This is a genomic window from Sphingobium sp. DC-2, assembly GCF_000722555.1.
GTDB classification, from domain to species: Bacteria; Pseudomonadota; Alphaproteobacteria; order Sphingomonadales; family Sphingomonadaceae; genus Sphingobium; species Sphingobium quisquiliarum.
On record NZ_JNAC01000043.1, the window covers coordinates 1 to 55,250 of the forward strand.

Consider the following 55,250-nt stretch of genomic DNA (forward strand, 5'->3'; position numbering starts at 1 on the left):
GTCTGACGGAACAACGGCATAGCCGATCCGGCCTGCATAGGATCTATTATCGCCAGCGGGCGAGCGCGGGCCTGATCGTGACCGAGGGCACCCAGCCTTCGCCCACGGGCAAGGGCTATTGGCGCACCCCCGGCATCCACAGCGCCGATCAGGTCGCGGGCTGGCGCAAGGTGGCGGACGCGGTGCACGGGGCGGGCGGCAGGATCGTCATGCAACTCATGCATGTCGGACGCGCCGCCGTTCAGGCGAACAAGGACCCCGGCGCTGAAACCGTCGCACCGTCCGCCATCCCCTGTCCCGACAAGATACCGGGTCCCGATGGCGTGCCGGTCGAAACCGCGATGCCGCGCGCGCTGGAAACGGATGAAATCCCCGCCGTCATCGCCGAATATGCCGCCGCCGCGCGCAACGCCATCGCTGCGGGAATGGACGGGGTGGAGCTGCATTGCGCCAGCGGCTACCTGCCCATGCAATTCCTGTCGACCAACAGCAATCAGCGGACGGACCGTTATGGCGGACCTGTCGAAAACCGCATCCGCTTCGTGGTGGAAACGCTCCAGGCGCTGGCCGAAGCCGTTGGCCCCGGCCGCGTCGGCTTTCGCATCTGCCCCGGCGTCCGCTTCAACGGCATGAACGATGCCGACCCGCACGAAACCTACGCCGCGCTGCTCAAGGCGGTGGACGGGATGGGCCTTGCCTACTGCCACCTCATCCACATTCCCTTGGAAGGGCAGGACGCGCTGGACCTCGTCAATGCCAACTGGAGCGGCGCGGTCATCGAAAATGCGGGCCTGACGCTGGACAAGGCGAAGGCGGTTCTGGCGGAGGGCAAGGCGCAGGCCGTCTCCTTCGGCTATCTCTACATCGCCAATCCCGACCTGGCAGAGCGCTTCCGGTCCGGCGCGCCGCTGGCCAAGGCCGCGCGCGAATATTTCTACACCGGCATGGGCGACGACCGCCGGGGCTATACCGACTATCCGGCGCATAGCGCCTGACAAGAAGACGATTTTCAGGAGAGAGAGCATGCTCAGGCTGTTGGAAGGACGCGCCGCGCTCGTCACGGGCGGCGGGCAGGGCGTGGGGCAGGGCGTCGCCCGCGCCCTTGCGGCGGCTGGCGCACGTGTCGCCATCGCCCAGCGCAACGCCGGACAGGGCGAGGAAGAAGCGCGCCATCTGCGCGACGTGCACGGGGTCGACGCCTTCTTCATCAGGACCGACGTGACCCAATCCGCGCAGGTGGAGGCGATGGTCAGGGCGACGCAGGATCGCTTCGGCCAGCTCGACATATTGGTGAACAATGCCGGGGCCAGCTTTCCCAAGCGCGTTGAACAGCATAGCGACGAAGATATGATGGGCTCCTTCGCCCTTAACTATTATGCGGTCTTCTGGGCGATGAAGGCTGCCTTCCCGATCATGAAGGCGCAAGGCTATGGCCGGATCATCAACATGGGCTCCTTGAACGGCGTGAACGCCCATATGTTCACCGTCGCCTATAATGCCAGCAAGGAAGCGATGCGCGCGCTCACCCGCACGGCAGCGGTTGAGTGGGGGGCGCACGGCATCACCTGCAACATCATCTGCCCCGCCGCCAACAGTCCGCAGGCGAGCGACTATTTCGCCGCCAATCCGGAAATGGCGGATGCGATCCTGCAACAGATCCCGGCAGGCCGCTTCGGCGATGCGGAAAGGGATATCGGCCCCGCCGCCGTCTTTCTGGCCAGCGAAGGCAGCGGCTATGTCAACGGCAACACCATCTTCGCGAGCGGCGGATCGCAGGTGAACGGCGTGTCCTGGCGCCCGCATGTGGAGGATTGACCGGCATGGAGCGGCTGAAGAACAAGCGTGCGGTCGTGACCGGCGGCGCGCAGGGGATCGGTGCGGCCATCGCCCGGCGGCTTGCGGCGGAGGGCGCGGTCGTCGCGCTGCTCGACCTTGATGCAAAGGCGGCGGGCGCAGTGCTGCCGTCGCCCCATGCCGGTATCGCCTGCGACGTGTCCGACAGCGCGTCGGTGGACGCCGCCTTTGCGGAAGTGAAGGCGCGGCTCGGCGGCGTCGACCTGCTCGTCAACAATGCCGGGCGCGGCAGCGCGCCAGGCGACGGCATGGACCAATATTATGCGGCGCAGGCCGCGCAGGCGGCGGGGGAGCAGGTCTTCGCCGACCAGACCATCCACTGCTCGGACGAAGGCTGGGCGGGCGTCATGGCCGTGACGCTGGACGGCGTGTTCAAATGCTCCCGCGCGGCGGTGCGGCTGATGGCGGAGCAGGGGACCGGCGGGGCCATCGTCAATATCGGCTCGACGGCGGCGGTGAAGGGCGACGGGCCGGTGCCTTATTGCGCGGCCAAGGCGGCGGTGCTGGGCATGACACGGGCGATGGCGCGCGAACTTGCGCCGCGCGGCATCCGGGTGAACGCCGTCAATCCCGGCGCGACCGAAACGCCCATCTATGCTGGCCTGCCCGACGAACTGAAGGCGACGATCGCCGCCGATAGCCTGATGAAGCGGCTGGCTCATCCTGACGAGATCGCGGGCGCGGTCGCCTTTCTCGCCAGCGGCGACGGCAGCTTCGCGACGGGCAGCGTCGTGACCGTGAACGGCGGCGCCTATTTTTCCTGACATGGGGAAAGGATCGGGCATGGGGCAACTGGATGGCAAGGTGGCGATCGTCACTGGCGGCGCGCGCGGCGTGGCCAAGGGCGTGGCGACGGCTTTCGTGAAGGCGGGCGCGAGGCTGCTGATCGTCGATCGCGAGGTGGAGTTGGGCCGGGCGACAGAGGCGGAGCTGCGGGCGCTTGGCGGCGATGCTGTCTTCCTGGCAGCGGACCTCGCGGATCGCAACGCGCTCCCCTCCGTCGTCTCGACGGCGATCGATCGTTTCGGCAAGCTCGATATTCTGGTCAATGCGGCGCAGGCCTCACGCCAGTTGCCGCTTGCCGAAACCACGGACGAGGCGATGGAGCTGTCCTTCGCCACCGGCTTCTGGCCAAGCTTCGCCCTGATGCGCGCAGCCTATCCGCACCTGGTCGAAACCAGGGGGTGCGTCATCAATTTCGGTAGTGGCGCGGCGTTCGACGGCCTGCCAACGCAGGGGTCCTATGCCGCCGCCAAGGAAGCGATCCGCGCCATATCGAAGGTCGCCGCCAACGAATGGGGGCCGCAGGGCGTTCGCGTCAACGTCATCTGCCCTTTCGCCAACTCTCCCGGCGTGCAGATGTGGCGCGAACATGCGCCTGATGATTATGCCGCACAGATCGACAAGGTCGCGCTTCGCCGCATTGGCGATTGCGAACGGGATATCGGTGCGGCTGCTACTTTCCTGGCGAGTGACGCGGCCGCTTATATAACCGGACAGACATTGATGGTCGATGGCGGGCAGACGAAGGCCTTCTGACGCATTAAAGCGATTGGCTTGCTACGGGACGACAAGGAGAAGAAGGATGTCACAGGCCTGGATGGACCGGCTGGAGCTTCAAGACTTGGTAATGCGCTATTGCCGCGCCTGCGACCGCCGCGACTTCGCGCTGGTCCGCTCGCTCTATCATGACGATGCGATCGACGACCATGGCACGATGTTCAGGGGCGGCCCGGATGAATTCGTCGCCTGGTTGCCGGAAGCCACCGCCCATTGGGACCTCACCCGCCACAGCATCACCAACAGCCTGTTCGTCATCGACGGGGATCGTGCGGAAGGCGAGCATTATGTCGAAGCCTGGCACCGGACACCCGCCCCGGACGCGCGCCTGTTCATCGTTCTTGGCCGCTATCTCGACCGCTATGAAAAGCGCGATGGCGCGTGGAAATTCCTCTACCGCAGTCTGGTCTTCGACCATGGCTCCGTCGTGGATGTCGATCAGGAGGCTATGGACCGGATGAGCAAGGACGCCCCCAACGGAAGGCCCGGCAGGGAAGACCCGTCCTTTACTTACCCCCTGCTCGCGGGGCTGAGCCGATGAAGGCGGCGGTCTGGGATGGCGCGTCGCTGTTCGTCAGTGATCGCCTGACGCTGCGCTCCGTGGGCGAGGGCGAGGTGCGGGTGCGCGTGCTGCGGTCGGGCATCTGCCACAGCGACCTGGCGATGATGACGCCGCATCTTCCCACGCTTCCCATCGTCCTGGGCCACGAAGCGGCTGGGGAAGTCGCCGAAATCGGCCCCGGCGTGGAAGGCTGGTCGGTGGGCGACCGCGTGACTGTTGGAACGCAGACCCCTTGCGGCGAATGCCGCGAATGCCGCCGGGGCGAACCGCATAATTGCGACATCAATTGGGGCTTCGCGCCTGGCTTCCCCTTCAGCCTGGACGGCAAACCCGTCGCCTCCTTCGCCAACGTCTCCTCCTTCGCGCAGGAGATCGTGGTCAAGGCGTCGCAACTGTTCGCCATCGATGATCTGCCGATGGAGCAGGGCGCGCTGATCGGATGCGCCGTATCCACCGGCGTCTGCGCCTCGCGCGTGTTGGGGCGGGTGCGGCCTGACGACAGGGTGCTTGTCTTCGGCATCGGCGGCATCGGCGTCAATGCCATTCAGGGCGCGGCGAAGCTGGGCGCGCATGTCATCGCGATCGACGCGAACCCAGCGAAGGAAGCCGCCGCGCGGCAGTTCGGCGCGGCCGAATTCGTGCTGGCCGATCCCGCGATGGACAGCGATACGGCTGGAGCGCGGCTGGCGAGCGAGCATGGCCCCATCGACGTAGCGGTCGAATGCAGCGGCGCAATCGGCGCGATCGAAACCGCGCTCCGCTCCGTCAAGCGCGGCGGGCGTGTCGTGCTGATCGGCATGTCGCGGCCGGGGTCTCAGGCCGCCCTGCCGCTGGACCGATTCGTCACGGGTGGGGAGGTTATCGCCACCATGAACGGCGGCGCGCTGCCCGGCCGCGACTATCCCGGCCTGATTGCTCAGGCGCGGGACGGCCGGTTGAATATCGCCGATCAGGTCAGCGGCATCTGGCCGCTTGATCGCATCAACGACGCGATCGCCGCGCTCAAGGCGGGCGAGGTCACAAGGGCGCTGGTGAACCTCGCCGATTGATCAGCCCTTTAACTGTTGCAGCAGCTCGATCCGGTGCCCCTGCGGGTCGAGCAGAAAGGCGAGCCGCAGGCCATGTTCGGGAACGTCGATCGGATGAATCTCGATCGTCGCGCCCGCTGCTATGGCCTTGTCCATGGCTGCCTCCATGTCCTCGACCATGAAGCCCACGGTCGCCTCGCCCGGCGCGGGGCAGGCTTTGTTGGGATAGCTGATCAGGATGAAGCTGGGCGCGGGCGGGCGGCTTCCCGGCACGCCCAGGATCAATTCGTGCATCAGCCGGTCGCCCTCGCCGAACTCGACCCTGCCGCGCACCTCCAGCCCCAGCGCCCCGGTATAAAAATGCTCCGCCGCTTGCAGGTCCTGAACCTCGATCTTGGTCAGGCTGAACGCCATGATGTTCGTCATATTCTCTCCTCCCTCCGCATTTCGCGGAAAATATTTGCCATCTACCATATATATGTAGGATAAGGGCATCATTCGAATACGCAAAGAAGGAACCAGCATGGAAGAGGACAAGCAGGCGGACGGCGTGCGTCTCTCCGCCGTCTGGCGGGATTTCTGCGAACAACTGGCGCAGGCCGGTGACATATTGGATCGCCCCAGCGCGCCCGGCACACCGATCGATCAGGCGGAAGGTCTTCGATATCTGTCGCGCCTGACGCGGACGGCGCTCAACATGCTGGTGGATTCGGCCGATCCCGATTTCCCCCGCATCTTCCTGCTCACCGACGACACGATCAAGATCGGCGCGGATAATCCCGACAATCTGTACCAGCAGGTGGTCGTGCGCGGCGACCGTGACTATCGCATCTGGGGAAAGCGCAACACGGTTCCCTATCTGTCGATCGGTTCCAAGGCCAACCGCTACGCCATCGACGGCACCATGGCCTCCACTGGCGAGATAGAGTTCGCGGATGTGGAGCTTGGCCCGGACGGCAGCTTCGAAATCATCGTGAGCAAAACCGAAAAGCCGGGCAACTGGTTGCCCATGGCAGACGATACGACCCTGCTCATCATCCGCCAGACCTTCAATGACAAGAGCAAGGAAGAGGCGGCGGAGGTTCATATCGAACGGATCAGCGACGGCCCGGAACTGCCCGCCATCCTGACTCCGCAGGCCATCGAAGCGCAGTTGAAGGGATCGGCCGCATGGGTGCGGGGAACGGCCAATACCTTCGCCGACTGGTCCGAATGGTTCATGCAGGAACCCAACCGCATCTATCAGGGCAAGGACCAGTCCGTCTTCTACCGCGCAGGCGGCGACCCCAAAATCTGGTACGGCCACCTTTATTACGACCTTGCCCCCGGTGAGGCGCTGGTGATTGAGGCTAAGCCCCCCAAATGCCGCTTCTGGAACTTCCAGCTCGACAATTGGTGGATGGAATCCATGGATCACGTCAACCGCAAGGTCTGGGTGAACGGCGCGCAGGCGAAATATGAAGAGGACGGCAGCGTCATCGTCGTCTGCGCTGACAGCGATCCGGGCTATGGCAACTGGATCGACCTGTCCGGCCATCGGTCCGGCACGGCGCTCTGGCGCTGGATCGAGGCGGACGAGCATCCCGTTCCGCAAGCGCGCGTTGTCAAGCTCTGAGCGGGGCGGGCGGGGCTTATCACCTCATCCGTTCGGACTGAGTCAGTCGAAGATTCTCTTTCCCCCCCTCGCCACGGCAAGCCGGACCTGACGGAAACCGCAAGCAAAGCCGGATATCGCCCCGCACCCTCTGTTCACCCCGCCAATAGCTGATTATGGCCTAGGAACGGAAGAACAGGGGGAAAGCGATGTCCGCAGAGGCGAAGACGGCGGTAAACCCGCGCGAATTGCGCACGGTGGTGGGGGCCAGCCTGATCGGCACGACGATCGAATGGTTCGACTTCTTCATCTATGGCGTCGCGTCGGCGCTCGTTTTCAACCGGCTGTTCTTTCCTTCCTTTGAGCCGCTGACGGGCACGCTGCTTGCCTTCTCCACCTATGCGCTGGGTTTCCTCGCCAGGCCTTTGGGCGGCGTGATCTTCGGCCATTATGGCGACCGGATCGGCCGCAAGACGCTGCTGATGATCAGCCTGCTGGTCATGGGACTGTCGACCACGGCGATCGGCCTGCTGCCGACCTATGACCAGATCGGCATATGGGCCCCGCTGCTGCTGATTGCGCTACGTCTGTTACAGGGCTTTGCCGTGGGCGGCGAATGGGGCGGGGCGGTACTGATCGTGGCGGAAGTCGCGCCCGCGCGGGCAAGGGGCTTCTGGACCAGCTGGCCCCAGATCGGCGCGCCCGCGGGCAATTTGCTGGCGGCGGCGGTGTTCGCCGCATCCTCCGCCTTCCTGTCCGAAGCCGATTTTCAGGCCTGGGGCTGGCGCATTCCGTTCCTCACCTCCATCATTCTGGTGGCGGTGGGCTACTGGCTGCGGCGCGCCGTGTCCGAAAGCGCTGTGTTCGTGCAGGAAGCCGCGAAGGACGGGCTGGTCCGCTTCCCAGCGATAGAGGTCATCCGGCGAAAGGGCCGCGCCCTGCTGACCGGCGGCGGCCTGCGCTTCGGCGAGAATATCTGCTATTATGTCGTCGCGACCTTCTCCATCACCTATCTCACCGAAATTCGCGGCGGCGACCGCTCGCTGGCGTTGAACGCGGTGCTGATCGGCTCGGCGATCGAATGCCTTTCCATGCCCTTCCTTGCGGCCCTCTCGGACCGGATCGGGCGGCGCTGGGTCTATGGCGCGGGAGCGCTGGGCGTAGCGGCCTGGTTCCTCATCTTCTTCGGCATGCTGGACGCTGGTGATGGCTGGAGCATCGGCATCGCGGTCACGGTCGCCATGGTCGCGCATGGCGCCATGTATGCGCCGCAGGGAGCCATGATCACGGAGCTTTTCCCGACGCGCCTGCGCTATTCGGGGGCCAGCATCGCCTATCAGGCGACGTCCATCTTCGCGGGTTCGCTCGCGCCCATCATCGCTCTGTCGCTCTACAAGCTGAGCGGCGGCACCGGCGCGGTGGCGGCCTATGTGGTCGGCAGCCTCCTCATCACCCTCGCCGCCGTGATCGCCGCGCCCGAAACCAGGGGCGCTGATCTGCGCGCCATCGACTGACCGCCTCTTTCCAGCGGGCTGTCGTAAGCGCGGGCGGATCATTGACCTGCATTAGCATATGCTGCGCGGCGGGCAGGAACAGCCGCGCCGCCCCTGTCGTTCTCCTGCCGGGCTGCAACCGGGCGGCCCTGGCAAGAGGATAGACAATGACGCAGGCATCAGCCCTTTTCGACAGCCACGCAGAGGCGGAGCGTGCCGTCAGCGAACTTCGGACGCTAGGCGTCAGCGATAGTGACCTGTCCGTCATCGCGCATCATGGCGGCACCACCACGACGCGCGACGGCGAAGGAGAGATTACCGACGAACATCACCGCAACGTCCTGCGCGGCATATTGGGCGGCGGCGCTCTGGGTGCTGGTCTGGGCGTGGCGGCGCTCGCCATTCCGGGCGTGGGTCCGCTTGCCGCGGCCGGAGCGATCGCCGCTTCCGCCGTGCCCGAAGCGGTTGGCATCGGCGCGGTGCTCGGCGCGATCGGCGGCAGCCTCAACGAAGTGCTGACGAAACATGGCGTCAGCGAGGAAGACGCCCAATATTATGACAGCAGGCTCAAGGATGGCGGCGTGCTCGTCACCGTTGCCGATGCCGGCATCGACAGCGCCCGCGTGCGGGAGGTGCTGTACCGCAATGGCGGCCATAATTCGACGCAGGCGCGCAGCACGGCCTATTGATCACAGCCGAAACGGAACGCTGCCGCGAAGAAGGGGGCTTGAGATCACAACTCAAGTCCCCTTCTTGTCGCGCCGCCGACATTAAGAGCCTGCCCAGAATGACCGTGTTCCTGCATCGGCAGGAACCCGGTTTCGAGCTTGGACTATCTCACATCAGCCGCCTGTCCCGCTGGAGCAGGCCACGTTCCAACCCGGGCAGGCCAAACTCTAGGCAGTCTGGTTCACCGCCGCGAACTGGCGCTTCAGAAATGTACAGGCGTCCGCCATCGCCTCCTGCGCGCCGGGCAGGAACGCCACCCATGACACGAAACCGTGGATCATGCCCGGATAACGCTTCACCTCGACCTCGACGCCAGCTTCCTTCAGCACCGGGCCATACATTTCCGCCGCATCGCGGGCAGGGTCATTTTCGGCAGTGGCGATGAAGTGCGGGGGCAGGCCCTTGTGACTCTTTGCCTTGACCGCGCTGGCGCGATAATCCTCGTCCTGCTCCGGGCTTTCGATGTAAAGCTCATGGAAGTAGCGCACATCGTCCGCGCGCAGCACGGGACCATGTTCGAACTCCTTCATGGAGCCGCCTTCGGGCAGGGGATGCACCCCCGGCCCATACCAGTTGACGACCGCGGCGATGCGGGGGCCGCCCTCGTCCCGCGCCTGGATCGCCATGCCGTTGGCCAGCACGCCGCCCGCGCTGTCGCCCGCCACCGCCAGCCGCGCAGCGTCGCCGTTGATCGAGGCGGCGTTGGCGGCCGCCCACTTGACCGCAGCCCAGCAATCTTCCGGCGCGGCGGGGAATTTATGCTCCGGCGCCAGGCGGTAATCGACCGAAATGACGATGGTCTCCGCGCCTGCGGCCAGGCCGCGCGCGATCATGTCCTGCGTGTCCAGGTCGCCCACCACGAATCCGCCGCCATGGAAATAGCAGGTGACAGGGAAGGGGCCGCTGCCTTCGGGCGTGTAGATGCGCACCGGCACGTCACCGGCAGGCCCCGGGATAGTGCGGTCGGCCACCGACGCCAGCGTCACCGGCGGCGGAGGCAGCATGGTGGACGAAGCGCGCACCGCCTGGCGCAGTTCCTCCACCGGCTGGCTGCGGATCGGCGGCCATTCGGGCTGCCCTGCGAACATCGCTTCGATCTGGGGGTCGATCGGCATCCTTACGTCTCCTTCGTCTCAAGCTTCCAGTTCGCGCAGCGCATCGCGCAGCACCTTGCCGCCCGCATTACGGGGCAGCGCATCGACCAGCGCCACTTTTCGCGGCACCTTGTAATTCGCCATATTCTCACGCGCCCAGCGGATGATTCCCGCCTCGTCCGCCTCGCTTCCCGGCCGCAGCACCACGAAGGCCTTGCCGACCTCTCCCATGCGATCGTCGGGTATTCCGATCACCGCCACCGACTCGATCGCCGGATGCGCCGCCAGCAGCTTTTCGATCTCGGCCGGATAGCAGTTGAAGCCGCCGGAAATGAACATATCCTTCTTCCGGTCGGTAATGGCCAGATAGCCGCGCGCGTCGATCGTGCCGATGTCGCCCGTGTGCAGCCAGCCATCGGCATCAATCGCTTCGGCCGTCGCCTGCGGATCGTCCAGATAGCCCTTCATTACCGAAGGGCCGCGCACCCAGAATTCGCCCGCCTGCCCCGGCGGCATGTCGCGCCCATCCTCATCGATGCAGCGTACTTCCATGCCCGGCATCGGATAGCCGCAGGTATAGGCGATGGTTTCCGCATCGTCGCCCTGCCGCGTCATGGAGATGACGCCGCATTCGGTCATGCCATAACCGTTGACGACATTGGTGATGCCCAGTTCATTGCGCATCCGTTCGACCAGCGCCGGGGCGACCGGCGCCGCGCCGGTAGGGGCGCCGCGCAGGGACGAAAAGTCATGGGCCGGATTGATCGCCAGCTCATGCAGCAGCGTGACATAGATGGTCGGCGGGCCGGGAAGGAAGTTCACCCGGTTGACCTCGATCTGGCGGATCATCTCCGCGCCGTCGAACACGGCCATGGGAATGATCGTCGCGCCCCGGATCAGGCACGCCACCCACCCGGCCTTGTAACCGAAGGCGTGGAAAAAGGGATTGACGATCAGGTGATTGTCGCCCTCGCGCAGGTCCACCCGCACCGCCCAGTCGCCAAAGGTCTGCACGACCTGACGGTGCGTCGTCAGCACGCCCTTGGGGCGGCCGGTCGTGCCCGATGTGAAGATGATGTCGCTTACATCGTCGCCCGACAGCCGCGCCAGCGCTTCATCCACCGCCGGATCGTCAGCGCCCTTGCCCCGCGCCACAAAGGCGTTGAAGCCGCTGTCGATATGGATCAGTTCCCGCAGATCGGGCAGTTCCTCTCCCGCCAGCAGCGCCTGATAATCGGTGCCCAGAAATTCCTTCGGCGTGAACAGCAGCTTCGCATGGCTGCGGCGCAATATGTCGGCCGCTTCCTGCCCCTTGAAGCGCGTGTTCATGGGCACGATCGCGGCGCCCGCAATATGCGCCCCCAGCGCCGTGATGATCCAGGCGCGGCAGTTGGGTGCCCAGATGCCGATCCGGTCGCCATTCCCAACGCCCCGCGCCAGCATCGCCGAAGCGCAGGCCCGCGCATCGGCCCAAAGCTGCGCGTAGGTCCAGCGTTCCTCCCCTTCGATCAGGCCGATGCGGTCAGGCCATCGCTCTGCCGCAGCCTTTGCCGCCGCGGGGATCGTTTCAGGCCATGTCCCCATCGGCTCCTTCATTTTCCGCGCGGTTCCCGTGGAAGGCCAAGCCCGCGTTCCGAAATGATGTTCCTCTGGATCTGGTCGGTTCCCGCATAGATGGTGTCGGACCGGCTCATCAGATACATATTGGTCAGCCCGTCGAACCGTTCCTCGTTCGCGCCGATCTCGCCGTCCTGACCCATCACGTCCATGGCCAGTTCGCCCAGGTCCCGGTGCCAGCGCGACCAGTAGAGCTTGTAGGTATAGGCCGCGCCGGAAAGCTCCGCCCCGCCTTCACCATCGGACAGCATGCGCAGCCCGTTATAGCGCATGATCTTGAGCCCCGCATAGGCATGGGCGATCTTCTGGCGAATGACTGGATCGTCCGCCTTGCCGTTGCGCTTGGCGATGGCGATGATTTCGTCCAGCTCGATCTTGAAGTGCATCTGCTGCGCCAGCGTCGACACGCCCCGCTCGAAGCCGAGCAGCGCCATCGCCACCTTCCAGCCGTCGCCTTCCGCGCCGATCCGGTCGGCTGCCAGAGCCTCCGCGCCGTCGAAGAAGACTTCGGCGAACTCCGCTTCGCCCGTCATCTGGCGGATGGGGCGGGGGTCGACGCCCGGCTGGTCCATCGGCACCATCAGGAAGGACAGGCCCTTGTTGCCGATGCTGCCCGGCTCGGTCCGCGCGACCACGAAACACCAGTCGGCGATCGTGCCCATAGACGTCCAGATCTTCTGCCCGTCGATGATATATGTGTCGCCTTCAAGCCGCGCCTTGGTCTTGACGTTGGCAAGGTCGGACCCCGCGCCCGGTTCGGAATATCCCTGGCACCAGATCGACTTGCCCGATGCGATATCGGGCAGGAAGCGCGCCTTCTGCTCCTCGCTGCCCATCGCGATCAGCGTCGGGCCAAGCAGCTCGACGCCCAGATGCCCGACGCGCGGAGGCCCCTTCGCGCGGGCATATTCCTCCGCGAAGATGATCTGCTGCGCGATCGAGGCATCGCGGCCGCCCCATTGCGTGGGCCAGCCGATGACGCTCCAGCGCGCCTCGCCCAGCGCCGCTTCCCACGCGCGGCGCTGATCGACATTGTCGACCTGGTTGGTCTGGCCACGGATCGCCTTGAAGGGGCCGGAGAGCTGGGCGTTGAGCCACTCTGCGGCCTCTTCACGAAAGGCTTTCAGTTCAGGGGCGAAGGCAAGCTGCATGGATCAGGCGACCTCGAACAGACCGGCGGCGCCCATGCCGCCCGCGACGCACATGGAAACCACGACATATTTGACGCCCCGGCGCTTGCCTTCGATCAGGGCATGGCCGACCAGGCGGCTGCCGGTCATGGCGAAGGGGTGGCCGATGGCGATGCCGCCGCCATTGACGTTCAGCTTTTCAGGATCGATGCCCAGCGTGCGCTGGCAATAGATCGCCTGGTTGGCGAAGGCTTCGTTGATTTCCCAAAGGCCGATGTCGTCGATCTTCAGGCCCGTGCGCTCCAGCAGCTTGGGGATGGCGAAGACCGGGCCGATGCCCATTTCGTCAGCGCCGCAGCCCGCGACCTGGAAACCGCGATAGATGCCCAGCACCGGCAGCCCTTCCTTCTGCGCGGTGGCCAGGTCCATGACGACCTGCGCCGACGCGCCGTCCGAAAGCTGGCTGGCATTGCCCGCCGTCACATGCTTGCCTTCCTTGATGACCGACCCGTTCTTGAACACGGGCTTGAGCTCGGACAGCTTTTCATAGGTCGTGCCGGCGCGGATGCCCTCATCCTTCGTCAGCGTGATCTCTTCCTTGCCGGTCTCATTGCCTTCCTTGTCGAACAGCGCCTTGGTGACGGTGATCGGCACGATCTCGTCATCGAAGCGGCCCGCCTCCTGGGCGGCGGCGGCGCGCTGCTGGCTCTGCGCGGCGAAGCGGTCCTGATCCTCGCGGCTGATGCCGTAGCGCTCGGCGACGATCTCGGCCGTCTCGATCATCACCATATAGGCATTGGGATCGCGCGCCTTGATGAATTCGGAACGGTTGCGGAAGGAAGGATAATGCTTGTCGATGGTCAGCGACACATTCTCCACCCCGCCCGAAACGGCGCAGTCGATCTCGTTGGCGATGATGCCGCGCGCGGCGAAGGCGAGCGCGTTGAGGCCGGACGAGCATTTGCGGTCCATCGAAAAGCCCGCAGTCGTGTCCGGCAGGACCGAACCGTGGACGGTCAGGCGGCCGACATTGTAGCTCTGCGTATTCCACTGGTTGGCGACGCCCAGATAGACGTCGTCCACCCGCGCCGGGTCGATGCCCGCGCGGGCGATGGCGGCATCCACCACATGGCAGGACATGACCGGCGCTTCGGTGTCGTTGAACGCGCCGCGATAGGCTTTGCCGACGCCGGTGCGCGCGGTCGAGATGATGGCTGCTTCACGCATGAAAGAATGTCCTTAGATTAAAAGCCGTGCATGTTGTTGGGGCCCCAGAAGGCGCGCATTTCCACCACTTCATTGGCCTCGTTGAAGCGGAACGTGTCGATCACGTCGATCCGCTTGGCCCCGCCGTCAAAGTTCAGGTTCACCGAAAAGGGGAAGACCGCATAGTCGCCCGCGATGCGCACCGGCCCTTCCAGCTTGAGCTTCGCGCCGGTCTTCATGGATTCGGCGTAAAAGGCGCGGACGGCCTCGCGCCCCTTGTGGATCGGGCTGCCGATCGGGTCTTCAACGGTTGCATCCTGTGCATATAGGGCGGCGACCTGGTCGGCGCTACCGGCCTCGAACGCAGCGACATAGGCGTGGACGGCGGCTTCCATCTTGACGGGATCAGGCATGGTCTTTGCTCCGGCTTGGGCAGGGATAAGGGCGGTTGCAGCGATGGCGGTCAGGATGCGCCCGGTCATGGGTTTTCAGCTTTCCGGGAAATAGCGGTTGATCGTGTCCACGACGCAGGCGGGCTTGTCCTTGCCTTCGATCTCCACGGTGACGCGGATCACGGCCTGGATGGCGCCGCCCTTCACTTCCTCGACCGACACGATCTCGCCGCTCCCGCGAATGCGCGAGCCGACGACCACGGGATTGAGGAAGCGGGTCTTGTCCATCCCCACGTTGACGCCAGCGGAGAAGCGGCGGACCTCGACGATCTGCGGCATGAACAGGTTGACGAGGCTCAGCGTCAGATAGCCATGGGCGATCGTCGCGCCGAACGGACCGTCCTTGGCACGCACAGGATCGACATGAATCCACTGATGATCGCCCGTGCATTCGGCAAAGGCGTCGATCCGGTCCTGCTCGATCGTCAGCCAGTCCGACGTGTCGAGCTTCGTCCCTTCCTTGCCCAGCAGGTCGCGCGGATTTTCGAAGATCACGGCCATCGCGTCAGGCCCGCTGGCTGGAGACCGCGACGATCTCGCCGGTCATGTAGGATGACAGATCACTCGCCAGGAACATCATGACGTTGGCGATTTCCCACACTTCGGCGGGCCGCTTGAACGCTTCCTTCTCGACCAGCTTTTCCAGCGCCTCCTGCGTCGTCACCTTGGCCAGGAAGGGGTGCATGGCAAGGCTGGGCGACACCGCGTTGATGCGCACGCCATGTTCGGCCGCCTCGATCGCGGCGCAGCGGGTGAAGGCCATGACGCCCGCCTTGGCCGCCGCATAATGGGCCTGCCCCTTCTGCGCGCGCCAGCCGAGCACCGACGCATTGTTGACCATGACGCCCGACTTGTTGGCATACATGGACGGCAGGAAAGCGCGCGTCATGCGGAACAGGGAAGTGAGCGTCACGTCCAGAACGCGGCTCCACTGCTCGTCCGTCATGTCGACAATGTCGACCTCGCCGCCCAGACCCGCATTGTTGATCAGCACGTCGACCTTGCCCAGCGCAGCGAGCGACGCGTCGCGCAGGCCCTGCACCGCTTCCTCGCTGGTGACGTCGCATACGAAGGTGGCAGGGCGCTCGCAACCGACTTCATCGGCGATGCGGTCGGCTGCTTCGCCCAGGCGGCGTTCGTGGAAATCGCTGATCAGCAGCTTCGCGCCTTCTTCCGCGGCGCGCTTGGCGGCGGAAAAGCCGATGCCGGTGCCGGCAGCCGCGGTCACCACCACGGTCTTGCCCTTCAGCAGGCCAAGCGGGGTGGGGTAGGGGGGCACGGGAGAGGTCGGGGTCATGCGGCGTCCTTCATGATGATCCGGGCGAGTGCTTCGCGATGCTGGTCGGGCGTGCCGAGCCAGCTGGCGGCTGCGCGGGCCCGCTTGAAATAGAGATGGGCGTGATGTTCCCAGGTGAAGCCGATGCCGCCATGCAGCTGGATCGCGTCGCCCGTGACCGAACGATAGGCGTCCGAGACATAGGCGCGCGCGGTATGGCAGGCTTCGGCCACTTCCTCGCCGTCCTCGTCGATGGCGGCGGCGGCATAATAGGCTGCGGACCGCGATGCTTCGACGAGCAGCATCATGTCGGCCAGCATATGCTTATAGGCCTGGAACGATCCGATCAGCCGTCCGAACTGGACGCGCTGCTTCGAATAATCGACCGTGGCGTCGAGGCTATACTGCATCCCGCCGGTCTGTTCGGCGGCGAGCAGGCCCGCGCCGATGGTGAGCGTGCGTTCGATCGCCGCCTTCGCGCCGCCCGGCTCGCCCAGCACCATGTCCGGGGTCACCTCGCAATCGAAGCTCAGCCTGGCGAAGCGCCGAAGCCGGTCGAGCGAGGGCAGCGCCTCAATGGCAAGGCCGGGGGTTCCCGCCTCCAGCACGACCAGGCTGTCATCGGCCGTGGCGACGATGATCAGGTCGGCGACATGGGCGAAAGTGGCGAAATCCGCCGTGCCCGTCAGGCGGCCATTGGCGAGCGCTGGACGGCTCGCGGTCCCGGCGAAGCTCGCCTTCGTGCCCGAAGCGAGGCGGGGCAGGAGGTCCGCCTTCTGCGCCTCGCTCCCCGCGCCCAGCACCGCCTGCACGGCGAGCACGGCGGTTTCGAAGAAGGGCACGGGCGCAAGCACGCGGCCCGTTTCCTCCAGCACCAGCGCCATTTCCACAGCGCCCAGCCCCAAACCGCCAAATTCCTCCGGCACCATCAGCCCGGCAAAGCCCATCTCGCCCGCAAGGCTGCTCCACAGGCCTTCGTCAAAGCCGGTGGCGCCTTCCACGGCGGCGCGGATCACGTCCGGGTTGGCCGCGTCGGTCAGGAAGTCGCGCGCGGCTTCCTGGATCGCGCGCTGGTCGTCGCTGAGCGCGAAGTCCATCAGGCGGCTCCGTAGACCGGCTTGGCGGGCTCGCGGGTTTCGATCAGCTTGCGCACGATCGCGTCCATCTCGCTCGCTTCCAGCCGCGCGCCCTTGTCAAAGCCCTTGCTGTCGGTCCACCCCTGCGACAGGAACACATGCCCGCCCTTGAGTTCGAACACCTGCCCCGTCACGCCCTTCGACTGTTCCGACACCAGATAGGCGACCAGCGGCGCCATGTTCTCCGGCGCGAAGACGTCGAATTCGCCTTCCTTCGCGTCCATGTCGAACGCGCCGGTCGACGTCATACGGGTGCGAGCGTTGGGGGCGAGCGCGTTGGCGGTGACGCCCAGACGGCCCAGCTCGGCCGCCTGCACCAGCGTCAGCGTGGCGATGCCGCCCTTGGCCGTCGAATAGGCCGACTGGCCGACGGAGCCCTGCAAGCCCGCGCCGCTCGTCGTGTTGATGATGCGCGCATCGACCGGGTTGCCCGCCTTGCTCTGCGCGCGCCAATATTCGGCGGCGTGGCGGCTCGTGCAGAAATGGCCGCGCAGGTGGACGCGGATCACCGCATCCCATTCTTCCGGCGAGCAGGTGAAGAACATGCGATCGCGCACGAAACCGGCATTATTGACCACGGCATGGAGCGCGCCGAAGCTGTCGAGCGCCTGTTCGACCATGCGCTTGCCCGATTCCCATTCGGCAACGTCGTCGGTATTGGCGACGGCTTCTCCGCCCATGGCGCGGATTTCGTCCACCACCTGTTCGGCAGCGCCCTTGGTCTCGCCCGCCTCGCCATGGGTGCCGACGCCTAGATCGTTGACCACGACCTTGCAGCCTTCCGCCGCCAGACCCAGCGCATAGGCCTTGCCCAGGCCATTGCCCGCCCCGGTCACGATCGCAACACGTCCTTCGCAGATACCCACTTGTCTTACTCCTCAAAATGCCTTGCGCGTCATGCGGCGACCGGGATCAGCAGATGCTGACTAAGGTCGCCTACCAGATCGAGCAGCGAATAATCCCGCCCGGAAAAATGCCATTGCCCATCTGCCCGGACGAAGGCGTCATGATAGCGGCCTGCGCAGATCGCCTGCAAAGGCAGGTCGGGCGTCGCCTGGAACACGGTATAATAGGAACGGCAGGTCGCAGTGCCGGCGCCCTCGTCCACCTCGACGATGGGATTGGTGATGACATGCTTGGTGCGCGGTGTGCCGCAAGGGTAAAGCCGCACATGGGCGCGCCAGAGCGCCAGCATCGGCGCCGCGCCTTCGATGATCTCGCCGCCGCCGGTCTTCACCTTGGCGCGCGTGAACAGTGCGGCAACTCCTTCGAGATCGCCTGCGTCCATCAGTTCGGCATAGCGGTAGAGAAGGTTGGTGATCTGGGTGGCGCTGCTCATGCCTTGCCTTCCCGCTGGGCCGCTTGCTGCTCGCGATGCTGCGCGGTTTCGCCCGACAGGCGCACGGCCACGGCCTTCGACTGGCTGCGCTGCGCCTGACGCTCGGCGTTAGCCTCACGCAGCGGTTCCGCCTCGACCAGCTCGGTCAGTGCAGCCCGCGCGAGCTTCTGATACTCGCCCTCGCCATTGTTGCGCCAGGTGACCTGATGCGGCGCGAACGTCTTGACGACTTTCGCGGGGTTGCCCGCGACCAGGCTGCGTGGTGGGGTCACTGTGTCGGACTTGACCAGGCTAAGCGCGGCGACGAGATTTTCATCGCCAATGACCGCATTATCCAGGATCACGGCGTTCATGCCGATCAGCGCATTTTCGCCGATCTCGCAGCCATGGATGATAGACCCGTGCGCAATGGTCGCTCCGCGCCGGATGACCGTGTCGCGCAACTGGTTGGCGTGGACGGTGACGCTGTCCTGGATCGAGCTGTCACCCTCCACCACGATCCGCCCGAAATCGCCGCGCAGCGATGCGCCCGGCGCGATGAAGCAGCCCGGCCCCACGATCACGTCGCCGATCAGCGACGCCAGCGGATGGACGTAGCTGCTCGGATCGACGACGGGAACGATCCCCTGATAGGCGTAGCAGGGCATGGGCTGCGCTTTCCCTCTTACAGCCGCTCGATGATGGTGACGTTGGCCTGGCCGCCGCCTTCGCACATGGTTTGCAGGCCATAGCGGCCGCCCGTACGTTCCAGCGCATTGAGCAGCGTCGTCATGATCCGCGCGCCCGTCGCGCCGATCGGATGACCCAGCGCGATGCCGCCGCCCTGCACGTTCACCTTCTCATGCGGCACGCCCAGTTCCTGCATCCACGCCATCGGGATCGACGCAAAGGCTTCGTTGCATTCGAACAGGTCGATATCATCGACCGTCATGCCCGCCTTCTTGAGCGCATGTTGCGTCGCGGGGATCGGGCCGGTCAGCATCCATACCGGGTTGGCAGCGCGCACCGACAGATGGTGGATGCGCGCGCGAGGCTTGAGGCCATATTCCTTGACCGCGCGTTCGCCCGCGATCAGCAAGGCAGCGGCGCCATCGCAATTCTGGCTTGCGACGCCCGCGGTGATCTTGCCCCCTTCGCGCACGGGCTTGAGGCTGGCCATGCCCTCCAGCGTGCTGGCCGGGCGGATCGTCTCGTCCCTTTCCAGCCCTTCGAAGGCGGCGACTTCATTGTCGAACCAGCCATTGTCCCATGCCGCCTGCGCGCGCAAATGACTGGCCAGCGAGAATTCCTCCATCGCTTCGCGGCTGATGTTCCATTTGTCGGCGATCATCTCGGCGGACCGGATCTGGTCGACTTCCTCATCGCCATAGCGCGCGTCCCAGCCCTTGGAGCCCCTGAAAGGTCCGTCGTTGAAGCCGAATTGCGGACCGACGGTCATGGCCGATGAGATCGGAATACGGTTCATCGCCTGGCTGCCGCCCGCAACGACGATGTCCTGCGTGCCGCTCATCACGCCCTGCGCCGCGAAATGCACCGACTGCTGGCTGGAGCCGCACTGGCGGTCGATGGTCACGCCCGGCACATGCTCCGGCAGACCCGCGACCAGCCAGGCGGTGCGCCCGATATCGCCTGCCTGACCGCCGATCGTGTCGTTGCAGCCCCAGACCACGTCATCCACCAGATTGGCGTCCACCCCCGTGCGCCGGATCAGTTCCGCGATGGGAAAGGCGGCCAGATCGGCCGGATGGACATGCGCAAGGCTGCCCTTCTTGCGGCCGATGGGCGCGCGTACGGCATCGATGATATAGGCTTCAGGCATTTTCGCTCTCTCGTGCAAAAGTCTGGTCCGGCCCCATGGGCTGGGTGAAGATACGCGTGGCGATGCGCGCGCGGTGATAGGCGGGGGTGCCCCATGTCTGGATCAGCGCGACGGCGCGCTTGAGGAACAGGTGAACGTCCACCTCCCAGCTATAGCCCATCGCACCGTGCACCTGGATCGAGGCGCGGGCGGCCTTGTCGGCGGCTTCCAGCGCGACCAGCTTGGCATGGCTGACGCGGGCGCGGGCCTGCACGTCACGGGCACCGATCTCGGCCGCCGCTGCGGCCACCACCGGCTTGGCGAACTCGATCGCCACCTGCGCGGAGGCGAGGTGATGCTTGACCGCCTGATAGCTGCCGATGGGCTTTCCGAACTGCTGCCGTTCCTTGGCGTAATCGACCGCCAGATCGACCGACCGCTGGGCAAGGCCAAGGCCGAATGCGGCGTTGAACAGCGCCGCGCGGTCAAGCGCCAGGTCCCAATCCGCCTTCCCCAGCGGGGTTGCCTTCGTTTTGTCCCACTCCACGGAGAAGAGACGGCGGAAGGGGTCGATGCTCGGCTGCGCTGTCAGCGTCACCTGATCCGGCGTCGCCAGATAGGCGTCCCCACCATCATGCAGGATGATCGCCGCCGCGCTGTCGGCATTGGCGACATAGGGATTGAGCGGATGCTGGATCGCGATCGTGGCGCTCGGATCGGCCAGCACATCGCTATCGGGAGCCAGCGCCGCCAGCATCGGCGCAGCGACACCCGCGCTTTCGACCAGCGGTTCGGGCAGCACGACATAGCCTGCTTCCTGCGCGATCAGGGCGAAGTCGGTTTCGCCAAGCCCGATGCCGCCCGCGCTTTCGGGCAGCAGCACCAGCGTCAGGCCGGTCTCGACGATCGAGGCCCAGCGGGCCGGGTCGATCGCCTCGCCCGCTTCCATCATCTTGCGCCAATGGTCGGGCGTCGAACTGTCGGCGAACAGCGACCGCGCGGTCTCCGCGAACATCAGCTGTTCTTCGTTAAGGGTGAAATCCATGTCTTATTCCCCCTTAGCGCGGCAGACCGAGCATGCGCTCGGCGATGATGTTGCGCTGAATCTCGTTCGAACCGGCATAGATGGGCCCGGCGAGCGCGAAGATATAGTCGTCGATCCAATCGACGGCCGCAGCATCGGGCGCGTCATGGGTCAGTTCCGCCTGCGGCCCCAGGATCGACAGCGCCGTCTGCGTCAGGTGAATGTCGAGTTCCGACCAGAAAATCTTGTTGGTCGATGCTTCCGGCCCGATCTTCGCTCCCGCCATCAGCCGCGATGCGGTCTGGTAGATGTTGAGCGCATAGGCGTCGGCATTCATGTGCGCGCGCACGACATCGGCTTCAAGCGCCGGATCAGCCGTCTCCTTGTTCGCGGCCCACAATTCGGCGAGCTTCTTCGCCGCCACCTGATAGCGTGCAGGGGAGCGCAGCATCAGCCCGCGTTCGAAGCCAGCCGTCGCCATGCAGATATGCCAGCCCTGGCCCTCGTCGCCCAGGCGATTGAAGGCGGGAACGCGGACATTCTCGAGGAAAATCTCGGCAAAGCCGACATGGCCGTTGATCTTCTTGATGGCGTTGACCGTCACGCCCGGCGCATCCAACGGGAAGAAGATGAGGCTCATCCCCTTGTGCCGCTCGCTGCCCGGCTCGCGGAACAGGCCGAACGCCCAATCCGCGAAGACCGCACGGCTCGACCAGATTTTGTGGCCATTGAGGATATAGTCGTCGCCCTCGCGCGTCGCGGTGGCGCGCACCCCGGCCAGATCGCTGCCCGCCTGCGGTTCGGACCATGCCTGCGCCCAGATTTCCTCGCCGCTCGCCATCTTGGGCAGGAAGCGCTGCTTCTGCTCATGCGTGCCGAACTCGATCAGCGTCGGCCCCAGCAGGAAAATGCCGTTCTGGTTGACGCGGCCGGGCGCTCCGGCGCGATAATATTCTTCCTCGAAGATCAGCCACTGGATAAGGTCAAGGCCGCGCCCGCCATATTCCTTGGGCCAGGTCACCATGCCCCAATCGCCCGACTTCAGCGTCTTTTCCCATTCACGATGCGCTTCGAAGCCTTCGCGCGTCGCGTCGAAATGCTCCAGCGGTTCTGCTGGCACATGGGCTTCCAGCCATGCGCGCACTTCGGCGCGGAACGCCTGCTGCTCAGGAGTGTAAGTCAGGTCCATCAGAATTTCGCCGCGCCCTTGTTTTCCACGAAAGCGTCACGCGCCTTCTGGCTGTCTTCATGCATGTACATTTCGAGCGTGAAGCCCTGCTCAATGCGATAATGCGCCGACGGATCGGTTGGCTCGATCAGGTTCAGCGCTTGCTTGGCGATCACCAGCGCCGCCCGGCTCTTGGACGCGATCACCTCGCAAAAGGCGTAGGCCTCTTCCTTGAGCTTTTCGAGCGGCACCACCTTGTGCACCGAACCATGGCGATAGGCGTCCTCGACCGGGATGCGGCCGCCGGTGAAGAAATTGGCGCGCACCATCTGGACCGGCAGCATGCGGCTCATGAAGGCCGCGCCGCCCATCGCGCCGCGATCGATTTCGGGCAGCGAGAAATAGGCCCCTTCCGCCGCGATCAGCGCGTCGCAAGCGCCCGCGATGTTCACGCCGCCGCCGATCACGAAGCCATGGAGCGCGCCCACCACCGGGATCGCGCATTCGCGGATCGCCTTGAAGGTCAGGTAATTGTCCTTGTTCAGCTTGGCGATGCGCTCGGGATGCGCCTGCATCTCCTTGATATCGACGCCGCCGCAGAAACCCCGGCCCTCGGCGCGGATCAGGATGCATTTCACATCCTCGTTCGCCGCGGCTTCGTAAACCATTGCGGGAATCGATTCCCAGCCCTTGGTGTCGAAGGCGTTGACCGGCGGATGGTCGAACAGGATCTCGGCGATGTGATCCTTGACGCTCAGCGTAATCGGCATATTCCTGTCCTTCTTCCTCAGGCCGCGCTTGCGGTTTCGCGGCCCATGGCGGCCAGCGCGGCGAGGCGCTCATGCGCTTCGGCGACGATGCGGTCGACCAGTTCCTGGCAGGTCGGGATTTCGCCGATCCGCCCGCCCACGACGCCAGTCGCCATCACGCCATGCTCGATATCGCCTTCGACCACCGCCTTCTGGATCAGCATTGGCATGGTCGCGGCCATCATCGCCTGCTTGAGCGGCATTGCGCCGTGCGCCGTCATGCCACGCGCCGATTTGATGAAGTCCATCCAGCTTGCGCCGGTCTGCTTCTTCATCGCCATGCCCGCCTCGATCGCGCGCAGCCACATGCCGAGCGAACCCGATTTCTCGATCCGGTCCATCAACCGCGTGCGCACCATCCGCTGCGGAATGCCGTCCAGCTTGGTGGTGACGACGATCCGGTCCGTGCTGGCTTTCAGATATTCCGCCTTGGCGCTGTCGGGGACCGGGCTTTCCTTGGTCAGAAGGAACCGCGTCCCCATGGCGATGCCGACCGCGCCATAGGCGAGCGCTGCGGCAAGCCCGCGCCCATCGGCAAAGCCGCCGCTTGCAATCACCGGCACCTTGACCGCGTCGAGCACCTGCGGGAGCAGCACGGTGGTCGGCACCGATCCCGTATGGCCGCCGCCTTCGCCGCCCTGGACATTGACCATGTCCACGCCCAATTCGACCATCTTCTGCGCATGCTTGACTGCGCCGACGGTGGGGACGCACAGGATGCCCGCATCCTTGAAGCGGCCGATCATCTTGGCGTTGGGCCCGCGCCCGAAGCTGACCGCGCGCACCTGATCCTTGTTGGCGAGGATCAGTTCGACGATCTGGTCAGCGCCGGGCTGGAAGCTGTGGAAATTGACGCCAAAGGGCCGGTCCGTGCCCTTGCGCACAGCCAGGATCTTCTCGCGCGCTTCCTCCGGCGTCATGACGGCAGCGCCGAGGAAACCAAAGGCGCCCGCATTGCTGGAGCCGATCACCAGGCTCGGTTCGGCGACCCAGCCCATCGCGGTCTGGATGATCGGCCAGCGGCAACCCAGCCGCTCGGTCAAAATCGTGTGCAGCGGATCGCCCATTACTCGCTCGCCTGCTTCTTGTTCGCTTCCGCCATCTTCTTGGCGTCAAGTCCGGCGATCGAGCTGCCCTGGACGAGGTCATTCTGCGCATGGGCGAAATGGTGCATATGATATTGCGCCTCCATCGCGTTGCGCTTGCCCATCAGCTCCTCGACATGGTTGATCGCCTGCTTGGTCAGCCAGTTGCCAAGCCGGGGCTGCGCCACCAGCTTGGCCGCCATCTTCTCGACGGTTTCGCGCAGCGCCTCGCGGGAGACGATCTTGTTCACCATGCCGAACTGTTCGGCCCGCTGCGCACTCATCCGTTCGCCCAGCAGCAGGAATTCCTTGGCGATGCGCGGCGGCAGCTCATAGGCATGGGCGAAATATTCGACGCCCGGAATGCCCATGCGGTTGACCGGGTCCTGGAAGAAGGCATCGTCGGAAGCGACAATCAGGTCGCATACCCAGGCCAGCATCAGCCCGCCTGCGACGCACGCCCCCTGCACCATGGCGATCGTCGGCTTGGGCGCGTCGCGCCAGCGCCGGCACATGCCGACATATTGCTCTTTCTCGCGTGTATAGAGCAGTTCTGCGGCGGGCTTGTTGACATGGCCCGGCACCATCAGCCGGTTTTCGAAATGCTTGTGCACGTCGCGGCCGGGCGTGCCGATGTCATGCCCGGCCGAAAAATGCTTGCCGTTGCCGCCCAGCACGATCGCGCGCACATCGTCATCGCTTACCGCCTTCATGAAGGCGTCGTCGAGCGCATAGGTCATCTGGCCGTTCTGGGCATTGTTGAAGCCCGGACGGTTCATCATGATCCATGCGACATTGTCGATCACCTCATAGGTGACCGGCTCGTCGGTCTCGTAAACAATGTCGACCTGCTGCGGTTCGACCAGGCGGTCGGTTTCGTTCATTGTCAGGCTGCCCTTCTGTCTCCGGCCGGGTTATCCTTGAACACGGTCGCGCGGACATTGTTGGGGTCGATCTTCGCGATCAGTTCCAGCTGCTCGGCCGTCGGCGCAGGCGTCACCGGGATTTCGTCCGCGATTTTGGCGAGCGGAAAGCCGGTATTGTCCTGCACTTCCTCAAAGGTAACGCCCGGATGCAGCGAAATCACGCGGATCTGATGATCCGGCCCGCCAAAATCCATCACGCACAGGTTGGTGATGATGCGGCGAAGGTCCAGGCCCTTGGGCGGCTGCCCATTGCGGTAGCGCGCCGGATTATAGCCCGCCATGCAGACGAAATCGACTTCGCCTTCCACGAACGCGCGCTTGTTGTGGTTCGGGAAGAAGAAGCTGTTGGGATGGCTGATCGAGTTTCCGGGGAAGCCCCGCGCACCCAGCATCGCCGCCTTGGGCTTCTTATGATCGCCGATGACGGAGATATTGGCCTGGCCGAAGCGGTCGATCTGCACCGGGCCGACCAGCGCATGGCGGCGGCCGCTCCACAGCGCGGAAAAGACGCGGTCATAATTGGCGATGCCTTCATATTCGGGCTCGCTGTTGCGCTTGCCGGGGCCGACCGGCTCGCTGGTATACCAGACCTCGCCATCGGTGGTCTGGATCGCCGGGGAGAAGCTCAGCTTGGCAAGGCCAGCGCCGATGCGGGGCAGGGGGCCGATGCCGGTCGCCATCACCTCGCCATTGTCGCGCCACACTTCGGCGCAGGCGGCGATGACCAGTTCGGCGAGCGAATAGCTATTCTGGGTCATGTCAGTCTCGCTCAGTAAATGGGGACGGGCAGTTGCTTGACGGCTTCCTCGCCGCCGATCGCCGCCTGATAGTCCGCTTCGGACACGTCGATGAACTTCGCCTTATATTCGGCCCATGCCTCTGGCGAGGCAGCGCTCTCGACATAGGTCTTGATGTGCTTCAGATCGAGCTGATAGTCTGGCGCGGCGCTTGACGGATGCGCGCCCAGCGGCGCTTCGGCGACGCCGTTGATCATCGTGCGCTCGACCAGATTGTAGCGGCTGTTCTTCTTCATATCCAGTTCGGCCGTCGTCACGATCTTCTCGACCGTGGCGTAGCTCTTGCCCGCCGCGCGCACCAGCAACTCGTCGAAGATCGGATCGACCGACAGGTTGAGCAGGTTGCCGCGCTCGTCGGAACGATGCGCATGGATCAGCGCCACGTCCGGCACCAGCGCGGGCATGGCGACGAATTCCTCGCCATCCTCATAGGGGCTTTTCACGAATTTGAAGTCGAAGCCCGACTGGTTGATGATGTCGGTGCCGATGCCGACGCGCGTCGGCAGGAAGGGAAGCTTCATCGCGCCTGCGCGCAGGCCCCAATGATACATGCCCTCGTCCAGTTCCAGCACTTCGAAGGCGCCCGCCTGGCGCGCATTGCGGAAATGCGGTTCCAGCGGGAAATGATCCAGGCTGGCGAAAGCGAAGACCAGCTTCCTGATCTTGCCGGTGGCGGCCAGCATGCCGATGTCCATGCCGCCATAACCCGCCATCAGGGTCAGGTCCTTCAGGTTCGACCGGGCGATCGCGCGGATCAGGGCCATCGGCTTGCGCCGCGTCGCCCATCCGCCGATGCCGATGGTCATGCCGTCGGAAAGTTGGCCGACGATGTCATCCACCGTCATACGCTTGTCGAGCATAGTCTCAGTCATCCTTTTCATGGGCCCATTTGTGGCCCCAGTCACTGACGCCCAGGCTGGTGGTGGGCACCCAGCTTGCCGGGTCGATCACCATTCCGTTCCAGCCATATTCAATATCAAAGCCGCCCGGCGTCTGCATGTAGAAGGACGTCATCTTGTCATTCACATGGCGGCCCAGCGTCGCCGAAAGCGGCACCTTGCCCTTGCTCTTGAGCACGCGGTCATAGGCGCGGCCCACATCCTCCAGGCTGCCGACTTCCAGCATCATGTGCACCGCGCCGTTCGGGCTTTCGGGCAACTGGCCCAGAGCCAGGCTGTGGTGGCGGGCGTTGCAATGCATGAAGGCAAAGCCCACGCCCGGATCGTCTGGCCCGCCGCCGCCCAGGTAGAAGCGGCCAAGGTCGGTGTCGCGGAAGCCCAGCACATCCTTGTAGAAAGCGTGCGTCTCGTCGAAATTCGGAGCGGTCAGAACGACATGGCCCATGCCCATGTCGCCATTGTCGCCGGTCACGAAACGGCTGACGGCGGCCGGGGACACGAACGGGGCATAATCATAGAAGCGGCCGTAGAACAGCTCCATCGCATGGCCGCACGGGTCGGAAGACCGGGCAAGCTCCGTCACCTGGCGCGCCCGCGCTTCCATCACGCCCGCGCGCTCCACGGGACGGCCCGCGGCCTCCAGCCTGGCGAGCGCTGATTCGAAATCCTCGCGACTCGCAAATTCCCACGCCGGCGCGACGAAGGCGTCGCGATCGCCCTTCTGCACCCACAGGCGGAAGGGGCGGTCGTCCATGCGGAACAGCGCCACGTCCTCGCGATCGCTCTGCGCGGGCATCAGGCCCGCTATGTTGCAGGCGAAGTCGCGCCATGCGTCAAGGTCCCGCGCCTCGATCACCACATAGCCAAGGGATTTTACTGCCATTCTGCCGCCTCATCCAAAGCCCGCCCCGCAAGAGCGGGGCAGTGAATTTCGTTCGGAACTGTCGCTTCCGCTACGCAATCCCGGCGGTGCCGGACCTTCACGCAGCGTAACGCTTACCGCCATATCTTCATAGGCGATAGCAATTCGTTCCAATCGGGCCTATAAGCATCGTGCCAAATACGCAAGCCCCCTTCGTCTTGACGTTTTGCGTATCAAAGAACTATATGGTCTACGCATATCCCGTTTTCGGGCGAGTTCCACGGAGAAGATGATGACCGGCGCTGCGGCTACTCAAATTGTCAATGAAACCGGGGGGCAGATCCCCACGGCGGAGGCGCTGATCGAACGCGCCCGCGCCATGATTCCGACGCTGCGCGAACGCGCCCGCGCCTGCACCCTGGCCCATAATGTCCCGGCCGAAACCGTGGCGGAGATGAAGGCGGCGGGATTCTTCCGCGTGCTCCAGCCCAAGCGGTACGGCGGCTATGAAATGCACCCCAACGTCTTCTTCGAAATCCAGAAGGCGCTGGCCGAAGGCTGCATGTCGACCGGCTGGATCTACGGCGTGCTCGGCTGCCATCCCTTCGAACTCGCGCTGTTCCATGATGAAGCGCAGAAAGAAGTCTGGGGCGACGATCCCGACATGCTCGTTTCCTCCACCTATCAGCCGGTGGGCAAGGTGGAAAAGGTGGAGGGCGGCTTCTACCTGTCCGGCCGCTGGGGCTTTTCTTCCGGCTCGACTCATTGCGGCTGGGTGCTGCTGGGCGCGATCAACTTCGACACCAATGGCGGTCCGCCGGACATGCGCACCTTCCTGCTGCCGCGTCCCGACTATCAGGTGATCGAAGGCACCTGGGACACGTTCGGGCTTCAGGGCACGGGCAGCTTCGACATCGTCGTCGATCGCGTCTTCGTCCCCGAATATCGCACGCACAAGGCCAGCGACGGCTTCGCCTGCAAGAATCCGGGGCAGGAAACCAACACCGCGCCGCTCTATCGCATGCCCTGGGCGCAGCTGTTCGTCCGCTCCGTGTCGACCGCAGCCTTCGGCGGCACGCGCGCCGCGATCCAGGCGGGCATCGACATCATGAACAGCCGCGTGTCCAGCAACACGGGCAAGGCCGCGAAGGCCGATCCGGTGCTGCACGCCGCGCTCGCCCGCGCCATCGCCGAAGTCAATGAGATGGAGCTGACGCATCGCGCCACCTTCAACGAAATGATCGACTATGCGGAACGCAACGAGCCGGTGCCGATGGAACGCCGCGCCCTGTTCGCCTACCAGTCGTCCAATGTCGTGCGCCGCATGGCCGACCTGGTCGATGACATCGTGAAGCTGCTGGGCGGCCGGGCTATCTATATGTCCAGCCCGATCATCCAGCCCTGGCTCGACCTGCATGCCGCGCGCGCGCATGTCGCCAACGATCCGGGCAACCGCAGCAGCGACGTGCTGGGCACCATGCAGGGCGAAGCGCCCGGCTTCACCTTCATCTAAAAAGGAACCGGCATGGCCAGCGAACTTTCCCGCAAGACGCACGGGGTCACCGGCGGCTACGATATCTCGGTCGCGGAACTGGGCGAAGGGCCCGCCGTCGTGTTCATCCACGGCAGCGGCCCCGGCGCGTCGGGCGCATCCAATTTCCGCCAGAATGCGCAGGTCTTCGCCGACGGCGGCTACCGCGTGATCCTGCCCGACCTTATCGGCTATGGCGCTTCCTCCAAGCCCGAAGGGATCGACTATACGCTCGATCTGTTCACCAGCACGCTGCTGGAGGCGCTCAAGGCGCATGGCATTGAAAAGGCTATCCTCGTCGGCAATTCGCTGGGCGGCGGCATCGCCTTGCAGATCGCGCTCGATCACCCGGAATTTGTCGACCGCCTGATCCTGATGGCGCCTGGCTGCATCCACCCGCGCGAGGATTATTTCAAGATGCCGGGCATCGCCAGCATGGTGAGTTCGTTCGGCGGGCCCGACTTCAACGAGGATGAACAGCGCCGCCTGATCACCAACCTCGTATATGATCCGGTCCATGTCACCGACGATCTGGTGAAGGAGCGCTTCGCCGTCGCCCGGACACAGCCCAAGGACGTGATCGTGCGGATGCGCACGCCTGACCTTGGCCCGCGCCTCAACGAATTGAAGATGCCGATCCTCCTCTTCTGGGGGTATAATGAGCGGTTCATGCCGCTGGAGGGCATCAACCTCTTCCTCGAAGCCTGCGAGGATGTGCGCTGCGTCACCTTCAACAAGGTGGGCCACTGGGTCCAGGTGGAGCGCGCGGACGAATTCAACCGCTACTCGCTGGCTTTCCTGAATGGCTAGTGCGCCCCAGCTCATGGCGGACCCGGCGGATGTCGCCACCGGCTTCCGGGGGGCGATGCGCCGCCTGGCGTCGGGCGTCGCCATCATCGTCGGCCGGGGGGATGGCGCGCCGGTCGGCATGGCGGCGACCTCCATCACCTCGCTGACGATGGACCCGCCCGCCATTCTCGTCTGCGTCAACCAGACGGCGGGGCTTCATGCCTGCCTGTCGCCCGGCTGCCCGATAAGCGTCAACCTGCTCTCGCGGCACCAGCGCGATGTGTCGGCGGCGTTCGGCGGCGCGGTCGCGCGGGAGGAACGGTTCAGCGTAGGGCAGTGGACGGAGGATGCGCAGGGGCTTCCAATGCTGGAGGACGCGCAGGCCAATCTGGCCTGCACGATCGACAGCATCACGCCTTACGGTTCGCACAGCATCGTGGTAGCGCCCGTCAATGCGGTGCGGCTGTCGGATGCGGTCGAGCCGCTGATCTACCAGGACGGAGCCTATTTGTGACCGAAACCGTTGACCGGAGCCTGAACGACACGCTCGCGCAGGAGCTTTACGAGGCGCTGCGCGAAGGGCGGACGGTCGAACCGCTTATCGCCCGCCATCCGCAGCTTACCGTGGATGACGCCTACGCCATTTCGCTGGGCGCGCTCGAAAAGCGCAAGGCCGATGGCGAGCGCGTGATCGGCAAGAAGATCGGCGTCACGTCGAAGGCGGTGCAGGACATGCTGGGCGTGCACCAGCCCGACTTCGGCTTCCTCACCGACCGCATGTTCGTGGAAGGTGACATCGACGTGAAGGCGAACGGCCTGATCCAGCCCCGTGCGGAGGCGGAGATCGGCTTCATCCTCAAGGACCAGCTCAAGGGCCCCGGCGTCACCGCCGATCAGGTCATCGCCGCGACGGAGGCGATCGTCCCCTGCTTCGAAATCGTCGACAGCCGCATTCGGGACTGGAAGATCGGCATTGTCGACACGGTCGCCGACAACGCCTCCTGCGGCGTCTATGTGCTGGGCGAGGCGCGCGCCGATCCGCGCGCGCATGACCTGCCCAACCTGCACGTCACCGTGACCAAGAACGGCCAGCCGCTCAGCGAAGGCTATGGCCACGCCGTTCAGGGCTCTCCGGCCGAAGCGGTCGCCTGGCTCGCCAACACGCTGGGCGCTTATGGCGTTACCCTGGATGCGGGCGATGTGATATTGTCGGGCAGCCTCGTGCCGCTCGAACCGGCGAAGGCTGGCGATGTGTTTGAAATGCAGCTGCATGGCGTCGGCGCCTGCACCGCGCGTTTCGTCTGATTTTCAGTGTCGCATCGCTGGCGCGGTGCTTAGGGAGTAACTCATGACTGGCAAGGTCAAGGCGGCGATCATCGGTTCGGGAAATATCGGCACCGACCTCATGATCAAGATGATCAAATATCCGCAGAATATGGAACTGGCCGTCGTGGTCGGCATCGACGAGAAGTCCGAAGGCCTCGCCATGGCGCGCGAGCGCGGCGTCGCCACCACGCATGAGGGGCTGGAAGGCCTCATGAAGATGGATGTCTATCCCGAAATCGGCATCGTCTTCGACGCGACCTCGGCTTATGCGCACAAGGTCCATGACGAAGCGCTGCGCAAGGACGGCAAGCAGGTGGTCGACCTGACCCCCGCCGCCATCGGCCCCTTCACCATTCCGCCTGTCAACATGGAAGAGAATCTGGACGCGGGCAACGTCAACATGGTGACGTGCGGCGGCCAGGCGACCATCCCCATGGTCGCGGCGGTCAGCCAGGTGGCGACGGTCCACTATGCCGAAATCGTCGCGTCGGTTTCCTCGCGCTCGGCCGGTCCCGGCACCCGCGCCAATATCGACGAGTTTACCCGCACCACCGCCAACGCCATCGAAAAGGTCGGCGGCGCGGCGCAGGGCAAGGCGATCATCATTTTGAACCCCGCCGAACCGCCGATGATCATGCGCGACACCGTCTTCACCTTGTCGGAGGGCGCTGACGAGGACACCATCCGCGCTTCGGTCGAAGCGATGGTGAAGAAGGTGCAGGCCTACGTCCCCGGCTACCGCCTCAAGCAGGAAGTGCAGTTCGAACGCTTCGGCGACAATAACAAACTCAAGATCCCCGGCCGTGGCGAATTCACCGGCATCAAGACCATGATCCTGCTGGAGGTCGAAGGCGCGGGCGACTACCTGCCCAGCTATTCGGGCAATCTCGACATCATGACCGCCGCCGCAAAGGCGACCGGCGAGCTGCTGGCGCAGCGCATTCTCGAAGGAAAGAAGGTGGCAGCATGAGCGGCGCCAAGTTCAACGTGGAGTCGGGCGACAAGCTCTACATCCAGGACGTGACCCTGCGCGATGGCATGCACGCCATCCGCCATATGTATGGCATCGATCATGTGAAGGCCATCGCCAAGGCGCTTGACGATGCGGGCGTCGACGCGATCGAGGTCGCGCATGGCGACGGCTTGAGCGGCGCGAGCTTCAACTATGGCTTTGGCGCGCACACCGACTGGGAATGGCTGGAAGCGGTCGCGTCCGTGCTCAGCAAGTCGGTCCTCACCACCCTGATCCTGCCCGGCGTCGGCACGGTCGAGGAACTGCGCCGCGCCTATGACATCGGCGTGCGTTCGGTCCGCGTCGCGACCCACTGCACCGAAGCCGATGTGTCGAAACAGCATATCGGCATCGCCCGCGACCTGGGCATGGACGTGTCCGGCTTCCTGATGATGAGCCACATGATCGATGCCGAAAAGCTCGCGGAGCAAGCCCTTCTGATGGAAAGCTATGGCGCGCAGTGCGTCTATGTGACCGACAGCGGCGGCGCGCTCGACATGGACGGCGTCAAGGCGCGGCTCGAAGCCTATGACCGCGTGCTCAAGCCCGAAACCCAGCGCGGCATCCACGCCCACCACAATCTCTCGCTCGGCGTCGCCAACTCGATCGTCGCGGCGCAGTGCGGCGCGGTGCGCATCGACGCATCGCTGACCGGCATGGGCGCGGGCGCGGGCAACGCGCCGCTGGAAGTCTTCATCGCCGCCGCCGACCGCAAGGGCTGGAACCATGGCTGCGATGTCAACGCGCTGATGGATGCAGCCGAAGACCTCGTCCGCCCCTTGCAGGACCGCCCGGTCCGTGTCGACCGCGAAACCCTCGCGCTCGGCTATGCCGGGGTCTATTCCTCCTTCCTGCGCCATGCGGAAAAGGCGGCGGAAACCTACGGACTCGACACCCGCACCATCCTGGTCGAACTCGGCCGCCGCAAGATGGTCGGCGGGCAGGAAGACATGATCGTCGACGTCGCGCTCGACATGGTGAAGGCGCGCGAAGCCGCCGCTTGATCGGCAGGGGCGCGGCCGGACCATGGCCGCGCCTCATTCTCGCCAGACAGGATGAGGAGAGGGAGCGTGACGGCCCGGCCGCGCTTGTCGCTTGACCATATCACCGTGACCGACACCACGCCCGCCCGGCTCGCCGAACTGGCGGCGGCGACGGGCTGTTCGGGCATATGCCCCTTTCTCCATTCGATGGCGGTCCTCCCGGCGATGCCGGAATATGACCTGATCCGCGATCCCGCCGCCCGCCGGGCCACCCGCGATGCGCTGGCGGCCAATGGCGTCACGGTCGACCTCATCTATCCCTTCACCATGGCGGGCCGCACCGTCGTGGCCGATTTCGCCCCCGCGCTGGAGGCGGCAGCGGAGCTTGGCGCGCCGCTCGCCAATGTGCTGTGCTACGATCGTGATCCCGCCCGCCGCACCGACAAGCTGATCGAACTGGCCGAACTCGCCGCCTCCTTCGGCATCGGCCTCGCCATCGAATTCTACCCGCCCTCGCAGGTCCGCACGCTCGCTGAAACCCTGGCGGAGATCGACCGCACCGGCCGCGCCGACATCGGCGTCACCGCCGACCTGCTGCACATCGTTCGCGGCGGAGAGCTGGAACAGAGCATGGCGCTGCTGTCGGACCCGCGCGTCCGCCTTGGCCAGATCGCTGACGGCCCCGCAGGCATGCCCGCCGATCGCATCGAATGGGAAGCGGGCATACAGAGGCTGCTGCCGGGGGAAGGCGCGTTCGACATCGCCGCCTTCGCCGCCGCGCTCGCGCCCGGCATTCCGCTCAGCGTCGAAGTGCCGCAGCAATCGGCGCTCGACGCGGGCATGTCTTCACTGGAACGGGCGCGCGCGGCGGTGGACGCGGCGCTGGGCGCTCTGGAGGCCCGCTGAACCCCAACCGCATAGGAGAGAGACATGGCCGGACGGCTCGAAGGCAAGGTTGCGATCGTCACCGGCGCTGGCCGGGACGGCAATATCGGCGTCGCCATTTGCGAAGCCTATCTGCGCGAAGGCGCGCGCGTCGTCGCCACCGACTTTCGCGAGGAAGAACGCGAAGCCATCACCGCCCGCATGGGCCGGGCAGGTCCCGCCAGCGCCTTCCGCTACCTGCTGCATGACGTCACCAGCGAAGCCGACTGGGCGCGCGTGGCGGAAGAAACGGTGGCGGCGTTCGGCGGCATCGACATATTGGTCAATAATGCGGGCATCGCCATCCATGCGGGCATCGAACATTGCTCGCTGGACGATCTGCGCAAGGTGATGGCCGTCAACCATGACGCGCTGTTCATCGGCATGAAGGCCTGCCTGCCCGCGCTCAAGGACAGCGCCGGGCGCTTTCCCGGCGGCGGGGCCATCATCAACAATCTGTCGATGGCCTCCTACATGCCCAATGCCCATAATATCGGCTATCATGTGTCGAAGGCGGCGGGCCGCATGCTGACCATGTGCGCCGCGGTCGAATTCGGCCCGATGAAGATCCGCGTCAATTCGGTCCATCCCGGCCTCACCATGACCCCGCTCATCCGCGAGGGTCTTGCCGATTATGTGAAGCTGGGCGCTTATGAAAATGTCGAAGCGGCCGAAGCGAGCATTGCGGGCATGGGTCCGCTGGGCATTTCCAGCGACCCGGAAGATACCGCCCATGCCTTCGTCTATCTGGGATCGGAAGAGGCGCGGTTCGTGACCGGCGCGTCCATCTACCATGACGGCGCGATCGGGCAGCGATATTAGGTGTAGAGCCTTTGGAAAGAACGGTTCGGAGTGTCGAACGGACTCACTTGCTCGTTCGAATCCCAATCGCAGGAACCAGTTCAATCCTGACGGGCACTGCCAACAAACGCCCTCACCGGCGGCGCAAAGCACACACATGACCGGCCCAGCCCGGATCATGCCCACCCATAAGGAAAGGAAGCCACTCCATGCGTGACCTGATCGATCCGGCGCTGCTGCCCGGCCTCGACATGATGCCTGCGCTCGACCTGAACGACGCCATCCTCCCCGCGTTGCGCGAAGGGATGGAGCAGGCGTCGGCCGCCATGCCGGAGCCGGCCGGCACCGGCGTCACCACGCGGGACGAGCAGGTGCGGACGCCCGATGGGCGCAGCGTCACCGTCCGCGTCTACACGCCATCGGGCGCGGGGCCGAAGCCCGCCATCCTGCAAATCCATGGCGGCGGCTATGTCATGGGGTCGGTGAATACCGGCCATGGCGCGATGATGACGCTGGCGGCGGCGGTGGAGGCGGTGATCATATCCGTCGATTACAGGCTGGCCCCGGAAACGCGCGCGCCCGGTCCGGTCGAGGATTGCTATGCCGCGCTGGCCTGGCTTCATGATCGGGCCGCTGACCTGGGGGTCGATCCGGCCCGCATCGCGGTTGCGGGGCAGAGCGCTGGCGGGGGCCTTGCCGCTGCCCTGACGCAGATGGCGCGCGACCGGGGCGGCCCGGCGATCGCGCATCAGATCCTTATCTATCCCATGCTCGACGATCGCACCTGCATCACGCGCCAGCCCGAACATCTGGGCGCGTTCGTGTGGACGCCGCAGGCCAACGCCTTCGGCTGGCGGTCGCTGCTGGGGCGGGAGCCGGGCGCGGCCGAAGTGCCGCCCTATGCCGTGCCCGCGCGCGCGACGGACCTGTCGGGCCTACCGCCCGCCTTCATCGCCGTGGGCGCGCTCGACCTCTTCCTGGCCGAGGACATGGATTATGCGCGCCGCCTGATCGAATCCAGGGTGCCGGTGGAGCTGCACGTCTATCCGGGCGCCTATCACGGCTTCGACGTCATGCCCGGCGCGCCCGTGTCCGGGCGCATGCAGCGCGACATGATCGCCGCGCTCCGCCGCGCGTTGCACGGGGAAGAGGCGGCCGGGCCTGCGTGATATAAAGCGCGACGTGCTCCTGCCTGCGCAGGAGCGCCTAACCCGCCTTTGAATTATTCCGCGCGCAGTTCCGCCAGCTCGTCCGCCGACAGCTTCAGGCCCGCTGCCTTGACGCTTTCCTCGACGCGTTCGGGGCTCGACGCGCCGAAGATCGGGATCACCTGCTGCGGCTGGTTGATCAGATAGGCCAGCACCACTTCGGCCACGCTTACGCCATGGCGCTGGGCGACCTTCTGCGCAGCGGCGAAGCGGCCCTTGTTCGCCGGATTGTCATAGAAGCCCTTGAGCGCGTCGGACACGCTGTCCTCGCCCTTTTCCAGCATGCTGAAATAGCCGCGGCTCTGCGCGCAATAAGGCAGGATGGCGAGGCCCGCATCCTTGAGCGCGCTGCCATGATCCTCGAAATATAGCTGATAGCCCTGCTGCATCGCATTGGCTTCGTTCGGCTTGGCCAGGCCCCAGAAAGGCTCGATCGCGGCAAAGCCGGTCTTGCCGTTCGCCTTGGCATAGGCATTGGCTTCCAGCACCCGGTCAGCGGTCCAGTTCGACGCGCCGAACGCGCGGATCTTGCCCGCATTCTTCTGTTCGTTCAGGAAGTCGATCAGTTCGGCGACCGGCGTGTCCATATTGTCCATGTGCAGCCAGTAAAGGTCGATCGTGTCGACGCCCAGATGCTCCAGGCTTTCATTAAGGTCGCTGGCGACGTCGGCCGGGTTGACGCGGTTGCGATAGTCGCCCACGCGCATGTCGAAGAAGCCGCCCTTGGTGGCGATGACCACATCCTCGCGCTTCTTGCCCTTCAGCCACGCGCCGATCGCGCGTTCGCTCGCGCCCTTGGGACCATCGGGAATCCAGTCGCCATAGGAACGGGCGGTGTCCACGAAGTTGCCGCCCAGTTCCACGAACTTGTCCAGGATGGCGTTGGCGCGCTGCTGGTCGATGGCGGAACCCAGCATGTTGGTGCCGTAGCATAGCTGGCTGACCTTCAGGTCGGTGTTGGCGAGCGTCACTTTCGAAAGCATGGCATTCTCCTGAATGGGTGCATCGGCCTTCCCGTGGAAGACCGGTCTCAATTAGAGCGGGCTCGCGACCGCGCCGCCTATGCGCGCGACCACGCTGCGATGCTTGGCCTGCATCGCCAGCCTCCCTATCCGTTACGCATTGCAAGGGTCAAAGGGAAGGGGATTGTGCGGAATAGCTGCTTGCCGGGCCATATTGATGCGATGATCGCATGTGCGCGGGCGGCTTGACTTTGGCGGAGCGGCGCCCGCAACGAAAATCTGGCGCTCATCGATTCGCCACGCTATGGTCCCGCCAAATAGAGAGGTGGGCAAGAATGCAGATAAGGAGCGGGCGGACAATGACGCCGCCACCGCTGGATGCTCTGGATACGAGCATCATTGAAATCCTCCGCACCAACGGACGGGCTACCAACCAGGACATCGCCAAGCAATTGTCCGTCACCGCGGCCACCGTCTCCGCCCGCCTGCAAAAGCTGGAGGACAGCCGCGCCATGCGGGTCGTCGCGGTCACTGATTTCTCCGCGCTCGGCTACAACATCATCATCGTCCTTGGCGTCAAGGTATGGGGGCGCAGCGCCCAGGATGTCGGCCGCGACCTGGCAGCCTTTCCCGAAGTGCTGAGCGTCAACATCATGAACGGCGCGCACGACCTGGAACTGCTGGTTGCCCTGCACGACTTTTCCGAAATCCAGAATTTCCTCTACGATCATATCGCCGGAATCGAAGGCGTCGCCCATCTGGAATCGGGGATCGCGGTCGATATCGTCAAATATGAATTCAACGTGGCGCCCCTATGAGTGGCGCAAGCTGGCAGCGCCTGGACGCGCTGGACCGCAAGATCGTCGAGAAGCTGGGCCGGGACGCGCGCATTTCCAACCGCGCCATCGCGGCGGAGCTGGGCGTCACCGAAGGCACGATCCGCACCCGCATCAAGCGGTTGCAGAATGAAGGGCTGATCCAGTTCACGGTGGTCAAGGACTTCCGCATGGCCGGGTCGCCCAACCTCTGCATGCTGGGCATAGACGCCGATCCGTCCTGCGTGTCGGCCCTTGCCGAAACCATCCGCCAGATCCCGGAAATCAACTGCGTCGTGCTGATGCTCGGCCGGTTCAGCCTGCTCGCCATGGGCCTGTTCACCAATATCGAGCAGCTCAATGAGATCGTGATCGATCAGATCCGCACCTTGCCCGGCGTCCGCCGCGTGGAAACGTCGATTTCCGTCCACAATCTGAAATATGAACCCACCATCGCCAAGATCACGTCGGACCCGAAGGCGGATTGCGCCTGACCTGACGTGATGCCTGACCTCACCTGATGCAGGCGCGCCCGGCTCCTCCGCCGGGCCGCGCCTCGTCCCTCAACTGCCCAGCCACCACAGCACGGCGATCAGCGACAGCGACGCCATGCTGGTGGTCAGCGTCACCGCCCAGGCGCTCAGTTCCATCGCCCATCGTCCCGCCTTGCCCGCCAGCACGAAGCTGGAAGCGCCGCACGGCATCGCCGCCATCAGGATCGCCATCTTCGCCCATAGCGGCTGCATCGGCGGCAGCAGCATCACGAACCCCGCAGTGATCAGCGGATGCACCCCCAGCTTCATCGCCACGGTCCGGCTGATCGGCGCGGGCGCGGCGCTTTCGCGCGGCAGGGCGATGAAGATGCCGATCGCCGTCAGCGCGCACGGCGCCGTCGCCTGCGCCAGCGTCTCCAGCAGCACGTCCAGCGGCCCTTGCAGCGGCAGGCGCAGGATCGACCAGGCCACACCCATCAACGCCAGCAGGATCAGCGAGTTGCGCGACACCGCCCGCGCGGCCAGCTTGATTCCCTTCATCGTGCCATGGCCGTGATTGGCGGCCATTTCGCTCACCACCATGCCCACGGTGAAGATGACGGCGGAATAAAGCAGCATCGTCACCGCCACCGGCGCGACCGCCGCCTGGCCAAAGGTCAGCAGCGCGACGGGCAGGCCGACGAAGCCGGTATTGCTGAAACAGCCGCACAGCCCCGCGATATTGGCCTCGCTGCTCGTCCGCCCCAGCCATTTCTCGACCGCGAAGCCGATCGCATAGGTGGTCAGCGCCCCGCCGATCACCGCGATCAGCATCGACGGCACCGCCAGGTCGCGCGCATCCATCTTCGCGATCGACCGGAAGGTCAGCACCGGCAAGGTGACGCCGATGACGAAGCGGTTCAGCACTTCAAAGGCGCGGTCCCCCAGCAAATTGGTGCGCCCGCATCCATAACCGAGCAGGATGAGCCCGAACACCGGCACCAGCGCGCCCAATATCGTCATCGCCATGGGAAGATCGCCACCGGAGGAGGGAAAACTGCGCGCCGCTTACAGCATCGCACCGGAAAGTGGGAACGGCTTTTTCACAAAAGCGCAGCGGCGGCCCGTCACCTCATTTCGCCCGAACCGCCGCCGAACAGCCCTGCCGCAGTGACGAAGCTCGCCCGCGCGGCCTCGTCCAGTGGCAGCGCGCGGAACGCGTCGGACAGGATTTCGACTCCATAAGGCCCGTCATAACCCGTCCGTCGCAGCGCCCTGAGGAAAGCGGGAAGGTCGAAATCGCCTTCTCCGCACAGCCGCCTGTGGCGCATCGTGTCTTCGGTGATGGAACCCTGCATCACCTTATCCGCGTCGCATAATTCCACCGCCTTGATGAAGCGCGCCGGAACCGCCGCGACATCCTCCACGGCGCTGCCCGAACGGACGACATGCCATATGTCGATCAGCAGCCCGCCATTGGCCGCCCCGGCCCGGCTGACCATGTCGAGCGCGGACGGCAGGTCCGGCAGGTCGGAAAAGGGGATCATCTCCAGCGCCATCGCCAACCCATGCGGGGCCGCGTCCGCGCACAAGGCGGCGAACTGTTCCGCCAGCCGCGCCATGCCCCATCCTTCATCGCCAAAGGGCGGCATGACCTTAACATGGCGTGCGCCCAGCACATCGGCCGCCTCGAACAGCTCCGCCCGCGCGGCGTCGGACCGGTTGCGCCGGTCCCCGTCCGCGAACCAGTCCGGGAGATATTCCAGCTCGACGATGCGCAGCCCGGCATCGGTCAGGCGTCTGCACAGCGTCCGATAGTCCTTGCCCCGCTCGCGCCACCGCGCAAGGTCGCCCAGCCAGAAGCCCACGCCTTCATACCCGGCCCGCGCCGCCGCATCGATCCGGTCCTCCAGCGGCCACCGGCTCACATTGTCCGGCGCATCCGGCCGCACATTGCCCGCGATGGTCCAGCAGGTGGCGATCAATGCGGGGCGCCGACCCGGCACTTTTCCTCTCCCTCACCCTATCCTGGGCGTTTCGATCCCCGCATTGTCGCAGGCATAGTTCAGCAGCGCGCTATAATCCTTCGATGCATAGTCCGTCGCGCGCGCGCCGCCGAACACGGCATGGGCGGCCGATCCCATGGGCAGGCCGATGCGGTTTTCCGCCGCCGCGGTGATGGCGAGCGTCAGGTCCTTGAACGCCAGGTCGATGGTGAAGCCCGGCTCTATATCGCCCTTCAACGCCTTGTTCACCATCAGCACATGGAACTGGCCGTTGCGCGCGGTGGTATTGCCGGTGACGTCGTGCATCGTCTGGATGTCGAGGCCCAGCTTCGTGCCCAGCGCCAGCGATTCCGCGACGATCTGCGCGGTCGACAGCAGCATGAAATTGTTGATCAGCTTCATGCGGCTGCCCATGCCCGGCTTGCCGCAGCGGAAGATGTCGGTGCCCATGGCCTTCAGCGCCGGTTCGACCCGCGCATAATCCTCGTCATTCGCGCCGACCATGAACAGCGATTCGCCACGTTCGGCATGCAGCGCCAAACGGCCGATCGGCGCATCGACAAAGGCGATGCCCTTTGCCGCGCAGGCGGCGGCGACCCGGTCGGTCCCCTTGGCGTCGATGGTGGACAGGTCCATCAGCAGCCCGCCAGCATCGATATTGGCCAGCACGCCGTCTTCGCCCAGCACCACTGCTTCCACATGCTGCGTCGCAGGCAGCACGGTGATGACGATGTCCTGCCCCCGGCTCGCCTCGGCAACGCTCGCCGCCTTCTTCGCGCCCAGCTCCGCCACCTTGCTCATCTTCGCATCGTCAATGTCGAAGACGGTGACGTCAAAGCCCTTGCGTTGCAGGTTGGACGACATGGGCAACCCCATCGCACCCAGTCCGATAAAGCCGATCTTCGTGGTCATGCTATTTCCTCTCGACGTTCGGCCGACATCCCGGCCAAGATGAATTCTGAATTTTGTTCACGCGGAGGCGCGGAGACGCAGAGAAAGGAAGAATGCGCCGTAGGCGCCCTCAACTTGCTCCCGAAAAGGGCGACGCACCCTCATCGCCGCTCCGCTGCCTCACTCTTCTCCGCGTCTCCGCGCCTCCGCGTGAATCATCCTTGCTTAATGCAATTTCTCCGCCACGACCCCCGCTTCGATCAGCGCGGCCAGATCGGCCTCGCTCACGCCAAGCAGGTCCGTCAGCACGCCGCGCGTATCTTCGCCCGACCGGGGCGGGGCGTAGCGGTAGTCGGCGGGCGTCTTGGAAAATTTGCCCGGATAGCCCAGCACCTTCACCACCGTCCCGTCGGACCGCACCATTTCGCGCACGACGCCGCGCGCCTCGATCTGCGGATCGGCCAAAATATGGGGAATGTCGTTGACCCGCCCGCCCGGCAGCTTGGCCGCTTCCATGGCCGCGATCAGGTCGTCCGACTTCCACCTGGCGATGGCGGGGCGCATCTCTTCCTGCAAGGCATGGCGGTTGGGCGACCGCCCGGCATTATCCTTGAAACGCGGATCGTCGGGCAGGTCGGGCCGCCCGATCAGTTCGCAAAAGCTGCGGAACTGCCGGTCATTGCCCAGCGCCACCAATATGTCGCCATCGGCGCAGGAAAAATCCTGATAGGGGACGGTATTGGGATGCTCATTGCCCAGGCGGCGCGGGATCATGCCGCCGTTCAGGTAATTGCTGGCCTGATTGGCGAGCAGCGACACCTGCGTGTCCAACAGCGCCATGTCGATATGCTGCCCTTCGCCCGTGCGGTCGCGATGGGCGAGCGCGGCCAGGATGGAGATGGCGGAATATAGCCCCGTCACCAGGTCGCTGATGGGGATGCCGACCTTCATCGGCCCGCCGCCCGGCTCGTCGTCGGGACGGCCGGTGATCGACATCAGGCCGCTCATCCCCTGGATCAGGAAGTCGTATCCGCCGCGATCCTTATAGGGGCCGTCCTGCCCGAAACCAGTGACCGAACAATATATGAGCCTGGGATTGATCGCCGAAAGCGCGGCATAATCCAGCCCATATTTGACCAGCCCGCCGACGCGGAAATTCTCGACCACGATATCCGCGTCCGCCGCGATCTTGCGGATCAGTTCCGCGCCGCGCGGGTCGGCCAGGTTGATGGCGGCGGACTTCTTGTTGCGGTTGGCGCACAGATAATAGGCCGCGTCCTTCGACCCGTCCTCCAGGAAGGGAGGGCCCCAGCGGCGCGTGTCGTCGCCCTGTCCGGGTTGTTCGATCTTGATGACCTCGGCGCCCAGGTCGCCCAATATCTGCGTGCACCAGGGCCCCGCCAGTACGCGGGACAGGTCCAGCACCTTGATGCCCGCCAGCGGGCCGGTTGCCTTGGGGGAGGGATTGCCGCTCACTTGTCCTTGAACTCCGGCGCGCGCTTGCCCAGGAAGGCGGCAATCGCTTCATGATGATCTTCGCTATAATGGGCCAGCGCCTGATAGCTCGCCGCCATTTCCAGCAGCGTGGGCAGCTTCACATGCGCGCCTTCGCGCATCAGCCGCTTGGCCATGCGGGTGGCGTGGCCGGGATTGGCGGCGATCTTGCCCGCCAGTTCGACCGCGCGGTCCATCAGCCGGCCGCCCGGCACGACTTCGGCCACCAGCCCATAGTCCAGCGCCGTCGCCGCATCGATCGCATCGCCCGTCAGCGTCATGATGTTGGCGCGCTGCGGACCGATCAGGCGCGGCAGCAGCCAGCCGCCGCCGCCGCCCGGAATGATGCCCAGCTTCACATAGCTTTCCGCGACCACCGCGCTGTCGGCCATGATGCGGATGTCGCACATGCAGGCGATGTCCAGCCCCAGGCCGATCGCCGGGCCGTTGATCGCCGCGACCATCGGCACTTCCAGTTCCAGCAGCGCCGGGCCGATCATCTGCACGCTGGTGCGATAGCTGTTGCGGATCTCATAGGGCGATCCGCCGAACATGCCCGATCGTTCCTGCATGTTCTTGACGTTTCCGCCTGCGCAGAATGCCTTGCCCTCGCCCGTCAGGACGATCGCGCGCACCGTCGTGTCGCGCGCCATCCGCTTGCAGAAATCGACGATCTCCTCGCTATGTTCGACTTCGGAAATCGCGTTGCGTTCGGCGGGACGGTTGAACCGGGCGATGACGACGGGGCCATCGCGCTCGATGAGCAGAAACGGGTCCAAGGTCTGGCTCTCCTGAAAATAGGACGGGTTTGCGCGGCACGCTAGGCGCTGGTCCCTTTTGGCGCTAATATTGATTTCGGCTTTATCGATATACAGAGGCTATCGTGGAACTGCGCCAGCTGCGCTATTTCGTCACCCTTGCCGAAACCGGCAATTTCCACCGCGCGGCGGAGCGGCTCAACATCTCCCAGCCGCCGCTGACGGTCGCCATCCGCAAGCTGGAGGCGGAACTGGGCGCGGCCCTGTTCGATCGCGGGGCGCGCGGGGTGACGCTGACGCCTGCGGGGCGCAGTTCGCTGGAAATCGCGCGGGCCGCGCTTGCCCAGGCCGATCGGTTCCGCGAAACCGTGCGCGAAGGGGCGGTGGGGGAACGGGGCAGGTTGCGCGTCGGCTTCGTCGGATCGGCCACCTTCGAACTGCTCCCTCGCCTGATCACCAGCTATCGCCGCCGCTATCCCGCCGTCGAACTGGTGCTGGAGGAAGCGACCAGCGTCGACATCGCGCGAAAGCTCGCCGCGACCGAACTGGATGTCGGCCTCGTGCGGCTTCCCCTGCTTCAGATCGCGGCGGTGGACACGCGCGTGATCGACCCGGACGAGTTGCACGCCGCGCTCCCGGTCGGCAGCCCCTTTGCCGACGCGGACAGCGTCGAACTCAGCGATCTGGCGCAGCAGCCCTTCATCCTGCAAAGCCGCATCAGCGTGCTGCACTCCATCACCCTCACCGCCTGTCAAAAGGCCGGGTTCATGCCCATCGTCGCGCAGGAGGCCGCACAGCTCAGCGCCGTGCTCGCCCTCGTTCGCTCCGGCCTTGGCGTGGCGCTCGTCCCCTCCCGCGCGGCGGTGTCCGTGCCGCAGGGCGTCCGCCTCGTCCGCCTTGCGCAGCAGGTGCCGGTGCAGACCGGCGTCGCCCTGCCGCGCGAGGGCGCGACCCTGCTCGCCCGCAACTTCGCCGCTCTCGCCTCCGATAGCAAATAGGTATCGCTGGGCGGACAATCGATATTGGACACTCGCCCCGGCAAGCGCGATCAGGCTTCGACTTCACTCACGGTTTTACGAGGCCGTCTTGTTCGAAACATTGACCCTTTCCACCCTCCCGCCAGAGGATGAAGCGATCCGTCCCGCCCTGCGCGCGCTGATCGCCGAAGCCATTTCCGAACTGCCGGTCGATCGCCGCGCCCGGTCCTGGCAGGGCTTCGACGCTTCGTTCAGCCGCAAGCTGGGGCAGGCGGGCTATCTCGGCCTCTCCATCCCCAAAAGCTACGGCGGCGCCGACCGCAGCCCCTTCACCCGCTTCGTCGTGGTGGAGGAACTGCTCTCCGCAGGCGCCCCCGTCGCCGCCCACTGGATCGCCGACCGCCAGAGCGGCCCGCTGATCCGCCACTTCGGCACGGAGGAGCAGCGCCAATTCTACCTGCCCCGCATCTGCAAGGGCGAAGCGCTGTTCTGCATCGGCATGAGCGAGCCGGGCTCCGGCTCCGACCTCGCCAGCGTCCGCACCCGCGCCGACCGGCAGGAGGATGGAAGCTGGCTGCTCAACGGCCAGAAGATCTGGACCACCAACGCGATGCACAGCGATTACATGATCGCCCTGGTGCGCACGTCTGGAACCAGCGCCGACCGCCAGCAGGGCCTGTCGCAGCTCATCGTCGACCTGAAGCTCCCCGGCATCACCATCCGCCCCATCGTCGACCTGACCGGCGACGCGCATTTCGCCGAAGTCTTTTTCGAGGATGTCCGCCTCGCCCCCGACGCGCTGATCGGCGCGGAAGGGCAGGGGTGGAAGCAGGTCACCGCTGAACTCGCCTTCGAACGCAGCGGGCCGGAACGCATCTATTCCTCCGTCGTGCTGATCGATGCCTGGGTCCGCCACCTGGAAGCGGTGGGCCGCAAGGACAGCGCCACCATGCGCCTCGCCGGATCGCTGACCGCCCAGCTTGCCGTGCTGCGCGAAATGTCGCTCGCCGTCACTGCGCGCCTTGTCGCGGGCGAAAGCCCCGTGGTCGAAGCGTCGCTGATGAAGGACCTCGGCACCGGCTTCGAACAGGCCGTGCCGCAACTGATCGGCGACGACCTTGCCGCCACCCCGGACGAGCCGGTCGACGCCGAACTCTACCGCACATTGCTTTACGTCACGCATATCGCGCCCAGCTTCTCGCTGCGCGGCGGCACGCGGGAAATCCTGCGCGGCATCATCGCGCGCGGATTGGGCCTGAGATAAGGGGGACGGACCATGGACATGCAGGAACTGATCGATCCCTTCGCCCGCCTGATCGAGGATCTGTGCGCCCCTGCCGCCGTTCGTGCGGTGGAAGCGGGCGGCGACAGCAGCGCGATGTGGAACGGCTTCGTCGAATCCGGCTTCCTCGACGCGCTGGTGGCGGAGGAGGCGGGCGGCGCTGGCCTTTCGCTCGCCGATGCCGCGCCGCTGATCGCGCTGCTTGGCCGCCATGCCGTGCCGCTGCCGGTGGGCGACACGATGATCGCCCGCGCGCTGCTGGCGGCTGCGGGCGTGGAAGCGCCTGCCGGTCCAATCGCGATCGCCACCGGCGCGGGCCCGGCCCCCTTTGCAGCCGTGGCCGCGCACATCCTGTCCGGCTCGCCCGAAGCGCCTGTGCTGACCGAAGCCAGGGTCGAGGCGACGGGCGTGCATCATGACGTTGACGGCTATGCGTCCGGCCTGGATGGCAAGGCGCTCCGGCCCGTCGCCGCCATGCTGCGCGCGATCCTGATCTCCGGCGCGGCGGAGCGCGTCATGGAAATGACGGTCGCCTACGCCAATGAGCGCAGCCAGTTCGGCAAGCCCATCGGCAAGCAGCAGGCGGTGCAGCAGCAGCTTTCGGTCCTCGCCGAACAAGCCGTCGCCGCCCGCATCGCCGCCGCCATTGGCGCGCGGTCCGGCCTCACCCCGCGCCTGGCCGACGCCGCCATCGCCAAGCATGGCGCCAGCCTCGCCGCCGCGCAGATCGCCGCCATCGCCCATGCCGTGCACGGCGCGATCGGCATCAGCGAGGAATATGACCTGCAACTGCTGACCCGCCGCCTGCATGGATGGCGGCTGGCCGATGGATCGGAAGGCTATTGGGCAGGCGTTCTGGGCGGCTTGCGGATGGACGAAGCGGGCAAGCCGACCGCGGACTTCCTGCGGGCGGCATAGGGGTTCGTCCCGAAGCGCGACGTTCTCCTGCGGAGGCAATCGAACGAGACAAGCGGCTCGTGAGAGCCCAGTCCGGCCGCTGGTCGATCATCGCACTGTCTGGACCGGGTTCCTGCCTGCGCAGGAACCCGTTTCGCCTTACCCCCGCAGCAGCCTGATGATCGAGGAAAAATCCTTCCCACCCTCGCCGCTATTCACCAGCATCTGGTACAGCGCCTCTGCATTGCCCCCCATCGGCACGCTGGCGTTCACCGCCGCAGCGGCCTCGACCGCCAGCTTGAGATCCTTCAACATCAGCGCGGCGGCGAACCCGCCTTCATATCCATTGTCGGCGGGCGAATTGGGTCCGACGCCAGGCAGGGGGCAATAGCTGGTCATCGACCAGCTCTGCCCCGACGAAACGCTCGAAATGTCGTAGAAGGTCTGCGGATCGAGCCCGATCTTCTCCGCCATGGCAAAGGCTTCGCAGGTCGCGATCATGGTCGCGCCCAGCAGCATGTTGTTGCAGATCTTGGCGGCCTGCCCATTCCCCGCGCCGCCCGCATGGATGACGGCCTTGCCCATGGCGGACAGGATCGGCCTGGCCCGCTCGAAAGCGGCATCGCTGCCCCCCACCATGAAGGTCAGCGTGCCGCCATTGGCCGCCGCGATGCCGCCGGAAACCGGCGCATCCACCATCGCAAAGCCCTTATCCTCCGCCGCCGCGATCGTGCGGCGGGCGGTGGCGACATCGATGGTCGAACAATCGAGCAGGATCGCGCCCGCATCGGCCGCGCCGAAGACGGAGCCGTTATAAACCTCTTCCACATGCTTGCCCGCAGGCAGCATGGTGACCACCGCTCCGGCCCCTTGCACGGCTTCCCCGGCACTGGCGCAGGGAAGCGCGCCCGCCTCCTTCGCCTTGTCCAGCGCGGAGGCGGAAAGGTCGAAGGCACGGACCGCATAGCCGTTTTTCAGCAGGTTGGCCGCCATGCCCGCGCCCATATTGCCCAGGCCGATGAAAGCGATGGTCATGCTCATATGCTGGCCGCCTCCTCGCGGCCGTCACTATTCAGGGCGTCAGCGCCCCTTCCATTGCGCCGGGCGCTTTTCGACGAAGGCGGTCATGCCCTCGATCTTGTCCTGCGTGGCGGTAAGGATCTGGAACAGGCGGCGCTCGGTCAGCAGCCCCTGGGCGAGGCCCGTCTCGAACGCGACGTTGACCATCTCCTTGTTGATCATCGCCGCCATCGGGGGCATCGACGCGATAGTTTCCGCCGTCTTGAGCGCATCGTCCAGAAGCTCGGCCGCCGGGACGATGCGGGCGACGAGGCCCGAACGCTCCGCTTCCTCCGCGCCCATCATCCGGCCGGTCAGGCACATTTCCATCGCCTTCGCCTTGCCCACGGCGCGGGTCAGGCGCTGCGACCCGCCCATGCCCGGCGCGACGCCCAGCTTGATTTCCGGCTGGCCGAACTTGGCCGTATCCGACGCGATGATGAAGTCCGCCATCATCGCCAGCTCGCATCCGCCGCCCAGCGCAAAGCCGTTCACCGCCGCGATCCACGGCTTGCGCGTGGCGACGACGCCGCTCTGCCAGCCGGAAAAGAAATCCTCCAGGAAGAAGTCCGCCGCTTCCTTCTCCACCATTTCCTTGATGTCGGCTCCGGCGGCGAAGGCCTTGTCCCCGCTGCCGGTCAGCACCGCGCAACGCTGCGACGGGTCGGCATCATAGGCGGTGAAGGCGGCGGTCAGGTCCTTCAATACCTGACTGTTCAGCGCATTCAGCGCCTGCGGCCGGTTGAGCGTGATCAGCGTCACGGCGCCACGCTGTTCCACCAGGATCGTTTCATAGGTCATCGGTCAAGCTCCAGTCTGCGGGTGAGGCGTCCATTCCCTGCCCGGTGGCAGCGGAGCGAAGAGGCTGTCAACCAGATCATGCGTGACCTCTTGCGGCGTGGCCGGATTCCAGCGCGGCGCATTGTCCTTGTCGAAGATGACGGCCCGGACGCCTTCGACGAAATCGGGGCGGCGGATCACATGGCAGGCGATGCGATATTCGTTGCGCATATTGTCGGCAAAGTCGGTGAAGGCCGCGCCCTCCGCCAATTGCCGCAGGGCGACCTTCACCGTCTGGGGCGACTTGGACGCCAATATGGCGCGCTGCTCCTGCGCCCAGGGCGATCCGTCCGCCTCCAGCGCGGCCAATATGTCCTCATAGCGGTCCGAAGCGAACAGGCGGTCGATATCGGCCCGCCGCGCCTCCCACTCCGAAGCGGGCGGGACATCGGCCAACGCGTCCAGAATGCCGGAGGTGCGCGAAGGATCGACGACGATCCGCTCCTTGGCCGCCTCGATCCGGCCGGATGGCAGATAATGGGTGGCAAGGCCCAGCGCCAGGCAGTCCGCCCCCTTGATCCGCGCCCCCGTCACCGCCAGCCACACGCCCGCGCGGCCAGGCAGGCGCGGCAGATACCAGCCGCCGCCGACGTCCGGGAACAGGCCGATGCCCGTCTCAGGCATGGCAAAGGTCGTCCGTTCGGTCGCGACCCGGTAGCGGGCGGGCAGCGATATGCCGACGCCGCCGCCCATGACGATCCCGTCCATGAAGGCGATGACCGGCTTTGAATAGCTGAACAGCATATGGTTCATGCGATATTCGAGGAAGAAGAAGCGCTCTGCCTCCGTGCAGTCCCCCTTCGCGCTGTTGGCGATCAGCGCGATGTCGCCCCCGGCGCAAAATCCCCTGCCGTCTGCGTGATCGATCATCACGGCGGCGATCCGGTCATCGCTCGCCCAGGCGATCAGCGCGTCCATCACCGCTTCGCACATTTCGGGCGTCAGCGCGTGGATCGCCTTTGGCCGGTTCAGCCGGATGCGGCCCACTCCATGATCGGCAAAGGTGATAAGCTGATCCGTCATTCCCGCTCCATATCCATGTGCCGCAGGGGCTTTCGTTCCGCTATTGCTTCAGCATATCCCGCGCGACGATCATGCGCATGACCTGATTGGTGCCCTCCAGGATCGAATGGACGCGCAGGTCCCGCCAGAAACGTTCGACCGGATAGTCCATCAGATAGCCATAGCCGCCATGCAGTTGCAGCGCGCGGTCCGCCACTGCCGATCCCGTATCGGTCGCCAGCCGCTTGGCCATGGCGGCAAAGCGCGTCTTGTCGGGCGCATTCTCCGTCACCTTGACGGCGGCGGCGTAAAGCAGCATCCGCGCCGCCTCCAATTCGGTCTGCATGTCGGCGAGCGTGAACTGCGTATTCTGAAAGCCGGCGATGGCCTGGCCGAACTGCTGGCGTTCCTTCGTATATCGCAGCGACTCATCGATGCAGCGCTGCGCCCCGCCCAGCGAGCAGGCGCCGATGTTGAGCCGCCCGCCATCCAGCCCCATCATGGCGATGCGAAATCCTTCGCCTTCCGCCCCGACCAGATTTTCCAGCGGCACCCGCACGCCGTCGAAATTGACCTGCGCGGTAGGCTGGCTGTGCCAGCCCAGCTTGCGCTCCTGCGCGCCGAAGCTGACGCCCTCCATATCCTTTTCGATGATCAGGCAGCTGATCCCCTTGGGGCCTTCCCCCCCGGTGCGCACCATCGTCACATAGATGTCGTTTTCGCCGCCGCCCGAAATGAACTGCTTCGAACCCGTCACCACATAATGATCGCCGTCCCGCACCGCCCGCGTCTTGAGCGCGGCGGCGTCGGACCCGGACCCTGCCTCCGTCAGGCAATAGCTCGCCATGCGGTTCATCGGCACCAGATCGGGCAGATATTTGTCCTTCACCGCCTGGCTGCCGAAACGATCGATCATCCACGCCCCCATATTGTGGATGGAGATGAAGGCGCTGGTCGACGGGCATCCATAGGCCATGGCTTCCATGATCAGCGCCGCTTCCAACCGCCCCAGCCCGATGCCGCCCGACGCTTCCGACACATAGATGCCGCCGAAACCCAGTTCCGCCGCCGCGCGGATCGTGTCGCGGGGGAAGATATGCTTGTCGTCCCATTCGGCGGCGTGCGGCGTGATCGCATCGGCGGTGAAGCGGCGGGCAAGCTCCTGAATCTCGCGCTGCTCTCCGGTCAGGTCGAACTGGTTGGTCATGCTGTCCTGCTGTTCCGCCTTTGCCGCCTGCTCATCCCATCGTCGGTATGATGAACGCGCTTTCGCCGCTTGCGCCGCCATCGGGCCAGCGCTGCGTCACCGTCTTCACCTTGGTCCAGAATTTGACGCCCTCCATGCCATGCTGGTTGGTGTCGCCAAAGGCTGACCGCTTCCAGCCGCCGAAGGTGTGATAGGCGACCGGCACCGGGATGGGAACGTTGATCCCGACCATGCCGACATTCACCCGCGCGGCGAACTCGCGCGCCGCATGGCCGTTGCGGGTGAAGATGGCGACGCCATTGCCATATTGATGCTGGCTGGGCAGCGCCAGCGCCTCCTCGAAACTTCCGGCGCGCACCATTTGCAGCACGGGACCGAAAATCTCCTCCTGATAGCTGCGCATCGTTGGCGTCACATGGTCGAACAGGGTCGGCCCGACGAAAAAGCCCTCCTCATGCCCTTGCAGGGTAAAGCCGCGCCCGTCGACCACCAGTTCCGCGCCCTCATCGACACCCATCTGGATATAGTTTTCGATTCTGGCCTTGTGCGCGGCACTGACCACCGGGCCATAATGCGCATCGGGATCGGTCGACACGCCGACCCGCAGCGCTTCGATCGCGGGCAGCATCTTTTCGCGCAGGGCGGCCGCCGTCTTCTCCCCCACCGGCACCACCACGGGCAGCGCCATGCAACGCTCGCCCGCAGATCCGAACGCAGCGCCCGCCAGGTCGTTCACCACCTGATCCAGGTCGGCGTCGGGCATGACGATGCCGTGATTCTTGGCCCCGCCCATCGCCTGCACGCGCTTGCCCGCCTCGACCCCGCGCCTGTAGACATAATGGGCGATATCGGACGATCCGACGAAGCTGACCGCCGCGATATCGGGATGGTCCAGGATTGCGTCCACCATCTCCTTGTCCCCATGCGCCACCTGAAGGATGCCTTCGGGAAGCCCTGCCTCCAAAAACAGTTCCGCCAGCCGCACCGGCACGGAAGGATCACGCTCGGACGGTTTCAGGATGAAGGCGTTGCCGGTCGCGATCGCCACGCCCGACATCCACAGCGGGATCATCGCGGGAAAGTTGAAGGGCGTGATCCCCGCGCCGATGCCCAGCGGCTGGCGCATGGAATAGACGTCGATGCCCGGCCCCGCGCCCTGCGTATATTCGCCCTTCAGCGCATGGGGAATGCCGCAGCAGAATTCGATCACCTCCAGCCCGCGCTGGATGTCGCCCTTCGCGTCGGCGATCACCTTGCCATGCTCGGAACTGAGCAGGCGCGCCAGCTCGTCCATGTTCCTTTCGACCAGCGCCTTGAATTCGAACATGACGCGCGCGCGCCGCTGCGGGTTGACGGCGGCCCAGGCGGGCTGGGCCTTCTTCGCGGCCTCCACGGCGCGGTCCAGCAGCGCCCGGTCGCCCAGGGCGACGCGCGCCTGCACGCTGCCCCTGTTCGGGTCGAACACGTCGCCGAAGCGGGCAGGGGCGGGCAGGCCGGAAAAGGCGATCTTATGGCTGATGTCGCGCATGGCGGATCTCTCCTGTGGTTGCTTCGTCTCTGGGCCCAAGCACATTTGCATGCAATAGCGCATTGTTGCATCCATGGGCTGCAAAAATGCAGTGAGGCGCGGGAAGGAAGCAGATGTTCGACTGGGATGACATGCGCGTGTTCCTGGCCGTGGCGCGGGCGCGCAAGATCGCACCGGCCGCGCGTTCGCTGGGCCTTGATCCCACCACGCTGACGCGCCGGATCGGCCGGTTGGAAAAGGCGCTGGGCGCGCGGCTGTTCGACCTCAGCATGGGCGAGCGGCTGCTGTCGGAGCAGGGCCATGCGATGCTCGCCCATGCCGAGCGCGTCGAAAGCGCCACCCTCGCCGCGATGGAGGAAGCGACCGGCAAGGCGCGGACCCTGTCGGGGCAGGTGCGCCTGTCCGTGGCCGAAGGGTTCGGCACCTGGGTGCTGGCGCCCGGCCTCGCCAGCTTCCATGCGCGCCATGCCGGTATCCGGCTGGACCTCATTTCCGCATCGGGCTTCCTCAACCCGTCCAAGCGCGAAGCGGACATGGCGGTGATGCTCGCCCGGCCGCAAAGGGGGCGGCTTTCCGTCCAGCGGCTGGGCGATTATGCGCTGCACCTCTACGCGGCCAGCGCCTATCTGGAACAGCATGGCGCGCCCGCCAGCCCCGCCGATCTGCTGCGCCATACGCTGATCGGCTATGTGCCCGACTTCATCTTCTCGCCCGAATTGGATTATCTCAATGAAGTGCATGCCGGGCTGGAGGCGCATCTGCGCGCCACCAGCATCAACATGCAGCACCGCATGATCGCGGAGAGCGCTGGCATCGGCATATTGCCGGACTTTATCGGCCGCAGGGACCCCGGCCTGCGGCCGCTGCTGGCGGGCAGCGTTCAGATCACGCGCAGTTTCTGGCTGGTCATCCACGAAGACCTGCGCAAGCTGCCGCGCATCGAAGCCGTCGCCCAATGGCTGCACGAACGCGTCGCCCACATGAACCCCGGCTAAGGCGCGCCGCTGATCGCGGGCAGCATCGCGGACCGTCAGAGGCCGAGCAGGTCCGCCGCCGATTTGCCGAAGAAGCTCTCCCGCGTCGATTGCGGCAAACCCTCCAGCTGCTTGTCGTAGAGCGCGACCGCCTCCTGATGTCCCTCGATATGCGGGAAATCGGACGAGAAGACGATGATGCCTTCGGGCACGCGCTCGATCGTCGGGCGCAGCACGTCCTGCTGGTGGACGACCGACACGCGCACCTGCCGCTGCACATATTCGCTGGGTTTCAGAGGATAGGAATAGGGCGCGAAGCTCAGCATGCGGGGGCGCTTCTCATCGGCTTCCAGATCGATCGCTTCCAGAAAGTCGGGCAGCCAGTCGATGCCCAGTTCCGATACGATGACCGCCAGCCGGGGATAGCGTTCGAGCACGCCCCCGAAGATCAGCGACGCGACCGCAAGTTGCGGCACCAGGCGGCGCGACAGGTTGGCGATGCGGTAGAAGGCCGCGATGTCCCCGCCATTGTTCGCCCAGCCCGGATGCATCGCCGCCCGGCCGCCGCCGACATGGAACAGGATGGCGACGCCCAGATCCTCGCATGTGGCCCAGAAGGGTTCGAAATCAGGATGGTTGAGCGCCTTGCCGCCATGCGGATCGGCCTTCACGAACACCGCCCGCGCGCCCTTTTTGCGCCCGGCCACGACCTGCGCGATAGACCATTCCACGTCCATCAGGTCGATGACGGTCGCCGGGATCAGGCGGTCGGTATAGCCGTGCAACTGCTCGGTGGACCAGCGATTATAGGTATCCAGCGTTTCCAGCGCCAGTTCGGGCGCGTTGCGCATCGCGTGGCGATAGGGGTGGTATCCGTTGGACGGCAGCAGGATCTGCTTGTCGATGCCACGCTCGTCCATCCATTTGATGCGCGGTTCGGGCTGATAGGCCTCAGGTGAGTAGGACCCCGAATCGATCGCGATCTGCGGCGGGTCGCCGCCTTCCAGCGACTTGCGATAGGCCTCTGCGATAACCTCCGGGATCAGGGTCAGCGGGTCGGGCCGCAAGGCGGGCGGGACGGATGAAAACAGGTCGCCCACCACGATGTCCAGCAACTGTTCGGCCGCCGTCATCCGGGGCAGCTTGGCGGCGAGCGTGGGATTGGCCTTGGCGAACCAGTCGGACGGCTCATTGAAATGGCTGTCCACATCGATGATGCGCATGATCGTCTCTCCTCATGCCGCGCAGCCTGCTTGATCGGCTGCTTTCCCCGGCGTCGCGCATTATCCTAGGCGAAAGGAAGAGAGCGGCAAGCGTTATTTTCGAACCAATATTCTTTTATTATTTGCCCGCCGTTTCCAGCAGCATGCCGATCGCCGCTTCCCAATTGGCCGGGTCGGCGCATGCGGTGACCTGTCCGGCATGGGCGTTCAGCAAGGGAAGCTCGGCGCGCGGGCGGGCGTCGATGCTGTCCTGCACGGCGGCGGGATAGTCATCGGCGTAAGCGGCGGCATGGGACGCCAGAACCGCCGATCCCATGACGATGGCGTCGATCGCATGCAGCAGCCACAGCGCCCGCTCCGCCGTGAAGCCGCGCGCCGTCATCACCTCCAGCCAGCGCTCCACATTGTCCAGCTTGGCCGCCGGGCTGATCTTGCCGGAAATGAGGAGCGGCAGAAGCTGCGCATCGCTGCGGAACAGGCCATAGGCGGCGCGGGCATAGGCACGGGCATAGGCGCGCCAATCCTGCCCCTCATCCTCCGGGAAGGACTGTCCCGCCATGGCGTGCCGCGCGGCAAGGCTGACCAGTTCCTCCCGGTTCTTCACATAATTATAGAGCACGGCGACCCGCACTCCCAGCCGTTCGGCGACTTTCGCCATGGTCAGGTCTTCCAGTCCCACGGCGATGGCGGCCTGGATCACCTGGCTGGTTGTCAGCCGTCTTGGACGTCCGGCCTTGCGTGCGGGCGCTTCGTCCGGGGGGACAAGGGCGGCGCTGGGCGGCGTGAAAGCGGGATCAGGCATCGCGGCACAGTGCGGGCAGGGGGCCCGCATTTCAAGGCCCGCCTCCAT

The 55,250-nt window shown here is 65.3% G+C and carries 58 protein-coding genes; 24 read left to right on the forward strand and 34 right to left on the reverse strand.

Annotated elements, in window-relative coordinates:
• The 6 genes from ET21_RS0108765 to ET21_RS25725 form a co-directional block, all read left to right on the forward strand.
• Positions 1 to 995, forward strand: a 995-nt coding sequence (locus ET21_RS0108765) for an alkene reductase (RefSeq protein WP_030539376.1), incomplete at its 5' end; no start/stop codon positions are given.
• Between the two features lie 28 nt (positions 996 to 1,023).
• Complete coding sequence (locus tag ET21_RS0108770; protein WP_021236659.1) at positions 1,024 to 1,815, forward strand: SDR family NAD(P)-dependent oxidoreductase; 792 nt, start codon at positions 1,024 to 1,026, stop codon at positions 1,813 to 1,815.
• A 5-nt stretch (positions 1,816 to 1,820) separates the two neighbouring features.
• Positions 1,821 to 2,618 (forward strand): SDR family NAD(P)-dependent oxidoreductase, encoded by a 798-nt coding sequence (locus tag ET21_RS0108775; RefSeq protein ID WP_021236660.1) that lies wholly within the window; start codon positions 1,821 to 1,823, stop codon positions 2,616 to 2,618.
• A gap of 19 nt (positions 2,619 to 2,637) precedes the next feature.
• Entirely contained in the window at positions 2,638 to 3,393 is a 756-nt protein-coding gene (locus ET21_RS0108780; protein WP_021236661.1) for an SDR family NAD(P)-dependent oxidoreductase, read from the forward strand.
• A 46-nt stretch (positions 3,394 to 3,439) separates the two neighbouring features.
• Positions 3,440 to 3,955: a nuclear transport factor 2 family protein gene (locus tag ET21_RS0108785; RefSeq protein ID WP_030539377.1), complete on the forward strand. Its 516-nt coding sequence runs from the start codon at positions 3,440 to 3,442 to the stop codon at positions 3,953 to 3,955.
• Positions 3,952 to 5,025 (forward strand): alcohol dehydrogenase catalytic domain-containing protein, encoded by a 1,074-nt coding sequence (locus ET21_RS25725; protein WP_037470581.1) that lies wholly within the window; start codon positions 3,952 to 3,954, stop codon positions 5,023 to 5,025. Before ET21_RS0108785 ends, ET21_RS25725 begins: the two co-directional genes overlap by 4 nt.
• Here ET21_RS25725 and ET21_RS0108795 read toward each other — a convergent pair whose 3' ends face one another.
• Positions 5,026 to 5,430, reverse strand: a complete 405-nt coding sequence (locus tag ET21_RS0108795) for a VOC family protein (protein WP_030539379.1) — start codon at positions 5,428 to 5,430, stop codon at positions 5,026 to 5,028.
• A 97-nt stretch (positions 5,431 to 5,527) separates the two neighbouring features.
• Here ET21_RS0108795 and ET21_RS0108800 point away from each other — a divergent pair, with 97 nt between their 5' ends.
• From ET21_RS0108800 to ET21_RS0108810, 3 genes are all read left to right on the forward strand, one after another.
• Complete coding sequence (locus ET21_RS0108800; RefSeq protein WP_030539380.1) at positions 5,528 to 6,619, forward strand: DUF1214 domain-containing protein; 1,092 nt, start codon at positions 5,528 to 5,530, stop codon at positions 6,617 to 6,619.
• A 188-nt stretch (positions 6,620 to 6,807) separates the two neighbouring features.
• On the forward strand, positions 6,808 to 8,112 hold the full coding sequence (locus tag ET21_RS0108805) for an MFS transporter (RefSeq protein ID WP_030539381.1): 1,305 nt from the start codon (positions 6,808 to 6,810) through the stop codon (positions 8,110 to 8,112).
• 146 nt (positions 8,113 to 8,258) lie between these two features.
• Positions 8,259 to 8,780: a hypothetical protein gene (locus ET21_RS0108810; protein ID WP_021236667.1), complete on the forward strand. Its 522-nt coding sequence runs from the start codon at positions 8,259 to 8,261 to the stop codon at positions 8,778 to 8,780.
• Between the two features lie 207 nt (positions 8,781 to 8,987).
• Here the strand turns inward: ET21_RS0108810 and ET21_RS0108815 are convergent, their stop codons facing one another.
• The 20 genes from ET21_RS0108815 to ET21_RS0108910 are packed head-to-tail and all read right to left on the reverse strand — an operon-like array spanning position 8,988 to position 27,459.
• Positions 8,988 to 9,935 (reverse strand): alpha/beta hydrolase, encoded by a 948-nt coding sequence (locus ET21_RS0108815; protein ID WP_030539383.1) that lies wholly within the window; start codon positions 9,933 to 9,935, stop codon positions 8,988 to 8,990.
• Between the two features lie 18 nt (positions 9,936 to 9,953).
• Positions 9,954 to 11,498 carry a FadD3 family acyl-CoA ligase gene (locus tag ET21_RS0108820; protein WP_081856646.1) on the reverse strand — a complete coding sequence of 515 codons (1,545 nt, stop codon included), beginning with the start codon at positions 11,496 to 11,498 and terminating at the stop codon, positions 9,954 to 9,956.
• Positions 11,499 to 11,506: 8 nt separating this feature from the next.
• Complete coding sequence (locus ET21_RS0108825; RefSeq protein WP_021236670.1) at positions 11,507 to 12,682, reverse strand: acyl-CoA dehydrogenase family protein; 1,176 nt, start codon at positions 12,680 to 12,682, stop codon at positions 11,507 to 11,509.
• A gap of 3 nt (positions 12,683 to 12,685) precedes the next feature.
• Complete coding sequence (locus tag ET21_RS0108830; protein WP_030539385.1) at positions 12,686 to 13,888, reverse strand: acetyl-CoA C-acyltransferase; 1,203 nt, start codon at positions 13,886 to 13,888, stop codon at positions 12,686 to 12,688.
• 17 nt (positions 13,889 to 13,905) lie between these two features.
• On the reverse strand, positions 13,906 to 14,349 hold the full coding sequence (locus ET21_RS0108835; protein ID WP_021236672.1) for a nuclear transport factor 2 family protein: 444 nt from the start codon (positions 14,347 to 14,349) through the stop codon (positions 13,906 to 13,908).
• A 6-nt stretch (positions 14,350 to 14,355) separates the two neighbouring features.
• Positions 14,356 to 14,820, reverse strand: coding sequence for a MaoC family dehydratase (locus ET21_RS0108840; RefSeq protein WP_021236673.1), 465 nt, complete (start codon positions 14,818 to 14,820; stop codon positions 14,356 to 14,358).
• A 4-nt stretch (positions 14,821 to 14,824) separates the two neighbouring features.
• Positions 14,825 to 15,616: an SDR family oxidoreductase gene (locus tag ET21_RS0108845; protein ID WP_021236674.1), complete on the reverse strand. Its 792-nt coding sequence runs from the start codon at positions 15,614 to 15,616 to the stop codon at positions 14,825 to 14,827.
• The gene (locus ET21_RS0108850) at positions 15,613 to 16,692 is read right to left on the reverse strand and encodes an acyl-CoA dehydrogenase family protein (protein WP_030539387.1); all 1,080 of its coding nucleotides are present in this window, start codon (positions 16,690 to 16,692) and stop codon (positions 15,613 to 15,615) included. The genes ET21_RS0108845 and ET21_RS0108850 overlap by 4 nt, the downstream gene beginning before the upstream one ends.
• Positions 16,692 to 17,597: an SDR family oxidoreductase gene (locus tag ET21_RS0108855; protein WP_021236676.1), complete on the reverse strand. Its 906-nt coding sequence runs from the start codon at positions 17,595 to 17,597 to the stop codon at positions 16,692 to 16,694. The genes ET21_RS0108850 and ET21_RS0108855 overlap by 1 nt, the downstream gene beginning before the upstream one ends.
• Before the next feature lie 29 nt (positions 17,598 to 17,626).
• On the reverse strand, positions 17,627 to 18,070 hold the full coding sequence (locus tag ET21_RS0108860; RefSeq protein ID WP_030539388.1) for a nuclear transport factor 2 family protein: 444 nt from the start codon (positions 18,068 to 18,070) through the stop codon (positions 17,627 to 17,629).
• Entirely contained in the window at positions 18,067 to 18,717 is a 651-nt protein-coding gene (locus tag ET21_RS0108865; protein WP_030539389.1) for a gamma carbonic anhydrase family protein, read from the reverse strand. The genes ET21_RS0108860 and ET21_RS0108865 overlap by 4 nt, the downstream gene beginning before the upstream one ends.
• A gap of 17 nt (positions 18,718 to 18,734) precedes the next feature.
• On the reverse strand, positions 18,735 to 19,889 hold the full coding sequence (locus ET21_RS0108870) for an acetyl-CoA C-acetyltransferase (protein ID WP_021236679.1): 1,155 nt from the start codon (positions 19,887 to 19,889) through the stop codon (positions 18,735 to 18,737).
• The gene (locus ET21_RS0108875) at positions 19,882 to 20,913 is read right to left on the reverse strand and encodes an acyl-CoA dehydrogenase family protein (protein WP_030539390.1); all 1,032 of its coding nucleotides are present in this window, start codon (positions 20,911 to 20,913) and stop codon (positions 19,882 to 19,884) included. The genes ET21_RS0108870 and ET21_RS0108875 overlap by 8 nt, the downstream gene beginning before the upstream one ends.
• Before the next feature lie 13 nt (positions 20,914 to 20,926).
• Positions 20,927 to 22,081, reverse strand: coding sequence for an acyl-CoA dehydrogenase (locus ET21_RS0108880; RefSeq protein ID WP_030539391.1), 1,155 nt, complete (start codon positions 22,079 to 22,081; stop codon positions 20,927 to 20,929).
• Positions 22,081 to 22,830: an enoyl-CoA hydratase family protein gene (locus ET21_RS0108885; RefSeq protein WP_021236682.1), complete on the reverse strand. Its 750-nt coding sequence runs from the start codon at positions 22,828 to 22,830 to the stop codon at positions 22,081 to 22,083. Before ET21_RS0108885 ends, ET21_RS0108880 begins: the two co-directional genes overlap by 1 nt.
• A 17-nt stretch (positions 22,831 to 22,847) precedes the next feature.
• Entirely contained in the window at positions 22,848 to 23,936 is a 1,089-nt protein-coding gene (locus ET21_RS0108890) for a nitronate monooxygenase family protein (protein WP_021236683.1), read from the reverse strand.
• A complete protein-coding gene (locus tag ET21_RS0108895; protein WP_030539392.1) occupies positions 23,936 to 24,838 on the reverse strand; it encodes an enoyl-CoA hydratase in 903 nt (300 codons plus the stop codon). The genes ET21_RS0108890 and ET21_RS0108895 overlap by 1 nt, the downstream gene beginning before the upstream one ends.
• A 2-nt stretch (positions 24,839 to 24,840) precedes the next feature.
• The gene (locus tag ET21_RS0108900) at positions 24,841 to 25,638 is read right to left on the reverse strand and encodes a CoA-transferase subunit beta (RefSeq protein ID WP_021236685.1); all 798 of its coding nucleotides are present in this window, start codon (positions 25,636 to 25,638) and stop codon (positions 24,841 to 24,843) included.
• Between the two features lie 11 nt (positions 25,639 to 25,649).
• Positions 25,650 to 26,537, reverse strand: a complete 888-nt coding sequence (locus tag ET21_RS0108905; RefSeq protein WP_223308015.1) for a CoA transferase subunit A — start codon at positions 26,535 to 26,537, stop codon at positions 25,650 to 25,652.
• A 4-nt stretch (positions 26,538 to 26,541) separates the two neighbouring features.
• Complete coding sequence (locus tag ET21_RS0108910; RefSeq protein WP_021236687.1) at positions 26,542 to 27,459, reverse strand: VOC family protein; 918 nt, start codon at positions 27,457 to 27,459, stop codon at positions 26,542 to 26,544.
• A 271-nt stretch (positions 27,460 to 27,730) separates the two neighbouring features.
• On the opposite strand from ET21_RS0108910, the gene ET21_RS0108915 reads away from it, so the two are divergent.
• From ET21_RS0108915 to ET21_RS0108955, 9 genes are all read left to right on the forward strand, one after another.
• Positions 27,731 to 28,951, forward strand: coding sequence for an acyl-CoA dehydrogenase family protein (locus ET21_RS0108915; RefSeq protein ID WP_021236688.1), 1,221 nt, complete (start codon positions 27,731 to 27,733; stop codon positions 28,949 to 28,951).
• 12 nt (positions 28,952 to 28,963) lie between these two features.
• Complete coding sequence (locus ET21_RS0108920) at positions 28,964 to 29,779, forward strand: alpha/beta fold hydrolase (protein ID WP_021236689.1); 816 nt, start codon at positions 28,964 to 28,966, stop codon at positions 29,777 to 29,779.
• Positions 29,772 to 30,272 carry a flavin reductase family protein gene (locus ET21_RS0108925; protein ID WP_030539394.1) on the forward strand — a complete coding sequence of 167 codons (501 nt, stop codon included), beginning with the start codon at positions 29,772 to 29,774 and terminating at the stop codon, positions 30,270 to 30,272. The genes ET21_RS0108920 and ET21_RS0108925 overlap by 8 nt, the downstream gene beginning before the upstream one ends.
• Entirely contained in the window at positions 30,269 to 31,063 is a 795-nt protein-coding gene (locus tag ET21_RS0108930; RefSeq protein ID WP_021236691.1) for a fumarylacetoacetate hydrolase family protein, read from the forward strand. Before ET21_RS0108925 ends, ET21_RS0108930 begins: the two co-directional genes overlap by 4 nt.
• 43 nt (positions 31,064 to 31,106) lie before the next feature.
• On the forward strand, positions 31,107 to 32,054 hold the full coding sequence (locus ET21_RS0108935) for an acetaldehyde dehydrogenase (acetylating) (protein ID WP_030539396.1): 948 nt from the start codon (positions 31,107 to 31,109) through the stop codon (positions 32,052 to 32,054).
• Complete coding sequence (dmpG, locus tag ET21_RS0108940; protein ID WP_030539397.1) at positions 32,051 to 33,100, forward strand: 4-hydroxy-2-oxovalerate aldolase; 1,050 nt, start codon at positions 32,051 to 32,053, stop codon at positions 33,098 to 33,100. The genes ET21_RS0108935 and dmpG overlap by 4 nt, the downstream gene beginning before the upstream one ends.
• Before the next feature lie 66 nt (positions 33,101 to 33,166).
• Positions 33,167 to 33,985, forward strand: a complete 819-nt coding sequence (locus tag ET21_RS0108945) for a sugar phosphate isomerase/epimerase (RefSeq protein ID WP_237751528.1) — start codon at positions 33,167 to 33,169, stop codon at positions 33,983 to 33,985.
• A gap of 24 nt (positions 33,986 to 34,009) precedes the next feature.
• Complete coding sequence (locus ET21_RS0108950) at positions 34,010 to 34,825, forward strand: SDR family NAD(P)-dependent oxidoreductase (RefSeq protein ID WP_030539399.1); 816 nt, start codon at positions 34,010 to 34,012, stop codon at positions 34,823 to 34,825.
• Positions 34,826 to 35,013: 188 nt separating this feature from the next.
• A complete protein-coding gene (locus ET21_RS0108955; RefSeq protein WP_030539400.1) occupies positions 35,014 to 35,973 on the forward strand; it encodes an alpha/beta hydrolase in 960 nt (319 codons plus the stop codon).
• 53 nt (positions 35,974 to 36,026) lie between these two features.
• Here ET21_RS0108955 and ET21_RS0108960 read toward each other — a convergent pair whose 3' ends face one another.
• Entirely contained in the window at positions 36,027 to 36,995 is a 969-nt protein-coding gene (locus tag ET21_RS0108960; protein ID WP_030539401.1) for an aldo/keto reductase, read from the reverse strand.
• A gap of 338 nt (positions 36,996 to 37,333) precedes the next feature.
• Between ET21_RS0108960 and ET21_RS0108965 the strand changes: the two genes are divergently transcribed.
• Positions 37,334 to 37,792: an Lrp/AsnC family transcriptional regulator gene (locus ET21_RS0108965; RefSeq protein ID WP_021236698.1), complete on the forward strand. Its 459-nt coding sequence runs from the start codon at positions 37,334 to 37,336 to the stop codon at positions 37,790 to 37,792.
• Positions 37,789 to 38,283: an Lrp/AsnC family transcriptional regulator gene (locus ET21_RS0108970; RefSeq protein WP_021236699.1), complete on the forward strand. Its 495-nt coding sequence runs from the start codon at positions 37,789 to 37,791 to the stop codon at positions 38,281 to 38,283. The genes ET21_RS0108965 and ET21_RS0108970 overlap by 4 nt, the downstream gene beginning before the upstream one ends.
• A 69-nt stretch (positions 38,284 to 38,352) precedes the next feature.
• On the opposite strand, the gene ET21_RS0108975 is transcribed toward ET21_RS0108970, so the two are convergent.
• From ET21_RS0108975 to ET21_RS0108995, 5 genes are all read right to left on the reverse strand, one after another.
• Positions 38,353 to 39,291, reverse strand: coding sequence for an AEC family transporter (locus tag ET21_RS0108975; protein ID WP_021236700.1), 939 nt, complete (start codon positions 39,289 to 39,291; stop codon positions 38,353 to 38,355).
• A gap of 98 nt (positions 39,292 to 39,389) precedes the next feature.
• On the reverse strand, positions 39,390 to 40,268 hold the full coding sequence (locus tag ET21_RS0108980; protein WP_030539402.1) for a sugar phosphate isomerase/epimerase: 879 nt from the start codon (positions 40,266 to 40,268) through the stop codon (positions 39,390 to 39,392).
• A gap of 12 nt (positions 40,269 to 40,280) precedes the next feature.
• Positions 40,281 to 41,180, reverse strand: coding sequence for an NAD(P)-dependent oxidoreductase (locus ET21_RS0108985; RefSeq protein ID WP_021236702.1), 900 nt, complete (start codon positions 41,178 to 41,180; stop codon positions 40,281 to 40,283).
• A 204-nt stretch (positions 41,181 to 41,384) separates the two neighbouring features.
• Complete coding sequence (locus ET21_RS0108990) at positions 41,385 to 42,635, reverse strand: CaiB/BaiF CoA-transferase family protein (RefSeq protein ID WP_030539403.1); 1,251 nt, start codon at positions 42,633 to 42,635, stop codon at positions 41,385 to 41,387.
• Positions 42,632 to 43,432 (reverse strand): crotonase/enoyl-CoA hydratase family protein, encoded by an 801-nt coding sequence (locus ET21_RS0108995; protein WP_021236704.1) that lies wholly within the window; start codon positions 43,430 to 43,432, stop codon positions 42,632 to 42,634. The genes ET21_RS0108990 and ET21_RS0108995 overlap by 4 nt, the downstream gene beginning before the upstream one ends.
• Positions 43,433 to 43,536: 104 nt before the next feature.
• On the opposite strand from ET21_RS0108995, the gene ET21_RS0109000 reads away from it, so the two are divergent.
• The 3 genes from ET21_RS0109000 to ET21_RS0109010 all read left to right on the forward strand — a co-directional run bounded on the left by ET21_RS0109000 (position 43,537) and on the right by ET21_RS0109010 (position 46,588).
• Positions 43,537 to 44,409 (forward strand): LysR family transcriptional regulator, encoded by an 873-nt coding sequence (locus ET21_RS0109000; RefSeq protein WP_030539404.1) that lies wholly within the window; start codon positions 43,537 to 43,539, stop codon positions 44,407 to 44,409.
• Between the two features lie 88 nt (positions 44,410 to 44,497).
• On the forward strand, positions 44,498 to 45,652 hold the full coding sequence (locus ET21_RS0109005; RefSeq protein ID WP_030539405.1) for an acyl-CoA dehydrogenase family protein: 1,155 nt from the start codon (positions 44,498 to 44,500) through the stop codon (positions 45,650 to 45,652).
• 12 nt (positions 45,653 to 45,664) lie between these two features.
• On the forward strand, positions 45,665 to 46,588 hold the full coding sequence (locus tag ET21_RS0109010) for an acyl-CoA dehydrogenase family protein (protein WP_037470588.1): 924 nt from the start codon (positions 45,665 to 45,667) through the stop codon (positions 46,586 to 46,588).
• 138 nt (positions 46,589 to 46,726) lie between these two features.
• Here ET21_RS0109010 and mmsB read toward each other — a convergent pair whose 3' ends face one another.
• Genes mmsB through ET21_RS0109035 form a run of 5 tightly spaced genes read right to left on the reverse strand, consistent with a single transcriptional unit; the run spans position 46,727 to position 52,203 of the window.
• Complete coding sequence (gene mmsB / locus ET21_RS0109015) at positions 46,727 to 47,608, reverse strand: 3-hydroxyisobutyrate dehydrogenase (RefSeq protein ID WP_030539407.1); 882 nt, start codon at positions 47,606 to 47,608, stop codon at positions 46,727 to 46,729.
• Between the two features lie 39 nt (positions 47,609 to 47,647).
• On the reverse strand, positions 47,648 to 48,427 hold the full coding sequence (locus tag ET21_RS0109020) for an enoyl-CoA hydratase-related protein (protein ID WP_030539408.1): 780 nt from the start codon (positions 48,425 to 48,427) through the stop codon (positions 47,648 to 47,650).
• Between the two features lie 3 nt (positions 48,428 to 48,430).
• Positions 48,431 to 49,489 (reverse strand): enoyl-CoA hydratase/isomerase family protein, encoded by a 1,059-nt coding sequence (locus ET21_RS0109025; RefSeq protein WP_030539409.1) that lies wholly within the window; start codon positions 49,487 to 49,489, stop codon positions 48,431 to 48,433.
• 40 nt (positions 49,490 to 49,529) lie between these two features.
• Positions 49,530 to 50,675 (reverse strand): acyl-CoA dehydrogenase family protein, encoded by a 1,146-nt coding sequence (locus ET21_RS0109030; protein ID WP_030539410.1) that lies wholly within the window; start codon positions 50,673 to 50,675, stop codon positions 49,530 to 49,532.
• Positions 50,676 to 50,706: 31 nt separating this feature from the next.
• Positions 50,707 to 52,203: a CoA-acylating methylmalonate-semialdehyde dehydrogenase gene (locus ET21_RS0109035; protein WP_030539411.1), complete on the reverse strand. Its 1,497-nt coding sequence runs from the start codon at positions 52,201 to 52,203 to the stop codon at positions 50,707 to 50,709.
• Positions 52,204 to 52,316: 113 nt separating this feature from the next.
• On the opposite strand from ET21_RS0109035, the gene ET21_RS0109040 reads away from it, so the two are divergent.
• Positions 52,317 to 53,198, forward strand: coding sequence for a LysR family transcriptional regulator (locus tag ET21_RS0109040; protein ID WP_021236713.1), 882 nt, complete (start codon positions 52,317 to 52,319; stop codon positions 53,196 to 53,198).
• Positions 53,199 to 53,233: 35 nt separating this feature from the next.
• Here ET21_RS0109040 and ET21_RS0109045 read toward each other — a convergent pair whose 3' ends face one another.
• Both ET21_RS0109045 and ET21_RS0109050 read right to left on the reverse strand, forming a co-directional pair.
• Entirely contained in the window at positions 53,234 to 54,400 is a 1,167-nt protein-coding gene (locus ET21_RS0109045; RefSeq protein ID WP_030539412.1) for an amidohydrolase family protein, read from the reverse strand.
• A gap of 118 nt (positions 54,401 to 54,518) precedes the next feature.
• Positions 54,519 to 55,202, reverse strand: coding sequence for a TetR/AcrR family transcriptional regulator C-terminal domain-containing protein (locus ET21_RS0109050; RefSeq protein WP_051768076.1), 684 nt, complete (start codon positions 55,200 to 55,202; stop codon positions 54,519 to 54,521).
• Positions 55,203 to 55,250: the final 48 nt, after the last annotated feature.

What these genes read in the sequence shown, in the direction of transcription:
- ET21_RS0109045 (WP_030539412.1), bottom strand. Translation starts at nt 54,400, where the DNA reads ATGCGCATCATCGATGTGGACAGCCATTTCAATGAGCCGTCCGACTGG.
- ET21_RS0108850 (WP_030539387.1), bottom strand. Translation starts at nt 16,692, where the DNA reads ATGGACTTCGCGCTCAGCGACGACCAGCGCGCGATCCAGGAAGCCGCG.
- ET21_RS0108965 (WP_021236698.1), top strand. Translation starts at nt 37,334, where the DNA reads ATGACGCCGCCACCGCTGGATGCTCTGGATACGAGCATCATTGAAATC.
- ET21_RS0108860 (WP_030539388.1), bottom strand. Translation starts at nt 18,070, where the DNA reads ATGAGCAGCGCCACCCAGATCACCAACCTTCTCTACCGCTATGCCGAA.
- ET21_RS0108885 (WP_021236682.1), bottom strand. Translation starts at nt 22,830, where the DNA reads ATGCCGATTACGCTGAGCGTCAAGGATCACATCGCCGAGATCCTGTTC.
- ET21_RS0108950 (WP_030539399.1), top strand. Translation starts at nt 34,010, where the DNA reads ATGGCCGGACGGCTCGAAGGCAAGGTTGCGATCGTCACCGGCGCTGGC.
- ET21_RS0108970 (WP_021236699.1), top strand. Translation starts at nt 37,789, where the DNA reads ATGAGTGGCGCAAGCTGGCAGCGCCTGGACGCGCTGGACCGCAAGATC.
- ET21_RS0108960 (WP_030539401.1), bottom strand. Translation starts at nt 36,995, where the DNA reads ATGCTTTCGAAAGTGACGCTCGCCAACACCGACCTGAAGGTCAGCCAG.
- ET21_RS0109025 (WP_030539409.1), bottom strand. Translation starts at nt 49,489, where the DNA reads ATGACGGATCAGCTTATCACCTTTGCCGATCATGGAGTGGGCCGCATC.
- ET21_RS0108905 (WP_223308015.1), bottom strand. Translation starts at nt 26,537, where the DNA reads ATGCTCGACAAGCGTATGACGGTGGATGACATCGTCGGCCAACTTTCC.
- ET21_RS0108900 (WP_021236685.1), bottom strand. Translation starts at nt 25,638, where the DNA reads ATGACCCAGAATAGCTATTCGCTCGCCGAACTGGTCATCGCCGCCTGC.
- ET21_RS0108815 (WP_030539383.1), bottom strand. Translation starts at nt 9,935, where the DNA reads ATGCCGATCGACCCCCAGATCGAAGCGATGTTCGCAGGGCAGCCCGAA.
- ET21_RS0108875 (WP_030539390.1), bottom strand. Translation starts at nt 20,913, where the DNA reads ATGGATTTCACCCTTAACGAAGAACAGCTGATGTTCGCGGAGACCGCG.
- ET21_RS0108810 (WP_021236667.1), top strand. Translation starts at nt 8,259, where the DNA reads ATGACGCAGGCATCAGCCCTTTTCGACAGCCACGCAGAGGCGGAGCGT.
- ET21_RS0108975 (WP_021236700.1), bottom strand. Translation starts at nt 39,291, where the DNA reads ATGGCGATGACGATATTGGGCGCGCTGGTGCCGGTGTTCGGGCTCATC.
- ET21_RS0109010 (WP_037470588.1), top strand. Translation starts at nt 45,665, where the DNA reads ATGGACATGCAGGAACTGATCGATCCCTTCGCCCGCCTGATCGAGGAT.
- ET21_RS0108780 (WP_021236661.1), top strand. Translation starts at nt 2,638, where the DNA reads ATGGGGCAACTGGATGGCAAGGTGGCGATCGTCACTGGCGGCGCGCGC.
- ET21_RS0108910 (WP_021236687.1), bottom strand. Translation starts at nt 27,459, where the DNA reads ATGGCAGTAAAATCCCTTGGCTATGTGGTGATCGAGGCGCGGGACCTT.
- ET21_RS0108770 (WP_021236659.1), top strand. Translation starts at nt 1,024, where the DNA reads ATGCTCAGGCTGTTGGAAGGACGCGCCGCGCTCGTCACGGGCGGCGGG.
- ET21_RS0108895 (WP_030539392.1), bottom strand. Translation starts at nt 24,838, where the DNA reads ATGAACGAAACCGACCGCCTGGTCGAACCGCAGCAGGTCGACATTGTT.
- ET21_RS0108865 (WP_030539389.1), bottom strand. Translation starts at nt 18,717, where the DNA reads ATGCCCTGCTACGCCTATCAGGGGATCGTTCCCGTCGTCGATCCGAGC.
- ET21_RS0108830 (WP_030539385.1), bottom strand. Translation starts at nt 13,888, where the DNA reads ATGCGTGAAGCAGCCATCATCTCGACCGCGCGCACCGGCGTCGGCAAA.
- ET21_RS0109020 (WP_030539408.1), bottom strand. Translation starts at nt 48,427, where the DNA reads ATGACCTATGAAACGATCCTGGTGGAACAGCGTGGCGCCGTGACGCTG.
- ET21_RS0108935 (WP_030539396.1), top strand. Translation starts at nt 31,107, where the DNA reads ATGACTGGCAAGGTCAAGGCGGCGATCATCGGTTCGGGAAATATCGGC.
- dmpG (WP_030539397.1), top strand. Translation starts at nt 32,051, where the DNA reads ATGAGCGGCGCCAAGTTCAACGTGGAGTCGGGCGACAAGCTCTACATC.
- ET21_RS0108800 (WP_030539380.1), top strand. Translation starts at nt 5,528, where the DNA reads ATGGAAGAGGACAAGCAGGCGGACGGCGTGCGTCTCTCCGCCGTCTGG.
- ET21_RS0108920 (WP_021236689.1), top strand. Translation starts at nt 28,964, where the DNA reads ATGGCCAGCGAACTTTCCCGCAAGACGCACGGGGTCACCGGCGGCTAC.
- ET21_RS0108925 (WP_030539394.1), top strand. Translation starts at nt 29,772, where the DNA reads ATGGCTAGTGCGCCCCAGCTCATGGCGGACCCGGCGGATGTCGCCACC.
- ET21_RS0108785 (WP_030539377.1), top strand. Translation starts at nt 3,440, where the DNA reads ATGTCACAGGCCTGGATGGACCGGCTGGAGCTTCAAGACTTGGTAATG.
- ET21_RS0108775 (WP_021236660.1), top strand. Translation starts at nt 1,821, where the DNA reads ATGGAGCGGCTGAAGAACAAGCGTGCGGTCGTGACCGGCGGCGCGCAG.
- ET21_RS0108845 (WP_021236674.1), bottom strand. Translation starts at nt 15,616, where the DNA reads ATGACCCCGACCTCTCCCGTGCCCCCCTACCCCACCCCGCTTGGCCTG.
- ET21_RS0109050 (WP_051768076.1), bottom strand. Translation starts at nt 55,202, where the DNA reads ATGCCTGATCCCGCTTTCACGCCGCCCAGCGCCGCCCTTGTCCCCCCG.
- ET21_RS0109040 (WP_021236713.1), top strand. Translation starts at nt 52,317, where the DNA reads ATGTTCGACTGGGATGACATGCGCGTGTTCCTGGCCGTGGCGCGGGCG.
- ET21_RS0109030 (WP_030539410.1), bottom strand. Translation starts at nt 50,675, where the DNA reads ATGACCAACCAGTTCGACCTGACCGGAGAGCAGCGCGAGATTCAGGAG.
- ET21_RS0108915 (WP_021236688.1), top strand. Translation starts at nt 27,731, where the DNA reads ATGACCGGCGCTGCGGCTACTCAAATTGTCAATGAAACCGGGGGGCAG.
- ET21_RS0108880 (WP_030539391.1), bottom strand. Translation starts at nt 22,081, where the DNA reads ATGGACCTGACTTACACTCCTGAGCAGCAGGCGTTCCGCGCCGAAGTG.
- ET21_RS0108890 (WP_021236683.1), bottom strand. Translation starts at nt 23,936, where the DNA reads ATGGGCGATCCGCTGCACACGATTTTGACCGAGCGGCTGGGTTGCCGC.
- ET21_RS25725 (WP_037470581.1), top strand. Translation starts at nt 3,952, where the DNA reads ATGAAGGCGGCGGTCTGGGATGGCGCGTCGCTGTTCGTCAGTGATCGC.
- mmsB (WP_030539407.1), bottom strand. Translation starts at nt 47,608, where the DNA reads ATGAGCATGACCATCGCTTTCATCGGCCTGGGCAATATGGGCGCGGGC.
- ET21_RS0108820 (WP_081856646.1), bottom strand. Translation starts at nt 11,498, where the DNA reads ATGGGGACATGGCCTGAAACGATCCCCGCGGCGGCAAAGGCTGCGGCA.
- ET21_RS0109035 (WP_030539411.1), bottom strand. Translation starts at nt 52,203, where the DNA reads ATGCGCGACATCAGCCATAAGATCGCCTTTTCCGGCCTGCCCGCCCCT.
- ET21_RS0108985 (WP_021236702.1), bottom strand. Translation starts at nt 41,180, where the DNA reads ATGACCACGAAGATCGGCTTTATCGGACTGGGTGCGATGGGGTTGCCC.
- ET21_RS0108825 (WP_021236670.1), bottom strand. Translation starts at nt 12,682, where the DNA reads ATGCAGCTTGCCTTCGCCCCTGAACTGAAAGCCTTTCGTGAAGAGGCC.
- ET21_RS0108840 (WP_021236673.1), bottom strand. Translation starts at nt 14,820, where the DNA reads ATGGCCGTGATCTTCGAAAATCCGCGCGACCTGCTGGGCAAGGAAGGG.
- ET21_RS0108870 (WP_021236679.1), bottom strand. Translation starts at nt 19,889, where the DNA reads ATGCCTGAAGCCTATATCATCGATGCCGTACGCGCGCCCATCGGCCGC.
- ET21_RS0108955 (WP_030539400.1), top strand. Translation starts at nt 35,014, where the DNA reads ATGCGTGACCTGATCGATCCGGCGCTGCTGCCCGGCCTCGACATGATG.
- ET21_RS0108795 (WP_030539379.1), bottom strand. Translation starts at nt 5,430, where the DNA reads ATGACGAACATCATGGCGTTCAGCCTGACCAAGATCGAGGTTCAGGAC.
- ET21_RS0108835 (WP_021236672.1), bottom strand. Translation starts at nt 14,349, where the DNA reads ATGACCGGGCGCATCCTGACCGCCATCGCTGCAACCGCCCTTATCCCT.
- ET21_RS0108805 (WP_030539381.1), top strand. Translation starts at nt 6,808, where the DNA reads ATGTCCGCAGAGGCGAAGACGGCGGTAAACCCGCGCGAATTGCGCACG.